This is a genomic window from Lactovum miscens (genome assembly GCF_014202895.1).
Taxonomy (GTDB): domain Bacteria; phylum Bacillota; class Bacilli; order Lactobacillales; family Streptococcaceae; genus Lactovum; species Lactovum miscens.
On the sequence record NZ_JACHHV010000010.1, the window covers coordinates 1 to 46,483 of the forward strand.

Here is a 46,483-nt window from a genome sequence, read left to right on the forward strand (position 1 = left end):
GAATCCTTTTCTACTTTATTTTTCCAAATTCAAGTATAAAGGTTTCAGGTGTTTTTTTCTTGCTTCAGGTGGCTAACTTAATTTTACAATTTGCCAAAATTAAAAAATGTAAAGTACCACTTAACAAACTAACAAAAGTTAAAAGCGTACTCAACTATATATTATATTCGATATTTGAATTAGCAAACTCAAACAATTCTGACGCAAGATAATTAAACACTTGATAATGTCTTGCTGGCGATATATATAAATAATTATTTATAAGTTTTAAACCACATGTTAAATATAGTAAATTTTTAATAATAAATTTCCAAAATTCAGTATTTAGAAATCGGACCAGTCCTCATCTTTAGATTTATCTTCTTTGTAATTTGATTTTCCTTTTGGAATAGGTCCAAACCCGAAATTTCCAAAATCTCCAAGTGCACCATAATCTCCAAAATCTTCAGGGTCCTTCAAATTATTTTGAGTAGCATTCATTACATCACGAAAATTATGATGCCACTCACGTTTCATCTCATGACCTGCATGATGAATTTCTTTAGCTGCTTGACGCATCTCACCTTTAAATTCAAGACCGAAATTTCCTCGAAAAGGATTTCCTGCAAAAGGGTTCCCTGCGAATTCATCCCAGTTCCATTCTTCCTCACGATGTGCATCAACCAGCTTTTGTATCAATTTTTTAAGCTCTAATTGTTCTTCCTCCGTCAAAGCATCAAAAAGATCCTCGGAGAAGGCATCATATTGTCTCAAACGATCTACCTGAGCCTTTTTTCCTTTTTCAGTCAGAAACACACGACTAACACGCCCATCCTTTTCATCTGCACGACGCTCAACGAGGCCATGCACTTCAAGCTGTTTGACCTGAGCAGTCACGCTTGAGGGCTTAATATCAAGAAGTTCTGCAATTTCTGCATTAGTAAGACCATCATTTTCCCAAAGTTTGATCAAAAGCCCTTGAGCTCCTGTTCTACTTCCCTGACGGTGCATTTTATTACGAAAGATTTCAACATGCATTGCTTTGATAAAGCGATGACTCCGCATGAGTTTTAGGAATAAATTTAAAAGATGATTTGTTTGATCAGACATTTTTCAACACTTTCTGTTATTTTTACATACAACCAACTAATTAATTAAAAAAATTATATCAGTATATTTAGTTTTGTCAACAGATAAACTAAATATACTGATATTTCTTAAATTTTTTATGATCTAAATTCCTTTGTCCAAGGCATATAATCGGGCAAACTCAGGGTTAGTTATTAAAAGCTCATTTGGTGACCCATCGATCTTGATTCCTCTGTCTTCGATAAATATTACCCGATCAAGTTGGTTAATGCCCAACAAGTGATGAGTGATGAAAATAATTGTCTTGTCTTTTAACAAATCAAAGGCTGTCTTAAGTAATTTATTCTCGGTAATGGTATCAAGTCCAAGGGTTACCTCATCTAAAATAACAATGTCGACATTTTCCAAAAGAATACGAGATAAAGCCAAGCGATGTCTTTCACCACCCGAAAATTGTTCACCAGCTTCATCAACCATGGTATCAAGTCCATTGGGAAGTTGTTTAACCAAATTCTTCAATCCAACTGCATCAAGTGCATGGTAAATTTCCTCATCAGTTGCATCAAGCTTAGCTATTGTCAAGTTGTTTCTCAATGTTGTATTGAAAATATAAGGATTTTGTTGAATCACGCCAATTCTTTGTTCAACATTCACTGCCTTTCTTGGATTTACCCCAGATATTAAAATTTCTCCTGATACCACCTCAAGATCTCCTCGAATCAAACTGGCCAATGTAGATTTACCAGAACCTGAGCGGCCGAGAATTGCAATGTGCTCTCCGTGCTTAATATGAAGACTAAACTTCTCATAAATGATTTCATCTTTAGCATCCGCATAAGAAAAACTCATATTAGAAATAGAAATATCTGCCCCATCAATTTTCTGATCACGTACTCCTTCAGTTTGGTTTGGCAAATTATCTAATCTTCTCGCAGAATCTCTATAACGATTAGTTTCAACCCATGCATCTGACAATGGTGAAAAAGCATCAAAAAGTGGGAAAATCCCTAACACCACTGCCGCAATGTAGTTCGGATTATCTCCAGTCTTAAGATTTGATGAAGCCCAAGCCATCAAAAAAATAACCAAAAGACCATAAACCACCTGAATAACTAAATTACGTTTACGCGCAAACTGGAAAAGTTGCATTTGCTCTTCATGTACTGATTTTTCTTCCACTTTATAAATTTCAAGGAAGTCGCTCTTGCGTCCAGATAAAACCCAGTCAGAGAGCCCTAAGATATTATCTGTAAGCTTAGAATAAAGATTATTCCTGTAAAGCTTAAGTTTTTCATCTTTATTAACTGTTAACTTAACCGAAAGGTATGGAAAAACAAAATAGAGAGTCCCTAAGAAGATAGCTAAACCAATAATGAGCCATATTGAGAAAACACCTGCTAAAATTAATAAAGATATAATCAAAGTTCCGCCTACGAAGACTGGGAAAAGAGTTCGTAAATATAAATCTTGTAAGTTTCCGATATCTTCATTAAGCAAACCTAATAGTTCACCTAAACGATGACGATTTGCAAGCTCAATTGCTTGAGACTCGAGTCTAAAATAGAGTTTTTTACGCAAAAGAGAAGTGACTCGAAAAATCCAATTATGGCTGGTCAAGCGTTCAACATAACGAAGTAAGGGACGACCAATACCAAAAATTCTTACCATCAGTGTTGGCACATAGATGATCAAGATGTTCTCTGGCAAAGTAGCTGATCGAGAAATGACATAACCTGACGAGAACATCAGAAGACCTGCAAAAATCATTGTCAACAAGCCAAGTAATATAGCAAGAAACTGTCCAAAACGATATTTTTTGAAAAAAGGTTGTATCCAGTCAGATTTTAAAAATTTCATGACATCTCCTCCAACAGTTTTTGATAATAAAAGTTATTAACTTTCAATTCGTCATGTGATCCAATCCCTCGAATTTGACCTTCTTCAAGTAAGATAATCTGATCCATTTGTGGAAGCCAGTGCAAGCGGTGTGTTGCCAAAAAAACAAGCTTATTCTCAAAAAGAGGAAGTATATTATCTTTTATTTCCAGCTCAGTTTCAATATCGAGATGGGCAGTTGGTTCATCCAAGAAAAGAATATTTCGTTCTTTAGAAAGAAAAGCACGACTTAAGGCAATTCTTTGCATTTGTCCACCTGATAGTGTACGCCCACCAGCACCAATAAAATCATCTAAGTTTAAACCAAGATCAGACAAACCAGCAAGCTTTAAGGCGTTCATTAACTCTTCATCTGTCGCTTTAGGTTCATAAAATTTAATATTCTCGCGTAAAGTTGCGGAAAAAATATACGTATGCTGTGGAATAAAAGAGAGAGATCTTCGCCAATTTTCATCAGTGAGGCTCAAGTGCTCCTTCCCATTTATCTTGACAATTCCTTGGCTAGGTGTTAAGAACCCTGACAGGGTTGAAAGCAATGTTGATTTACCAGAGCCTGAGGCTCCAACAATCGCAATTTTTTGAAAACCATTGAGCTTGAAATTAATATCTTTTACACCACGGTTTGTATCATAAGTTTTAGAAAGATCGGTTAATATTAGTTCTGAATTTTGAGACCATTTTATTGTTTCATTAAATTCATGTGTAAGAAAATTTTTATTTGACATAACTTTATTTATGGCAACTAATGCGTTTTTCCCATTTAAGGTTGCATGATAATCATTTGAAAATTCACGTAAAGGAAGAAAATATTCAGGAGCTAGAATCAGAGTAGCTAAAGCTGGAAAGAGCAATATGTTTGATCCCATTAAGCGTAATCCTAAAAACAAGGCAATAATAGCAATCGACAAGGTTGAGAAGAAATCGAGTGCAAAGTTATTAAGCATTGCTAAACGCAGAGTCTCCATAGTGGCTTTTCGAAATTCCTCTGAAGTTTTATAAATTGAGTTTGCATAAGATTTTGACTTGCCAAAATATTTTAAAGTTGCAATGCCACGAAGCGAATCAAGGAAGTGATTACTCAAAAGTTGATAACTCTCATATTGGCGATTGGCTCGAGCTTGAGCGGTATAACCTAACAAAATCATAAAAATAATCGCGAGTGGAAAAGTTATAAGCAATATGATTGAGCTTTGCCAGTCCAAAACCAGCACCGCAACCCAGATTATTATCGGAATCAACATCATGTTTAAAACCTTCGAGAGAACTAACTTGATGTACGTTTCTACCAAGTCAATATCAGAAACAACGGTTGCAGCTGTCGTTCCCGTTCCAAGCTCTTGCACGACTGAAGGACCAAGATCAAAGATTTTCTTGAGTAAGTCCTCACGAATTTTTTGAGCTGATTGGTAAGCAAACTTATCCAGAATCTTCTGGCGAATCATACTTACCACTTCTCTCAAGATAAAACAAACAAGGAAGCAGAACAGTAGGTAAAACAACTGTGTCAACGTTTTTCTCTCCCAAAGTCCTGTTAAAGTTGCAGATAGAAAGAGACCTTGCCCAATAATTACAACAGCTTGAAAAACAGCCAAAACTCCTAATATGGGAAAGAGTCTTCTAACGCCAGGCAAAACTAATAAAGATTTATCAATCATAATTATTATTATATAAAAAATGGAGCAACTTCGCCCCATTTATGAATTATCAATTTTAATTATACTTAAAAACACAAAACTCTTTAGCACTTATTATTAGTTCCACCCAAAAGGAATATAGAAGTCACTACACAAGATATCAGGTAATGGCTTAAATTTCATTTTTGAATTCGTTTTCTAAACACATAGTAAGTCCAACCAATGTAGATTAAAACAAAAGGCAAGATAAACAATGCAACAAATGACATTGTAGTCAGTGTATAAACAGTGGACGAGGCATTTTTAATCAATATACTGTTTGCAGGATTATCAGCAACCATGACACGTGGAAAAATTCCTTGGAAAATAAGAGCTACTAAAGCAATAAAAGTCAATCCTGAACTTATGAATGCTGTCATTTCTTTATTATTAATGCTTGATAGATGCCCGATAACGGATAAAGCAACAATTACAACAATTAAGATAGAGGACCAAAGCACGTGCTTTTGAAAGAAGTCTGTGAAAATTACAAGAAGAACTGCAAAAACTACTTCACCCACATAGAGTATAAAATACAACTTGTTTGCAAAACGGTGAGAACGCTCACGCAGTGGGCCTTCTACCTTAAGCGACAAATAATTCAAACCGTGTAACCAACTTAGCAAAGCTACAGCAACACCACCTACAATTGAAAGCAAGTTTACGTAATCAAAGAAACCACCTGTAACATTACCATGTGCGTCCATTGGCATTCCTTGAATGAAGGCTGTGAAAACCATGCCAAATAAAAATGGAATAAAAAGTGAAGAGATCCCAAGAACTTTTTGCCAGAAATCATGCCCCTTTTTTGATAATGCACGATGACGAAACTCAAAACTAACTCCCCGGCAGATCAAACCTACCAAAATTAATAGGAACAAATTATAGAACCCTGAGAAGAGAGAGGCATACCAGAAGGGAAAACTAGCAAACATTGCCCCTCCTGCAGTCAACAGCCAAACCTCATTACCATCCCAAACAGGACCAATGGCGGAAATCGCTTGATCAACTTCATGCTCATCTTTGGCAACAAAGAGCGTAGAGATACCTACACCAAAGTCGAAACCTTCAAAGAAGAAAAATCCACTGAATAAGATAGCAATAAGAATAAACCAAAGTAATTGTAAAGTAGACATTATTCCTTTCCTCCGTCTTCAGTAATTTCTTGCGTATCTTCTGGTTTATAAGTTATATCAGGAGCGCTAGATTTAAAAGCATCAGCTGAGAAAGGATCAAGTTTTGCATATGCGACTTCAACTGCTTCAATATCGTTCTTTCGCATAATGTTGACTGAATAGATCACCATAACAGCTCCAAGTCCACAAAAAAGCAAGAAATAAACAATATTAGAAAACAAAAGGGAACCTACGGAAACGTTTGGTGAAACAGAGTCTTGAATTGTAAAGAGTCCATAAACTGTCCAAGGATAACGCCCAAGTTCCGTCACTAACCAGCCACAAGTAATAGCAATAAATGGCGCATACATGAACCATCCAGTTACTGTAAGCCCAATCTTACTTTTATACAACCAAGGACTCTTCTTACGAGTAAGAAAGAGACCAACAGCTGATAGTAGGATCATTAAGGCAGAGATTCCAGCCATAATACGGAAAGTCCAAAACAATGTATTCATAGGAGGAATAAAATTGTTGCCAACCTCTTTTGCAGCTTTAGGATATTTCGCAGCAAGTTCTTTATTCAACTCAGTCACGCCTTCAATGTCTGGATCTTTTGTAGAAATTGAGTGATAAGTTAAGAGTGAAAGCATGTAAGGAACTTTGATACCAAATATTTCTTGATCATCAGCCGTGTTATAGAAACCAATCAAAGCCCACTCGGCAGGATTCTTGAGGCTTGTCACTACACCTTCTGCAGCCGCAAACTTCATTGGTTGTGAATTTTTAACCTCAATCATTTGTTGATCACCAAAGGAAAAGTTCGCCAAGGCGCCAATAAGGGCGATAAGCAAACCAAGACGAAGAACTGGTCTAAAGAAATCTGGGTTACGTTTCTTCAACATTTGAAAGGCTGAAATTCCAGCAACTGCGAAACCACCGGTTAGCATAAAGCCAAAGCCAACGTGACCAAACTCAAGTCTAGTTTGCGGATTTGTTAAAAGTGCGCTAAAACTTGTCAAGGTCGCACGACCATTCACAACCTTATAACCCACTGGATTTTGCATCCAGCTGTTAGCTGCCAAAATCCAGATTGAAGACAAAATAGAACCAAGAAAAGTAAGGAAAATCGTTGCTAAGTGAAGCTTCTTTCCTAATTTTTCCCAACCAAAGAGCCAGATACCTATGAAAGTTGACTCCATAAAGAAAGCAAGCAAAGCTTCAATCGCCAACGGAGCACCAAAAATATCTCCCACAAAACGACTATAATCTGACCAATTCATACCGAACTGGAATTCTTGAATAATACCAGTTACGACACCAACAGCTACACTCAACAACATAATAGAACCAAAAAACTTCGTTCTTTGCTTCCACTTTTCATCGCCTGTAATAACATAAATCAACTCAAGTAAGAATGTCATAAAGATCATTCCAACACTGAAAGGCACGAAGAAGAAATGAAAAATCGTTGTCATAGCAAACTGGAATCTAGCCAAGTTTACAATTGTCAAAATTTTACCTCCTAAATTTACTTGGAACAGCAAAAGGAACTAGAAAAATAAATTAAATCCGAACTAGACAAAGGCTAGTAAACAGAATCTTTTTACTTCTTCGTTCCCAAAACAAAGCTTCCTAATTTTTTTAAATTTTCCAATAGTTAAAAAATAATTACATAAACATTTTACAGTATTTGTGATGTAATGTCTATTTAAAGGCCTTAAATAGAGGTTGGAAATTAAGTATAACTAAAAAAAAATTAACATTCCATTTCAATTTTTAAAACTTACTAGCGCAGTAACAAGGTCTAAAATTTTCAATAATAAATGATAGTTAGACCTTTATTTTTATATTATTTTTTTTCAAAATAACATAAGATTTATAATAATGGATTACATTAAAATTAATAAAGCAAATAATTTTTATAAAATCGAGAATGTCTGTTAGGGGATAACCCCCTTTACAAAGTGTGAAGCAAAGTTTCTGTAGACACAATTTAGCAAGAACTTGACAAAAATATTTAATAAAAAAGAAAATAGAATCAAGATTTATGATTTGTAACAATACCCTACAATTAAATAAACTTTAGCTAGTAGATGAGAATTACAAGTTACTCTCCATAGAAAATAGTTAAATGAAATTCAAAATTGTATAATTTAAACTAAATCACAGAATCACGATACTTAAAAAAATTATTAAATGGCAAATTATTAAATTATTTAAAAAAAATAAATTTAGCGAATAAAATAATGAGCACTATAATCAAGACTACCAAACGCCAAGGTTGCTCTCGGAGAAGGTGAACACGCCGCATCATGAACCCTTCATCTCCAGAAATATTATTGTTAACTACTTCTTTTACTGTTTTTTTCCTCCTTGCATTTCCTGAATTACCACGAAGATTTTGGAAAAATTGACTCATAATTTTATCTGAACTATATGATAAAACATTTCTAGCATAAATTTTTTCACCAGCCTTAGCAACCAATATTGTTGCAATTACTTGCAAGCAAAAGGCAATCCAAGCTTCTAGTTGACTCGAATATTGAATTGCTAATCGAGAGGTCATTAAGGTTGGACTTATAAATGGGATATAACTTAGGACACGCAAAATAACATTTCCTGGAGCTGCAGCCCCAGCTATCCCAGCAATGTAGCCAATAAGGGAGAAAAAGGCTAAGGGCTGAGTAGCCTGCTGGACTTGGGACTGTTCATTTACCAAGCTAGCAATAATAGAAGCTAAGAAGATATAACCTAGGATACCTGAAATAATCATTAAGAAAGCATAAACACCAAAGGAGAGATCAACGCCTGAGAACAGAGAAATGACCGTTTTGACGGTTGAATTATCTTTTAAAAAGAAAGCCGTTACTCCAAATCCAATCGCATAGATTACAATTTGGGTAAGAGCCAGACCAATCACACCTATAATCTTCCCATAATATTGGGTATTCGAAGAAGTAGTCGCGAGCAAAGTTTCCATAATGCGAGATGACTTTTCATTAGCAACTTCTTGAGCAATTATTGTCACATAGAACATCAACAAAATCATAACTATAATTGAGGTCGCAGTTGCTAAGCCAATATTTGCACCTGTTCTTGTATCTCCGCCTTGCAAATTCTGTTGATTTGATTGAACAGTCATTTTGAGATTTGCAGCTCTGAGGAGACTTGTCAGATCAGTTGGACTTAAACCAAGCTTGCTGGCACTAGCCACCATTTTGATCTGAGTCAGCGCTTGTTGGTAGGTGGCCTCATTAAATTTTGTTGTCGTTTTATTTGTCGTAACAATAGTAAAACTACCATCAGTTGCTTTTGACAGGTAACCATCAATTTTCCCGTCTTCTAACTTAATTGCTGCATCAGATTGTGAAGAAATCTCAGTGACATTCGCGTCAAGGATTTTATTTTGTTTCAGTTCTTGAGCAATTTTAGGTTCATTAACAACAGCTAAATTAGTTTTTCCAGTAGTCCCTGAAGTTACTACCAGACCAATCACTATAGAAACCAATGGGATCAACAAGGGAGTTAAAATCATAGCCCAATATCCAGCTCCCTTGACACGTGTCCGATAGACATTTTTCGCGACCAATATGGTTTGCTTATTCATGGATTATTCCCCCATTTTCTTCAATCCTAACCTCATCATTGGCCACTTCTTTACGAAAGATTTCGTCTAAAGTTGGTGGTGTTTGCATAAATCCTTGAACATAACCGTTAGTCGTTACTTTATGGAAAATCTCATGACCAACTTCTTCATTAGACACAAAAATCGTTCGACCAAGGTTGTTATGCTCTATTAAAAGCACACCATTAATGGACTGGAGTTCATTATCAGAAATTTCTGAGACTAGATTAATTCGGGTACGTCCATAACTTTCACGAATATCCTTAGTCTTACCTTGTAAAACTGTCTTACCATTTTTGAGCATGGTCAAATCATCTGATAACATTTCCACATCTGACATGTTATGGTTAGAAAAGATGACAACTGCTCCTTTATCACGAAAATTTTTGATTTCATTCCTTAATAGACTGGTATTTACAGGGTCAAGTCCTGTAAAAGGTTCATCAAGAATTAGGAAATCCGGGTTATGAATCAAAGTTGCAATGAATTGGACTTTTTGTGCATTACCTTTAGATAAGGATTGAATCTTATCCGAAATTTTTCCAACTACTTCCAACCGTTTAAACCATTCTTGAAGCTGGATACGAGCATCGGATCGTTTCATCCCATGAAGTTCAGCAAAATACAAGATCTGGTTTTCAACAGTCATCTTTTGATAGAGCCCCCGCTCTTCTGGTAGAAATCCTATTCTTTGCTTCTCAGCAAGACCAATAGGATGGCCATTCCAAGTAATTGAACCAGTATCTAAGTCAACAAATTTTAAGATTAAGCGAAAAGTGGTGGTCTTACCAGCCCCATTTTGGCCAATTAATCCCATAACCTGTCCAGGCCCAATTGTCATATTTAAATTGTCAACGGCAGATCTGTTTCCAAAAAATTTGGAAACATTTTCAATTTTTAAGGTCATTAATCTACTTCCTTTTCTAGAATTATAGCATTTCTGGATCTACTTAAGTACGGGTTATTACATTAATATGATATTGGCCATTGATAAAAGCCGAAGCCTCCCATTCGCCGTGTTGTGGCAGAGGGGAAACGCCTCTGGCTTCGGACCAAGTTTACCCGAAACGACAATAGTTTAGGGCTGGTACAAACAAAAGGCGCTTAAATTGTTTGAATGGCATTATTCTTGTCTATATACTTTATTGCTTTTCTTTTTCACCTTTGTCCATATATCGGTAAATAAAATATGAATATATTGTAGGTATTAATGCCAGCAATATCGCATCTACCAACACTCCATAAAAGAATAAATGACCACCTATAAGAGTAAAAATCAAAATGACTATGCCCCCTATTAGCCACAACGGCCCCGCCATCCGATGGGTCTTTCTCCAAACTTTTTCGTTGGATAATGTCCAAGGGCTTCTAATTCCCAAGAAGTAATTAAACCTAAGCTTTCCCATGATATTCCCGAATACAATCACTATGATAGAAATCACAATTCCGACGATTTTGCTTATGTTAAAGCTGTATCCTTGAGCACTAGCTAGCAATAAGATTTGAATTGTTAAAAATAATGTGTTAAGCAAAAGCCTCGTGATTTTATAATTGCTTATAAATTTTAAGTAGTTTTGTCTTTGTGGATCAATACGAGGGAATAGATAAAACACCCAATAAATGACTAAATGAATTGCAGGCACAAAGAACGCGCCATAAATTTTAGACAAGTATCCATCTGCTCTACCGCTTGCGTCCCAGTGGACAGCAATCTTGCCTGGTAGATTATGATAAAAAGCCAAGGAAAGAACAACCTCGATTACAATAAATAAAATGAATTGCCTTTCATTTTTGATAAAACTAACTATCTTTTTCATTCATTATCGCTCCCATGTAAATTTCCTAAATCAAAAATCCAACTTACTATTTCTTGAAAAACAGATGTGTTAAGCGTGTAAATTATTTTTTGGCCATTTCTCTCATCCAATACAAGAGACGCTTGTTTAAGCATTTTAAGATGATGAGAAATGCTTGGCTTAGTCATATTAAACTTGGCAGCAATATCACCAGCAGTCATATCTTCTTTTCTAAGCATAGAGATGATTTTGCGCCTTGTAGGATCTGAAAGTGCTTTAAACATTAAATCTAAGGACACAAATATCCACCTTTCTCGTTAATTAAATAGATATTTAAACAACTTTCTAAATAACTTTCAATATATTTTATCATTATTTCATAGCGTGTCAATCCTAATATTAAAAAACGATCAGATAAATTGTTGAATTTAATCCAAAAATGCTGATATAGTGCTATTTATGAGATCAAAATATTAAAAATTTGGTTTTATTACTATATTTATTTTTTGACAAAAGCTATATATATATTAGACAATAATCTAAATAAGGAGCAACTATCACTGGATTCAAATTAAAAATTGAAACCGGGTAAATCGCTTTGTTTGTTTGGTATATTGATTATTGTCATAGCAATATCGTGATGGTGGCTATTTCGTCCGTTATCGCAACGCAGGCGCTTAATAATAGCATTACTGGTAATTACCACAGTTGGTTTTGAACCTTGATGAGGCAGGCAGATACATGTGCAATGACTTACTACTATAATTCCGCAAATGGAAGCAAAACTAAGATCATTAATTTTTCCGATTACGCCAGACTAAATTTCACTTTGACGGAGAAATTAGACAACAGTAGCATAACAATCACCAAAGTCGTCAGGAATGCAGTGGAGTTTAAAATAGTCAATTCGGGAATATACACACACTGCTGCTTATAAAACGGTATGGTCCATCAGCCGTGATGATAATTGTTACAGCAGGGCAATCCACTACTGGTGTTACAGCATATGTAGTATTTCTCGTGTTTCTAATTGCAGGCTAATTACAATAATTATGACAACAGTTAACCGGAAAAAGAACAAAGCACAACTTAAAAATCAATAAATAAATTTTAAGAAACCAACGCTGCAAGTCTGGCGCCGGCCTCTCTAACAGATTTCTAAATGCGGGGCGCAAGCCACTAGTTTACGATTTTAAACTATGATCGCGAGTTGCTGCAAAGTGGTCAAAACTCGTGACGGTTTTGGCCTTTTAGCTTGCATCGGGTCAACTTGGCCCGAAGTCTGTCCTTCAGAGTTTATAAGTCGCCGTCTCAAACTCCCTTGCCCTTCCACAGCAACAACGGCATTTTTGCGGCAACGCTAACAGAACGTATAACACACTACACTTTGCTTAGCAAAGTCGTGTGTCCAGGCCTCCCCTGGAATTCCCGACAATAGACAGGGTCAGTGTGAGTTATGATATTGATATCTTTAACTATGTGAAACTCCATTCTCCCAAATAGATAGAGATTGTCTTGAAATAAATAGATCGTCCGCAACTTTTTGTTGAGTTAATTTTTTACTTTTCCTTTTTACGAAGCTCATTTTTTAGTCTAACTCACTTTATTTAATAAAGTGAGGGCTTGGAGGATTACATAACTTATCATGTTTATGCCAACATTAATTTAATTTTCATTGTGCACAAATAAGCTGTTTGCCTTTTTGTGATAATACCTCACATTTGAATTTATTTCAACTTTTCTTCATACGAGTTCGAGAATAAGTAATTCAGGTACTTTTTTTATTCTCAATATACAAAAGAATTTACAATTTTCCAATATTTGCAAAAGTACTCTAAATGTAAAAAACAATTGACAAAAAATGTGAAAAGTTCTACAATCTCCTCTGTAATGATAAACTAATGTTTCTAAAGGAGAGACAATCATGAAATTAATTGGGCTAATCGGCACCAACTCAAATAAATCTACTAATCGGCAGTTGTTGGAATATATGAAAAATCATTTTGAAGATTTCGCGGAGATAGAACTTATCGAAATCAAAGATCTTCCTGTTTTCAACAAACCAAGTAATCTTAAAATTCCTGATTCTGTTGTAGAAATATCAAAAAAAATAGAGGATGCTGATGGAGTAATTATCGGAACTCCAGAGTATGATCATTCTATACCTGCTGTCTTGATGAACGCTCTTGCTTGGCTTTCATACGGAATTTTTCCACTCCTTAATAAACCTGTTATGATCACAGGTGCTTCTTATGGTACATTAGGCTCTTCACGTGCCCAAGCTCAACTCAGGATAATTTTAGATTCTCCTGAAATTAGGGCAACTGTTATGCCAGGATCGGAATTCTTATTAGGCCATTCTCTTCAAACCTTTGATAAAGAGGGTAATCTAATAGACCTTGAGACTGTTCAAAAGCTCGAGGCTCTATTTAATGACTTTCGTTTATTTGTCAAGATGATCGCTAAACTTTCAACTGCTCAAGCCTTATTACATAAGGAAGCCGAAAACTTTGACTGGGAAAATATATAAAGAAAGGTACCAACAATGAAATTAGTAGCGATCGTCGGTTCAAATTCTGAACAATCTTATAACCGAATGCTTTTACAATTTATTCAAACAAATTTCAAACACAAATTTGATCTAGAACTATTAGAAATTAAAGACATCCCAATGTTTAACCAAGATATAGATAGGTCTAACGACTTTTCCATCCGCTTTCTTTATAATAAGCTCTCACACGCCGATGGTATTATTATAGGTACCCCAGAGCACAATCACACTATTCCTGCTGCCTTGAAGAGTACACTCGAATGGATGTCTTTCAAACTACACCCTTTGGCAAATAAACCTGTGATGATTGTAGGCGCTTCTTACTACGATCAGGGATCTTCCCGTGCTCAACTTCAGCTTCGCCAAATTCTTGATTCACCTGGTATCAATGCTTATGTTCTACCTGGTAATGAATTCTTACTAGGAAAGGCCAAAGAAGCATTTAATGATCAAGGCAATATCAAAAACGAAAGTACCATAAAGTTTTTAGAACTTTGTTTGGATAATTTTATTAAATATGTAGGAGTGATTTCAACATTGAAGACACCAAAGGCAATTGAAAAAGAAGATTTAGAGGCTCAGCATCCAATTGCCACAACCATTCAAGGTATTGACCCTGATGATCCTGATTGGGTTGATAAAGCTGCAGAATTGACTGGTGCAGTTTCTGGAAACACATATGTCAAACTGGATCATGGTGTTTTAACAGTTGATCAAATCAATATGTTCCTCAAATCTATGCCTTTTGAATTAACATATGCCGATGATAATAATCAGTTCTTGTATTACAACAATTCTCACCAGGACACCGATAGTATGTTGGCGAAGCGTATAGTTGGTGACCGTCTAGCGACAATTCATGCCACTCTACCAGCGGCTCAAATGAAGAATGTTGAATGGGTTATCGGTAGTTTGAGAAACGGTAACGAAGAAGTCATACGTACACTTGTTCCTGGAGACCATTCTAGAATTATGAATACCCATAATTACCAAGCAATGTACTATCCAAATGGCGATTATGCAGGTATCAATGAGATTGTTCTTGATTTTAAGCCATGGTTGGATTGGTACTTAAAGTTAACGGGTCAAAAACTTGCTGGTGGAACGAGTAATCCGCTCCCAGCTGCTACCAAGGTAACAACTGATAGCACTACTGGGGCTTCTGACTCCAACGGAACAGATGAATCTTCACCTGTTGAAACTGACTCTGATACTGGGGCATCAAAACACTAACATACAAAAAAAGTACATGTTGGAAAGCACGTACTTTTTTTCTCTTAATTACCAAGATTTAATCGCTAATCTTCAACAAAGATTTGATTGTCTTTCTTTCATCCATATCCGCATAGGCTGATTGGATTTCATCAAGAGTGTAGCTCTTGGTGAATACCTTACCTGGATTGATTGCACCTGACAAAACCGCAGGAAGTAAGACTCTGTTATGAAAAGTTGGTGAAGCAATTCCTCCTCCTAGATGAATATTTTTCCAGAACAGAACTTTATCAACCCATTCATTATAGTCAACATCATGAGGAATACCTACACGACCAATGTGGCCTCCAGGCCGGACTGATTGGAAGGCAGATTCAATAGATTCTTTCATACCTACACATTCAAGTGCCGCATCAGCACCCAATCCGTTTGTCAATTCGATAATCTTAGCAACTGCTTCTGTGCCACGTTCAGCTATAATATCTGTTGCTCCAAACTCAAGTGCAAGTTTTTGGCGGTCTTGATGCCGACTCATGGCAATAATTCTAGTAGCCCCAAGAAGCTTACATGCAATCACGGCACAAAGTCCAACAGCACCATCCCCGTATACCACAACAGTATCACCATTTTTTACATTTGCATTTACAGCCGCATGATAACCAGTTGGCATAACATCAGCAAGTGTTGTAAAGTTAGCTAGCATGTCTTCTGAATAGTCAGAAGGTTTTCCTGGAATTTTCACCAACGTATTATCAGCAAAGATAGCACGGTAATATTCACCTTGATAAAACCCATTGACCGCATCTTTACTATTAGGACAGTTACCTTCATAACCTTCCAAACAGACCTTACACTTACCACACCCATGTGTAAATGGAACTATGACAAAGTCACCAATTTTTAAATCTATGACTTCTGAACCAATACTATCAACAACACCAATGGCTTCATGACCAACACCACCTGGTTCACGATGACCAATTCCACGATACCACCACAGATCTGAGCCACAAACGCAGGCACGAACTACTCTAACAATGGCATCCGTTGAATTTTCTATTTCAGGTTTTGGAAATTCACGAACTTCCATTTTCCTTGGTTCTACAAAATATGCTGACTTCATTCAATTCTCCTTTTTTGTTAATTTAATGGATATAAAATACATTTTAATTTTACCATTTTTGATTAAACCAAATCAATTTATTTAGCTTTACAAAAATTTAACGAACAAAAGCACACCTTTCTTTGAAAGGTGAACTTTTTATATTCTACATTTTGATTCAATTTTATCAACGTTAATTTTTATAGCGGTATTAATAACAATACAGAAAATTACAAAGCATCAAATTAATTCCATATTACTATCGTTTTTGTGCTACGATATATTTCCTTTATCAACCTCAAGTATTATGATTGATAGTGAAACTGGAAAAATATCAATTAATGATTACTTAAGTTTGCATAACACGAGATCTTAAATCTTTCAAAGATGTCCCAAACTTGGTAGTTTTTAAAAAGTATGGAGTTAACAGTTTTGGGAAAACAATTTTAGTTACTCAACTTGAAATACAACTACTGCACCAAATATTACAGATTTTAAATCTAGTTCGGCTAACTCCTAATACAGAAGAATTGGCAATAGAATGTCAGTATCGATTATAAGAAGTAGAAATTTCATTCTTAATAAAAAGAGAGTTCCTTGCAATTTTAAAAGTTTTAAAAATATTTGATGCTCAACATATTTGAAATTTTTCTGTTGATAAGGTATTGATCTTTTTAAATTAATCGCCACCAGCAGAAATTGAGCACTTAGTTTACTGAACCAAATTCTACTGCTGATTTTTCATCCCCATAAAATACATTTCTATCCGCAACTCCGTTTTCATTCTTAAGTGCTAAGATTTCTACTGCATCAACTTTTAAAATAACTGCAATGTGCCCGGAATTGGTAACAAAACTTCTAGGAAATCAATTCTGACATACTGGTTTTGATCTCTTCTAAATCTGAGATTTTGGACTAACCATGAGTAATATTGCCCCAATTATGAAGAGAATAATAATACTCAAGATACCGAATGAAGCTTGTCCTGTAATTCCCGTAATAATGGCAATTAAGAAGGGGCCGATAATTGAGGCAAAGCGGTTAAAAATATTGAAGAAACCGAAATACTCGTTAGACTTTTCTTGAGGAATAATCCTACCGAAATGAGAACGAGATAAAGCCTGAATACCACCTTGAACAGTGCCTACAAGAACAGCCATCGTCCAAAATAGAATTGTCGCATGTGAAATCGCCAATCCATGTTCCATCCCAGTTCCAGAAGACTCAACACTATAACCCATGTAGAACCCAATAATACAAATTACTATATATACACCAATCGCAAATAAGATCATATTAATTGCTGAGCGTTTAGTAGCCAATCGGCCAAACAAGATTGAGAAGGGAACTGCAACCAATTGAGTACACAGCAATGCAAGAATCATCGAGGTTGTCCCCAAACCAAGGGTTGTACCATAAGAAGTAGCCATATTAATGACCGTACCAACACCGTCAATATAGAAAAAATAAGCAACCACATAAGTAAAGAGTGCTTTATCAGCGTATATGTTTTTCATGGTGCCTAGAAGCTGCGAGCCTAGACTTGATAATACTTCAGACATTGGCTTCGTATTATAGTGAACTTGGTGTGCATTTAATAACATGGGAAGACTAAAGCCTAGCCACCAAAGTCCACAAAGAATAAATGAGGCTTTAACTGGTATAGTTGGATCGCCTTTCATCACTGCCATTAAGATGACAGTGATAATCAAAAGTATTGTCCCACCTCCAAAATAGCCTACTGCAAATCCCCAAGTTGAAACACGATGCATTCGGTCTTTTGTCGCTATGTCAGTAATAAATGAATCATAGAAAAGGGTGGCTGAATTATAAGCAATATTTGACAAGATATAACCTGCTAGCAAGAATTCCCAGGTATTAGTAAAGGCCAAACTCATCGTTAAGAGTGCACCTGCAATGACAAAGCTTACCCAAAGTTTCTTTTTCATCCCTTTACTATCACCGATAACACCGAGGATGGGGCAGCTAATGGCTGAGATCAGCATTACAAATGCCGAACCATAACCTTTCAACTGTAAACCAAGCGTATTATGCCCCATCACTGAACTCAGATAAATAGGAAATATGGCAGCTAAAATAATTGTCGCGTATCCATTGGTAGTTAAATCATAGAGCATCCAGCTAAATTCTGCTTTGGTAAAACCTTTTGTTTCCTTTTTCAACTAACACCTCCAGTCTCCATTATATTCATTTCCTGTTCAATTTATTGTAAATAATTGGTAACTTTTTAAACGCAGGGTCTAAAGAATGATGATGACTCCACAAAGCTGTGTTAAAATTAAACTATTATAAAAATAAGGAGTAATATATGGCAATTATAAAGGTTGAGTACTTTTCAGAAGTTTTAGGTATGAACCGCAAAGTCAATGTCATTTACCCAGAACCATCAAAGGTTGAGGATTATCAGGTGACCGAGATTCCTGTACTTTATCTGCTTCACGGGATGACAGAAGATGAAAACACTTGGCTATCACGTTCTGGTATTGATCGTTTAGTTCGTCATACTAATGTAGCTGTTGTGATGCCAGCGGCCGACCTGAGCTTTTATGTTAACACAAACTATGGAATGGCATATTTTGATGCGATTTCGAATGAGTTGCCTAAAGTCATTCATAACTTTTTCCCAAATTTTTCCACAAAACGAGAAAAAAACTTCATTGCAGGTCTTTCAATGGGAGGCTATGGAGCTTATCGTATCGGCCTCGGAACGGATCACTTTAGCCATGTAGCTAGTTTATCAGGTGCCTTGAGCTTTGACGGCCTCGAAGCTGGATTTGAGCAGAATATTGCCTACTGGGGGGGGATTTTCACTGACTTAAAATCCTTCAAGGGCTCTGATAATGAAATCGTAACTTTGGCACAGAGAAAAACCGAAAATCGTCCAAAGTTATACAGCTGGTGTGGCGAGCAGGACTACCTTTTCCAAGCAAACGAAGGTGTGGCAGCTACTCTTAAGAAATTGGGCTATGACCTGACTTTTGAAACTTCTAAAGGTACTCATGACTGGTATTACTGGTCAATCATGATTGACCGTGTATTGGAATGGTTGCCTATTAACTATATCCGTGAAGAACGAAAAATTAATTTTGAATTAAATTAATAAAATTTACCCAAGGAGAATAAAATTGGAAATTCAATCACACCGTGGTAACGCGGTTGGGTTCGTTGAAAATACTTTGGAGGCTTTTCAAAATATTATTTCAAAAGGTGTCGCTAGCATTGAAAGTGATGTTCGTTTTACAAAAGATAAAGTTCTTGTCTTACATCACGATGGCGAATTGGGTCGGGTCTTTGAGGGAGTTGAGCAAGTTAAGAATTTAACATACCTTGAATTGCAAGGCCGAAAAAATTTAATTCTACCAGATAAAAAGGCACATATTCCTAGCTTGTCAGATGTTCTTGACCTTTGTAAACTATCTGGTTGTAAAATTAATATTGAATTTAAACTTGAAGAATACCAGAATTACCAAAGCCTTGTTAAAGCAGTGCTTGCTATGGTTAATGAAAAAGATATGACTAACTTGGTCTACTACTCTTCCTTTCACTTTCCAGCATTGACATATCTTAGAACTTTAGAAAAAAGAGATTGTTTCTGGTTGCTTGAACAGATGATTCCTGGTCTTGCAGATTATCTCCCAGCAATTGATTTTCAAGGATTTCACATGGATATTAAGGTATGGCGCCATTTACCTGAAAACATTAAAAATGACTTGAAAAATGCAGGTATCGTACGCTTATGGACAGTCAACGATAAAACAGACATCGAACTTGCAAGAAAAGATGGTATTGATACTATTATCACGGATCAAGCACTTGAGCTCATATAATACACATGATCTTCTTCCAGTTAGCTTCTAGAGAATTTATAAAGGAGTGCCATGTCAATACTTATTGTTAATCAAAAATTACTCAGTTGGGGTAGAAAATTTCTGGTAACTGATGAAGAAGGAATTAAGAAATACGATATTGTCAGCAGTTTATTCAAAATTCCTAAGGAGTTCATGATTTACGATAACTTCGATCAGCTCGTTGGAAAAGTCACTCACAAAGCCTTTTCCTTTCTACCAAAGTCATTCCTAGAACTTAATGGCCAGATTGTTGCGACAATTAGCAAAAAATTCACTTTCTTCAAGCCAAAATACAATATTGATGCAGGAAACATTACAATTGAAGGAAGCATTTTGGATTTAAATTATGAAATTCAGCGTGATGGTATCACAATTGGATCAATTGACAAAAATTGGTTCTCCTATCGAGATAAATATAGCATTGAGGTCCAGAGCGAAAAAGATGAGTTACTTATCCTTGGCTTAGTTTTAGCTATTGACAATGCTAAGTCTCAAGAACCTCCGGCTTCTACGCCAGCTTCTAGTAGCTTTTAATAAATACCAAGTAGATTTAAGCACATCAATTCTGATGTGCTTTTTGATATTCTTTAAATAAGGTAATAATGATTATATAATTAAGTAAATTTCTATAATGTGAGTTACAAAAATGACTTCTGTCCAGGAAAATATCAAGTGTTAATGACGATCATTTGGTAAACCAACAAGTTGCTTCTGAAATTTCAGATAACGATGACCTCTGCTCTGTATGCATTGTTTTGAACAGGGAAAACATCCATTAATTTTTAAAAATTTCTCATATAAATTCAAATGTATGTTTTATCATAAAAACTCCCTAAATCTGACTAAACATCTATATTATAGGAAGTACTATTAAAATCCTAACATTAGGAGGATACATCCTTTTTAAGGTATTATCTATTTATTAAAAGTTTCCATAAAATCTACCGCTGCCCCGATTAGGTTTGCTTCATTCTTAAATTTACAGGTCACAATATCAGGCATAAATGGCGCAATATCAATATGAGTCATAATTTTTTTGAACTCTTTTTGAAGTTCAGGAATTAACCAATCAGCTTGCGAAACACCACCGCCGATAACAATTTTTTCCGGGTCAAAGCTGTAGGCCAAATTGAAAATACCTTTGGCAACATTAAAAAGGAAAATTTGCTTTTCTTCTTCAGCAATGACATGCCCTTTGGCAGCCAATTCAAAGATCCCAAAAGCATCAAGGTTTTTACCAGTTCGTTTATTGTAACGTTCTGCCATTCCTACAGTAGTGCCCAATGTAGAGAAAGAATCCGTCTCATTCATCAACATATAACCAAATTCTCCTCCAAATAGGTGTTTTCCGTGATGAACATGGCCATCCATAACAATTGATCCACCTACACCTGTACCAAGAACAACAAATAGTACGTCTGAAAGGCCTTTGGCTGCTCCAAAGTTGACTTCTGCTAAAGCAGCACAGTTAGCATCATTTTCAATAGATACCGGAAGTCTAAAGATTTCTTCCTCAAATACCTTATGAATATCAAAATTATGAATGAAGGGAAGAGCACTTGCTCCCTCAATTACACCATTTTTCTTATTGACCGCACCCGGTGAGCTGACTGCAACACCGTTGATTTCGAATTTTGCTTTAAAATCATCAGCTACTCTCTTTAATGCTAAATAAAAATTATCTAAATTTTTTGGTGTTGGAAAGGCACCTTTCTCTGATAAATTACTATTGTCAATTTTTGCATATTTAATTGAAGTTCCACCAATATCAAAAGTTAAAAGTGACATATTTTTCTCCTGCTTCTCAAACAAGTATTCATTAATAAAAATATTTTATCATAAATGTAAGCACTTTCTTTATTTAGAACATGTTAAAGCGTTCTAATAAACAACTAGAAGTAATAAAAAAGCTATCCAGAGGTAGCTTTTTTATTACTTCTATCTATAGTTAGGAGCAGACTTAATACCAAGTATTTCATGCGGATGGCTTTCAATTAAACCAGCCCCTGACATCTCTATAAATTGAGCATTCTCATGAAGAACAGATATTGACTCAGCACCTGTGTATCCCATACCAGCTCGAAGTCCCCCAAGCATTTGATAGATAATATCTTGAGTTAGGCCTTTATAAGGAACAACCCCTTCAATTCCTTCTGGTACAAGCTTGTTAGCCTCGTTTACACCGCCTTGAAAATAACGATCTTTGGATCCATTTTCCATTGCGCCGAGTGAGCCCATACCTCGGTAAGTCTTGAACTTCTGTCCATCAACTTCAAAAACTTCACCAGGTGCCTCTTCCGTCCCAGCAAACATCGATCCGAGCATGACAGCATTTCCACCAGCTGCCAAAGCTTTCACAATATCTCCTGAGTACTTAATACCACCATCCGCAATAATTGTTTTACCGAGTTCACGAGCCACTTCAGCAGCATCATAGATTGCTGTGATTTGTGGGACACCAACACCCGCAACAACACGAGTTGTACATATAGAACCTGGCCCAATTCCAACCTTAACAACATCAACTCCGGCTTCAAAAAGGGCTCGTGCCCCACCGGCAGTCGCTATATTACCCGCGATCAATGTATTTTCTGGAAAATGCTCACGAATTTCAGCAATTTTACGGAGTACACCAGCTGAATGACCGTGTGCTGTATCAATTACGATCGTATCAGCACCAGCAGCAAATAAAGCTTCTGCACGATCAAAGGTGTCAGACGATACACCAACTGCTCCTGCAACAAGTAGATGACCTTTAGCATCAATTGCAGCATGATCACCAGTCACTGATTCTGCCTTAACTTTAGCTACTTCAGCAGCTTGTTGTTCAATTGACAAATTTTTGTGAATGACGCCCATACCACCCATTTGAGCCATGGCAATTGCCATTTTACTTTCAGTTACAGTATCCATGGCCGCAGAGATAATTGGTACACGAAGATTTAGATTTGGTGCTAGTTTTGTCTCAACATTAGCTTCGTTTGGAAGTACATGACTTTCAGCTGGAATCAGCAAGACGTCATCAAAGGTAAAGGCCTTTTTCAAAAATTTATTTTCCCAATTAGACATAATTTCCTCTTTATTTTTAATGATTTATTCTACCACAATTTATGCGTTATGAAATTTTCTGAAATCAGTATTTCAAAGTTTTACAAATTATGCGGAAAATTACAAGTTTTCTAAAACTTGGCGATGACTTCAAACTCTTCACATACAATATCCATATCATGGGCAAAGAGCCCAAATTCTTTAAAGAAGTTTTCATGAACTTCACGCCAATACAATAGACTTCTATCACCTTCTCCTTCTTTAAAAGCATGCTCAGATGAAACTTGATCAAATTTTACCAAATAAACTTTGGTTGTAGTTATTGCACAAACTGGTTTGCCGTGCCCATCCAGAAGAATGTCAAACTTACCGTCTACTTCTGGAATATGTTCTCCTTCATCATAACCTGATAAAGCACTAGCAGTAGCTGTTTTTGTACCGTCTAATACAAGCTTAGCTAGTTGATCTGCCTCCTCGAACATTGTAGGATTAATTTGAATACGAGCATCTGAAGAATTTTCCCAAGGATTTCCAACCATAAATGCCCAAGCAGTACGGTACTTATTAAGATCCAATTGATGCTCTTTTATCAATTTATCGTACATGTTTTCACCTCATTTCTACTATATTGCTAAGTCAAATTTTAATTGTGGTTTTACTGGCTCATAATCTAATAGCTGAAAGTCTTCGGCCTTGACATCAAAGAAATTTGTTCTATCAGGCACATTAAGAATCAATTTTGGGTTCTTTTTTGATTCTGTGCGTTTGAGCAACTCATTGGCTTGTTCAAATTGATTATCATAAATATGGAGATTATTAATAAAATAAAAAAATTTACCAACCTTCCATCCAAAATGCTTTGCAATCATTAGTTGGAGAGCTACATATTGCATGGCATTTATGTGATGAGCAACCAGCATATCATTACTGCGTTGTGTCAAAGTTGCATCTAGAAATATTAAGCCATCACTTGGATCACGGCGAACATCAAACATAGATTGGAATGCACAAGGAAGCAAACCACTGGTCTCATCAAAATCTTCATACTGCCAAAGATTGATGATATTTCGACGATTCCATGGATTTTTATCAAGCCCATCCAGTAAACGGTTAATAATTTGATGCTTTTTGACTGTAGCGCCATAGCGTTGACCAATGCTCCCAGAGCCATCTACTTCCCATTCATCCCAGTATTTCACTCCATACTTTTCACGCAAAACTGAAAGATCACTAGTCTGGTCTTGATAAATCCAGAGGAGCTCTTTAATCGCAGATTTGATTGGAATTGGACGAAGTGTCGTAATTGGAAATTCACCATTTGATAAATCATACTCAGCAAAAGAACCAGTAATATACTTTGAATTTGCCTGCTTTCCATCTTTATAATGGGGACGAGAATTTTCGCTCATTACGCCTTCTGACATAATTTTTTTTATGTTATCTTTAAAAACACTATCTGCATATGTCATATTTACTTCTTCCTATATCCAAGTTTATTAATAAACCTTATCACTACTGTATCAAATTCTTCTGGACTTTCCAAATGAGGTATATGTCCGCACCCCTCAAACATGTAAGCCTCAGACTTCTTATTTTTATTTAAAGCAAGTGCGGCTGCAGCATGTTCAGGTGGAAATACAGGAGATTCTGAACCAGCCAAAAATAAATGAGGAACAGTTTCGTATTTCAAAACAGAGCGCCAATCTTGAGTAATTACATTTCTTAAAAGAGGACGACCGGCATTAAAATCAAAAGGTAACATTCCCTTTCCTAAAACTCTTTTAAGTTTAGGATCCAATGGTTTTTTAGTTAGGTGTGTCTTTGGGAAATCGTCCATAAATTGTGACAGTTCAGCTAGAACCTTGCCTGAGCCACCCAACCATCCCTCAGTCTTTAAGAAAGTAGGAGATTGATCTTCACTGATAACTGCTAATAAATCACCATCAGTAAACATTTGTTCGAAGGCTAAAATTGTAGTAGAACCCATCGAATGACCAATAAAGATTGGTTTTTCAATATCAAGATAATCCAACAGTTCCTTCAAATCCAGCGCCAAACGCTGGATGCTTAAACCAAAATCAACTTTTTCTGATTTGCCATGCAGGCGATGATCATAGGTTACAACATAGAATCCCTCTTTGATGAAAGACTGAATCTGTAATATCCAGGTGACTTCACTTGAAGAATAGCCCTCAATAAGAATTACTGCTTGATTGTTTGAATCACCATAAACGTGATAATTCAAGGAAACACCGTCATTTGTTTTAAAAAAACTCATAAATAGATTTTATCAAAAAAACTCCGAGTTAATAGAGTTTTAAATTTTAAAAAGTTAATAATGAATTATTTTTCTTTCCTTTTCGTATAACAACCAGCTGACCTTCAATCATATCTGATTCAGAAAGAACGTAATTAAGATCTTTGACACGTTCACCATTAACGTAAATGGCACCATTTGTTACATCTTCACGCGCTTGACGTTTTGAACTTTCAATACCTGAACTAACCAAAAGTTCAATTAAATTAAGATCATCATCTGCCTTTACAGGGTAATGTGGCACTGACTTTAAACCAGACATAATAGACTTAGCATCAAGTTCTTTAAGATTTCCACCACCGAAAAGTACTTCCGTAACATGAACGGCATTTTCATAGGATTCTTTACCATGGACCATTGTAACGACTTCGCGAGCTAAGATCTTTTGAGCCAAACGTTCATGACGGGCTGCGTCAAACTTTTTTTCAATTTGATCAATCTCATCTAATGGCAAGAATGTAAAAATCTTGAGAAGTTTGATTGCGTCATCATCATTAACATTTAACCAGAACTGATACATTTCAAATGGTGTTGTTTTACTTGCATCAAGCCAAATTGCATTTCCTTCAGACTTACCGAACTTCTTCCCAGTTGAATCGGTAATAATCGGTGTTGTGATTATATGTGCAACCACATTTGCTTTGCGTCGCAAAAGCTCCACCCCTGCTGTCAAATTTCCCCATTGGTCTGAGCCTCCCATTTGAAGGGTTACTCCATTAAGTTGGTTCAACTTGTAGAAATCATACCCCTGCATGATTTGGTATGCAAACTCAGTATAGCTTAGGCCGGTTTCAAGGCGTGTTTTTACTGAATCCTTACTCATCATATAGTTTATTGTGAAATATTTACCTACATCACGTAAGAAATCAATAAAAGTCAAATTTTCAAACCAGTTATAATTATTAGTCATCTCTGCACGGTTTTCGGCTTCAGTCTCAAAGTCAAGGAAACGCTCTAGTTGCAAGTGAATTTTCTCTGCCCAGTTCTTTACAGTCTCTTTTGTCTGTAGTGAACGTTCAGCATTCTTAAAACTTGGATCGCCAATCAAACCTGTTGCACCACCTACGAGTGCATAAGGCTTGTGTCCTGCCTTCTGTAAGTGCATCATCATAATAATTTGAACTAGATTTCCAAGATGGAGGCTATCCGCAGTTGGATCAAAGCCGATATAATAGCTAACCATTCCCTCATTCAGTGCTTTACGCAATTCGGTCTCATCTGTTGTTTGATTAACGAGTCCACGAGCTTTGAGTTCTTCAAAAACTTCCATTATATCCTCCTCCTTCAGTATAATGCCTAATTATAACAAGAATCGTTATAAATTGAAAGAAATGAAGGTACTTGATCCACTATTTAGTGCTCAATTAGCATTTAGGGTTACTTGTATCATATAGTTGTATGGGTTATTAAAATATGGTGAAAATAACAAATCTAAGAGAGTAATTTTAGCTACTATTTTTCTTTCTTGAATTTCTAGGCTAAACATATTAATGTTTCCATCATATAATTTTCACACCTTTAGCATCAAAAACTTTTGGATTGCTATAAAAAAGTTTTGAAGGGCTCTCAAATTGACGACCTATCCAAATGGCAGTACCACAGCTAAAATAACTCTTATGAAGATATTCATTTTTGTTTTGTTTTATCAAATAGTCTTATTTTTTAACTAAAAAATCATCAATTTTTTGATGATTTTCAACAATTTATTAAAAATAATTAAATATGAATAGGCATGCCATCAGCCAATTCAGCAGTATCCATAATAGCTTCACCAAGTGTTGGGTGAGGTTGGATGGTTAGTGAGATATCATGAGCAGTCAAGCCATTTTCAATAGCCAACGATAAGCCTGAAATCAAATCTGAGGCACCTGGACCAGCAATTTGGGCGCCGATGATTGCCCCTTCTTTGTTCTCAGTAATCAACCGAATAAATCCCTCTGCTTCATCCATTGATAAAGCACGTCCATTAGCTGCAAATGGAAATTTAGAAATCTTGACATCTCCCTTACGATCGGCCACATCAGCAGGTGTCACGCCCACCGTTGCAAGCTCTGTAGAAGTATAAGCTACAGCTGGCAATGAGATATGCATATCGACTGCTTCTGGATCACCAGAGATAGCTGCTGCTGCAATCTTACCTTGGAAGCTAGCTTTGTGAGCAAGCATTGGTCCAGGCACAACATCACCAATAGCATAGATGTGTTCAACTGAAGTTTTGTATGAATCATCTACTTCTATCAACCCACGATCAAGCATTTTAATGTCCGTATTATTCAAGCCGATAAGATCTGTGTTGGCACGACGTCCTACAGCCACAAGTAGATAATCACCCGTTACAGTTTGTTCTTTACCATCAACTTCAAAAGTTAAAGTAACATCTTTGTCTGTTTGAACAGCTGAGATAGCTTTGGCAGAAGTGAAAATATCAGAACCACTAGCTTTAACACGCTTAGAAATGATATCCGACATTTCTGTATCGAATCCGTTCAAAATGTGATCAAGTCCCTCGACGATAGTAATTTTAGCACCAAGCAAGCGATAAGCGCCGCCTAATTCTGAACCAATAACACCACCACCGACGATGATCAAGTGCTTAGGAATTTCTTTAAGGCTCAAGGCAGAAGTTGAATCAAGGATACGACCACCAAATGGGAATGGAGGAATTTCAATAGGACGTGAACCAGTTGCAATGATACAGTTATTAAAGTGTAAGAGTTTGAAACCATCTTCTTGCTCTACATTAAGTGTTTCATTGTCAAGAAATTCAGCATTACCTTTGATGATCTCAACCTTATGTTTCTTAAGCAACATTCCAACACCGCCAGTTAATTGCTTAACAACTTGTTCGTCTTTCCATTTTTGAGCAGATGCCCAATCAAGCTTAACTCCTGTTGTAGTTAAACCAAATGGGGATTCTTTAGCTTCTTCTCGCTTTGCATCTGCATAATGATGACCAATGTTGATCAAAGCTTTTGATGGAATACAGCCAATATTTAAACAAACACCACCTACATTATCCTTTTCAATAATAGTTACTTTTTGTCCCAATTCTGCAGCACGAATAGCAGCAACATATCCGCCAGGGCCTGAACCAATAACAACTGTGTCAATTTCAGTAGCTTGTGCACCTACAACCATTTTATTCTCTTACCTTTCTTCAAAAAAACAGAGTGAAGTTTCAAAACCAAAGTACTTGTCCTTCACCCAGTTAGACTTTCTATTAAATTTCCATCAACATAAATGTTGGATCAGCGATAAGTGTCTTGAAGTAATTCAATGCTGATTGTCCCATCATACCGTCAATCAAACGGTGATCATAAGTCAATGAGAGCTTCATATTTTGTCCAACAACAATTTCACCAGCTTGGTTAACAATTGGTTCTTTCACAATCGAACCGAGACCCAGAATAGCAACATCAGATCCGTTAATAATTGGTGTAAACCAAGTTCCACGAGCTGAACCAAGGTTTGAGATTGTAATCGTAGAGCCTTGCATTTGAGCAGGTTTCAATGTACCTTCACGAGCCGCAATTGCAAGATCAGAAATTTCAGTGGCGATTTCAAAGATTGACTTATTTTCAGCTTCATGGATAACTGGTACGTAAAGTCCTGTAGGGGCATTTACGGCAATCCCTAGTCCAACATGTTCATGATAAACAATTTCTTGTTTTTCATAATCAACAGAAGCATTCATATCTGGGAACTTATGAGCTGTTGCAGCTAATGCTTTAGCAACATAAGCAAGATAAGTTAATTTGATATTTTGCTTTGCAGCAATCTCTTTATATTTGTTACGGTGATCCACCAAAGCTGAAACTTCTACTTGATCAAAGTTAGTTACTGGTGGGATGACTGTGTGTTGTTTAGTCATAATCTTAGATACAACCCTACGAGTTGGGTTCATCTTCTCACGATGATCGCCAACCTGAGGCGCAACTGGTGCAGGTGCAGCTTTAGCAGGTGTTGATTCAGTCCTAACCGCAGTGGCAACTACAGGAACAGCTGCAGGCGTTTCAACAACACTATTAACTGGTGCAGATGTTCCTTTTATAAAGTTATTCACATCAGCAATTGTTGTATGTCCGTGACGACCAGAAGCAGTTACTTGTGTAAGGTCAACATGATTAACGCGTGCATAGTGACGAACAGATGGCATCGCAAGAACACGACCAACGATTGTTGTCTTTGTGAGTGGTGATTTTGCTTCAACAGGCGCTGCAGGAGCAGCTTGTACATTGTTTGGAGCCAGACTAGTTGCAGGTGCTGGTTTTGCGCCATTACCATTATACTCAATCAAAGGCTCCCCCACAGCAACTGTGGTGCCAGCTTCAACAAAGAGTTTGGTTACTGTTCCTGAGTAAGGAGATAAAATTTCCTGCATAAGCTTATCATTTTGAACCTCGGCAACTGGGTCGTCTTCTTTGACAACATCGCCAACTTTTACAAGCCAATTTGCTATATCGCCTTCAGCCATCCCTTCGCCAATATCAGGCATTTTGAAGATTAAAGCATCAGCAGCCACAGCTGTTTGATCTACCGACACAGGTACTGCTAACTTACTTGCGCTTGCAACAACTTCATCACTTCCATCATATTCAATCAAAGGCTCCCCTACAGCAACTGTGGTGCCAGCTTCAACAAAGAGTTTGGTTACTGTTCCTGAATAAGGAGATAAAATTTCCTGCATAAGCTTGTCATTTTGAACCTCGGCAACTGGATCGTCTTCTTTGACAACATCGCCAACTTTTACAAGCCAATTTGCTATATCGCCTTCAGCCATCCCTTCGCCAATATCAGGCATTTTGAAAATATTACTCATAAGATACTACCTCTTTCACTTTATTTACGATATCTTCAACTTTAATATTCCAATCATTTTCTGCGGATGAAAATGGAAATACTGAATCCGGAGCAGCTACACGACCAATAGGTGCATCAAGGCTTAGAACAAAACGCTCAGCAATTTCTGCCATGACATTAGCAGCAATTCCAGCAGTACGTTGAGCTTCTTGAACAACAACAACTCGACCTGTTTTTTCAACTGTTTTACCGATAGATTTGATATCAAGTGGAGCAACTGTACGGAGGTCAATTACCTCAGCATTAATGCCTTCAGTTGCTAATTCATCAGCTGCCTTAAGAGATAATTGAACGGTACCCCCATAAGCAATAATTGATACATCAGTTCCTTCTTTAGCAACAGAGGCCTCATCCAATGGTGTAGTATAATAACCCTCTGGAACTTCCCCTTTCAATGAACGGTAAAGGTGAAGATTTTCAAGAAACATCACTGGGTCATTACTTTCAATTGATGAAAGGAGCAATCCTTTTGCATCTTCTGGATTTGAAGGCATCACAACACGTAGCCCAGGGATTTGTGAAAGTAGCCCCTCAATTGAATCAGCATGCATCTCTGGCGTTTTTGTACCTATGCCATACGGTGTGCGAAGCACAATACCATTTGAACGTTTATTGCTAAAACGATAACGTGTACGGCTCATCTGACCTGCAATACTGTCAAATACTTCAAAAATGAAAGTTCCAAACTGGATTTCCATTATAGGTTTGTACCCTTGCGTTGCAAGACCGATAGCTAAACCACCAATACCTGATTCGGCAAGTGGTGTATTAAATACACGGTCTTCACCATACTTAGCTTGTAAACCGTCTGTGGCACGAAATACACCGCCGTTTTGGCCGACATCTTCACCAAAAACCAAAGTATCTTTATTTTTCTCTAGAGCCAAATCAAGAGCTTCTGTAATTGCTGAAATATATGTTTTAATAGCCATTCTTATTTGCCCTCACTTTCAAACTTAGCAATTTGTTCTGCCATTGCTTGGCCGGGAACTTCAAGTGTGTTCTTAATGAAACTTGAAATCTTTTGCTTTTCTACAGCATTAGCTTTCTTAATATTTTCATCAATCAGTGCATCAAGTTCTGCCACATAAGCTTCTTCTTGCTTTTCATCCCAGATTTTCTTGTCAATTAAGAATTTGCGCATACGAACAAGTGGTTCTTTCTTCCACCAACCATCAAGTTCGTCTTGAGTACGATAACGGAGTGGGTCATCCCCAGCTGTTGAATGTGGTTCCAAACGGTTTGTTATCGTTTCAATCACAACCGGACCATTGCCAGCAACCGCCCATTCACGAGCTTTCTTAGATGCAAGGTACATAGCAATTGCATCCATGCCGTCAACAACAATAGATGGTGCACCGGCAGCCCAACCTTTAGCAGCTAAGTGCTTCGCTGCTGTTTGAAACTTACGGGGTGTTGAAATAGCATAACCGTTATTTTGAATGAACGCAACTAAAGGTGCTTTATAAGCTGATGCAAAGTTGATTCCTTCATAAGTATCGCCCTCTGATGAACCACCGTCACCTGTATAAGCAAAAGCGACAGCATCTTTTTTTCTTTTCTTAAGACCAAGTGCAACACCTGCAGCTTCAACATATTGAGCACCTATGATGATTTGTGGGAACCAAGAATTTACTGGTTTGCCATCTTCAGTTTCGTATTCATTTCCAAGTTGATGACCCCGTGACCAAAGAAGACCCTTCCAGATTGGCCAGCCTTTTGAGTAGATTTGTGGAAGATCACGGTATCCTGGAAATAGCCAGTCTTCATCCGTGAAAGCAAATGAAGAGGCCATTTGTGAAGCTTCTTGTCCAGCGTGAGGGCCAAAAAATCCCATACGTCCTTGCTTAGCCAATTTCATGCAGCGGATATCCACCTGACGTGCGAAAAGCATTTTTTTGAAGAGCTCAACGAGCTTCTCATCTGAAAGAGCTGCGGCTTTAAGACCTTCTTGATCGACAATTTTTCCCTCTTCATTAAGGATTTGCATCATCGGAAAAGAATTGTCTTGAAGTTCAATTTGCTTATTAAAGTCCAAAATTTCTTTTGAATTTGACATTTATAACCTCCAAATATTATAAAAATTAGATTAACTTATCTGCCTTGAAGAGCTCTGAAAGTTCTTCATTTTCGATTGTCCCAAAGTATTGACCTTCTTTATTTTTTTCAAGAACTTTGAAAACTTCAGCTGGGTCAAATGTGACACCAATGAATTCATCCTTGATATCACGCCAATCACGTATACCTAAGAAATCACCGACAAAATCAATATCAGTAATTTTACCGGCTGTAACATTGATATTAACATCAATAGATCCACCAGTAAACTTAGCATGGTTGGTAAAAGTAAATTTAGGTGATTCACCATAATTCCAATTCCAAGTTGAAAACTGATTGTCCCGCCATTCATGAATTCCATTACGCTGCTCATCAGTCAAGATGAGCTCTCCATCTTTACCCTCATCTGTCAAATAGTACTGAAGAGAGTCCAAAAACTTTTGCAAATCTAGATCAGGTGCATAATCCTTGATCATACCAACACGAGTACGCACTGATTTAGCTGCTTTTGAAACAAATTTTTCATCTGATACGTTCAGTGAGCGGATCATCGCTTCTACATCTGAATTCCAAAGTAAAGTACCATGGTGCATAAGGTAACCACCTGCGTAGCGTTGGGCATTTCCAGAAATTTTCTTTCCATCAATCTCTAGATCATTACGGCCAGTAATCTTTGCATTAAGCCCTACAGCATGAAGTGCATCGTACATTGGTTTAACAAATTGCTCAAAATTTACACCTGCTGAGCTTGAAACAGGAACAAAGAAAGTAAAACAAATGTTTCCCATATCATGATAAACCGCACCACCTCCTGAGACACGTCGAACAACTTGAACATCATTAGCGTTGATGTAGTCTTGGTTCACTTCGGCGAAAGTATTCTGATTTCTACCGACGATGACAGCACGTTTATTTTGCCAGAGTGAGAAAACAGGTTTCTCTGGTTTTAAGTTATAGAGTAACCATGAATCCATGGCAATATTTTGATAGGCATCATTGCCTTCATACGTTATAAATTGCAAGAATTTATCCTTTCTATTACCTAAACCGGTTTCCAAACATTGTGGGAAAGGGGTTAATTTGTGACTTCAACTGAACATCATAAAAAGATTGAATTAATCAACCTCCATCACAAAATCTTCTACAAAATAATTTTAACAAAGTTCACAAGAGCTTGCAAATTTTTGGATCCGCTTTCCATAGTGTTTTGAAAAAAGAAGGCATTTTGCCCTCTTCAATATTATTTGTGTACCTTGAATTCATCTACCAAGAGAGTTAAACGCGCTCAGATAAATATTCCCAACGTTCATATTTATTGCTTAGCTCTAAATTTTTATCATCTAAGATCTTTTGAAGTTCATTTAATTTTCCAAAGTCTGATCCCGATTGGTTCATCTCCGTCTCAACCGCAGAAATTTCTATCTCCAGCTGAGAAATTTCATCTTCTACGGTCTCCCATTCATGTTTTTCGTGATAAGTCATGTGAACTTTTTCAATTTTTCTTGGTGCTTCTTCTTTTTTTCCTTGCGTCTTCAATTTTTTTTCAGCTGTTGAATCACTTTTAGTTGATAAATAATCCGTATAACTACCAATATAATGCTGAATCTGACCATTTTCGAAAGCTAATAATTCATTTGAAACTTTATCTTGAAAATAGCGATCATGAGAAACAGTTAATACTGCACCAGGGAAAGATTGCAAAAATTTTTCCAGAACAGTAAGAGTAGTGACATCCAGATCATTAGTTGGCTCATCAAGTAAGAGAACATTTGGTCTTAATAAAAGAATTTTCAAAAGATACAGGCGCTTCTTCTCACCTCCTGATAACTTTCGAATTAGCTCACCATGTCGGCTTCGTGGAAAGAGAAACTGTTCAAGTAAATCTACAACTGAGATGCTTTGCCCATCATTAGTATGACTAGCCGAAGCCACTTCTTCCAAAAAATTGATAATACGTTTATCCTCATCCTGAGGCGAGATACCTCGAATTTCTTGTGAAAAATAACCGATACGAACAGTTTCGCCTATATCAATCTTACCTGAATCCAGTACCAATTCATTATTGATTATATTTAAAAGTGTCGACTTACCCACACCATTGTCACCAACAATTCCAATTCGAGAATTGGCTTGAACAATCAGATTGAAATTTTGGAAAAGATGTCGATTTGGAAATGAAAAGCCAGCATTTTCAAACTCAATTACTTTCTTCCCTAAACGTTGGCTACTAATATTGATTTGCATCTCTCCTAATGCCTTATCAGTTTTTAGAGAGTCAGCTAAATAATCAAACCTATCAATTCTAGCTTGTTGCTTTGTCGAACGAGCTTGTGGTGACTTACGGATCCAAGTTAACTCTGATTTATAAAGTAGTTCCGCCTTATGCAGACTAGCTGAATTTTGTTCTTCACGAATAGCTTTTTGTTCCAGATAATCCTGATAATTTCCCTTATACTCTTGAAGACCCGAGTTTTCTAATTCGAAGATCCGAGTAGCCACTTGGTCTAAGAAATAACGGTCATGAGTTACAAAAAGTAGTGTTTTTTTACTTGATGTTAGATAATTTTGTAGCCAATTGATAATTTCTACATCTAAATGGTTCGTCGGTTCATCTAAAAGTAATAAGTCACTCGGATTAACCAAAGCTTGTGCCAATTGTACTCGTCGTTTCTGTCCACCAGAAAGTGATCCAATTTTTCTACTAAAATTGGGAACCCCTAACTGAGTCAAGATAGACTTAACTTCTGCTTCAATGTTCCAGGCATCAAGTTGTGTGATTTCTATTTCAGCCTGTGATAATTTTGTTTGGAGTGCTTCATTTCCAGGTTCTTCAATCAAATCAGATAATGCTTTTTCATAAGCTTTAACCGATTTAGCTTGAGGCAAACTATCATCTAAAACACTATCTAAGATGGTCTCATTAGGATCAAAACTTGGCTCTTGTGACAAATAGTTGATTTTAAAATTTGACGGTGCATCAAAGGGAGACATATCTCCATCAAAACCTACTCTCCCCTCAATAATATCTAAGAGAGTTGTTTTTCCAGCTCCATTAAGTCCCAAGAGACCAATTCGATCCAAGGGATGAATAATAAATCTTAAATCAGAGAAAAGGAGCTTATCCCCCACTGATTTTTTTAAATGTTGTGTAATAAAGTCAGGCATAGTACTATTATACATAAAAAATCCTTCCTAAACAGAAAGGATTCAAAGCTGCCAGTTCTGAAACAAAAAATATTAATTGATTTTACTAATTATTTCTTAGAAAAATAATCTATCAAAGCATATGCACTGTGAACATAATATTGCACCGCCACTGATAAAGATGCATCCTGGACAATTAACTCATCGGAGTGAAGACCTGGACTTCCTGCTTCATTGGAGCCAATAAATGCGAAGACTGAAGGGGCTTGAATACGATAGTTTGAAAAGTCTTCTCCTGCGCTTGAAGGGTCTGGTAAAACTACCTCTCTCGTCCATTTTTTTGTGGCTACTGTCACAACTTGAGTTAATTCTGGATCATTATAGGTAAGATTTGTACCCATAAGCCAGTTAATTTTTACTCTTACACCGTAAGCTTCTGCGGTTCCTTCAACGATTTCAATAAAACGTGATTTAGTTAATTCACGAACTTCATCATCAAAAGTTCGTAGAGTACCTTCAAAAATTGCACTTGAAGGTAAAACATTCCAGGTATTTCCCGATTGAACGTGTGTAACCGATAGAACAGCTGCCTTCAAAGGTGACACATTCCGAGAAACCACTTGTTGTAAACTATGAATGATAGCACTCATTGCCAAAATTGGATCTACTCCCTCATGAGGATATGCTGCATGACTTCCTAAGCCTTCGATAGTTACATAAAATTGTTCTACAGCTGCCATTACACCTGCATCACGTAAACCTATCACCCCCGTTCCCAAGCTTGGAATATTATGGAAACCAATAAAAGCTTGGACATCATTCACTAAGCCTGCTTGTAAAACCATATTAGCACCTGTTCCATGTTCTTCCGAAGGTTGGAAAATTAGTTTTACTGTACCATGAAGCTTAGCTTCATGATCTTTTAAAACTTTGGCTGCCCCCAAAAGGCTAGCCATGTGCAAGTCATGACCACAAGCATGCATCACTCCTGTATTTTTTGAAGCAAATGAAAGATTGGTTCGTTCAGATACAGGTAGACCGTCAATATCTGCTCGGAGAGCAATTACTGGATTTCCTGATCCAATTACACCAACCAGACCGGTTTTTAAGTCACTTCTTAAGATTTCAATTCCCCATGATGTCAATTTTTCACTGAGATATTTAGTTGTCTCATATTCTTTCTCAGATAGTTCAGGACAGCTATGTAGATAATGCCGTATTGTAACCAAATCATCATATAATTTTTTTTCAATCATAATAATATTTTCATTTTCCATAGTTAGCTTTTTCAAATCAAAATCATAATTTTGTAATCCTTTGTTTTGCTTTGAATTAATTAATCTCGTATTGAGAGGGTTTGCAGATCGCTTGTTGCATATTTCTAAAAAGTTATTTACTTAACTAATTCTATAAACCCAATTCTCTGGGGCTTCAACATCACCAAACTGAATTCCTAGCAACTCATCATAAATTTTTTGAGTCAATGGGGAAACAACTTTTTCGGAACCAAAATAATAAGCTTTTTCTCCATCATCAATTCGACTAATTGGAGTAATAATTGCAGCTGTACCACACGCACCTGCTTCAGCAAATTTATCTAATTCATTGACAAAAATATCTCCTTCAGTTGCTTTAAGACCAAGGCGATGTTCAGCTAAATATAATAGAGAATACTTCGTGATTGAAGGAAGAATTGAAGGACTCTTTGGGGTAATAAATTCTCCATCATATGTAATACCGAAGAAATTTGCCGCACCAACTTCTTCAATCTTTGTATGAGTTGAAGGATCAAGGTAAATAGCATCAGCGTAAGAGGCTTCTTTTGCCTTGACCTCTGCTTCAAGTGAAGAAGCATAATTTCCTCCCACTTTGGCGCCACCTGTTCCAAGTGGAGCAGCACGATCGTAGTCCCTTGTAATAACAAAAGGAGCTGGGTACAAGCCATCTTTAAAATAAGATCCTACTGGCATTGCAAAAACCGTAAATAGATACTCACGAGCAGGTGCAACACCAATAATATCTCCAACGCCAATCAAGAGTGGCCTTAGATAAAGTGTCGCCCCACTACCATAAGGTGGTACAAAATTCTCATTGGCCATAACAACCTGAGTCACAGCATCAATAAATTTATCTACTGGAACTTGAGGCATTCGAAGCTTCATCGCAGTCCTTTGAAGACGTTTAGCATTTTCATTGGGACGAAAAAGTTGGATACCACCATCTTTACGACGGTATGCCTTAAGGCCCTCAAAACCTTGTTGACCATAATGCAATGCCGGTGAGGCTTCAGAAATAATCAGCTGATTATTTCTTGTCAACTCCCCATTGTCCCATACACCATCTTTAAAATGAGAGATATACCGAAAAGGTAAGTTCATATAGTTAAAACCTAAATTATTCCAATCAATTTCTATGGTCATTTTTTCTTCCTTCTTTTAATAACAAGTTTAATTATCTTTTCTGAATTTTACCATAATTTTACTTTTTGTAAAAAAGATGATGAATTCGCTTATATCCAGATAAAATATGTTTAAAGACCTTTGTTAATATAATTTTTAAAAATTTGATTTATAATTTCTTTTTAATATTACTTGGTAAATAATCAAATTTGAAAATTAGATGGACAAACAAATTAATGAAAAAATATTATCGAGCATGGTTTGATCTAGTGATTTAATAAAAAACGACTGTAAACAGTTTGGCCAAGGGAATGTAATCTAAGAATTCAATAATAAAAAATTGTAGAGACTAGTTGTTATTAATGAAAAGTAAATTTGAAATGGAAGTTAATCTACTACTCCCAATGAAAATATAAAGTTTCATTGGAAAAATTTAACAGATAAGTTGCATCTTCCACTCAAATTTCTATCTAAATTTCTAGTGCTTGTATAAGCAATACATTAAAACCCTAAAGCAAAATTGCTTCAGGGTTTCATCAAACGTCTATAAAGTAATGAAAGTTAAACTTAACGAATTGTCTTCAATGCTGTAGACCAAGCAGCCAATTGTTGAAGAAGCTCTTTCAATTCACCTTCGTGAAAGTCAGCTGGGGCGAAAGTGCTCATATTTTCAAAATCAGTAATCAATGAGAAGTTGACATTACGTTGAGTTGTTGCTAATGCCAATTCACCAGACACCATGCGCATGCTTTCAATAGCACGTGCTGCACCTAATCCACCATAACCAATGAAGGCAACTGCTTTGTTTTTTACTTCAGGTTTCAAGAAGTCTAAAGCATTTTTGAAAGCACCAGCAATACCATGGTTGTATTCTGCTGTTATAAAGATATAGCCGTCAAATGAAGCAATCTTTTCAGACCAGCTACCAATTGCTATAGCTTGTTCGGCTGTTGGCGTCACACCAAGGAATGGCAAATTGTAATCGGCCAAATCTACCAATTCAAATGATACTTCGTCTGCGTTGCTGAATTCTTTCGATTTTTCTATTGTCCAGTTTGCAACTGATAAACCGTTTCTTCCCTCACGTACGCTACCTAAAACTACACCAATTTTTAACATTTTTCTTTTTCCTTTATAATTTAATTTATATTAAGCGGAATTCAGATTCCTATTTTATTATACGGAATTTGTATTCCGTTTGCAAACAATTAGTTTTAAAAATTTGTAAATTGAGTTATAATAATAGTTACAATGGAAGAATGTCAAGCAATAGAAAGAAAACAGCGACGTGACGCTGAATTAAATAAGCAGAAAATATTAGCAAGTGCCTGTAATCTATTTACAGAACGAGGAATTGATGTATCAGTAAATGAGATTGCCAAAGATGCCAATATTGGAGTTGGAACTATATATAGAAATTATCCAGCAAAATCAGATCTTTTTGAAGCTGCTAAGCAAACCTTTCAACTCCAATTTATAACAAATGCCCAGCAATATCTCAATGTAGAGGGTGATTGGGAGGCTTTCTCTGGCTTAATCCATTATATTTTAATCAATAATTTTTCAAATAAAGGTACATTTGATGCTTTTCAAAATGGTCTTTGCGAATTTTTTGATCCAGAAGGGGACTTATTGGATTTGCAAAATATTTTAGAAATCCTATTAAATCGAGTTCAGCTAAAACAATTAGTACGTTCTGATCTAGATATCCATATTTTAATGGCTATATTAAGTGGACTCATCATGATGAGTGCACAGTTAGATAAAAATAAATCCAAAGATTCTGAAATTTTAGAAATGGCCATAAAAGTTTTTGAAAGAGGTATCGCATTTAATTCGCTTGATTTTAAAAGATCAAGATAGATACAATAGAAAAATATATGCAAAATCATAAAATGCTGAGATTGTGTTTATAGCTTTATAATTATTACATTTGCGAAACGATTTCTACCCCTAATCCCTAATTTGTAAAACTTTTTGGCTAATCCCAAGTCAATTTAATAAATTTCAGTTCTCGATAGTTTCGTACATATATTTTTTGCAATAAATTTTGAGTTTAAAAGTAGTCTGATCTTATAAATTTTGAAAGTTTAACTTGTGTGAATCTGTTATCTAAAATAATATCGCACCATGCAAAATAAACATACTTCCTTTTTATTTCAAATCCCCACATTTATTCATAATAGGACATTTTACAGTTTTAGAAAACATACTAGATAAACATAAGAATATTGATATTTTCCTAATATAAAAAAACGCTATTCAATAAAGTCAGCGTTTTTTTATATTAGTCTTCTTTTTTTTCGACGGGTTTCACAACTTGTTTAACACCAGTGTGATTGTAGTGAGCGTGACCACCAGAACGTGCGTTACGTTTACCTGACTTCTTTGACTTATATGCCATGAATAGAACTCCCTTCCAAGAAATTTCGCTTAATTATATCGTAAATTTCATGTTTATTCAAGTGGAGGCCATATCCTGCCTTAATACGGGCCTTGACTAATTCACATATACATCCATTACACCCATCAATTCATGAAAAAGCTTATATTTTATTACTTTACACGTGCACTCCATTTATAATCACAGCATCTGCATGTTAAATTAATTCTTGGTTATCTTCATTAGTAATATTAGGAGGTAAACCCACTTTTGGTCGGAGTTTTAAGAACTTTATATCAGCAAATTTTGTGAATCTGGATGCTACGATTGATATAAGTTTATGCCAAATTGCTTACTCAAAACACCACATGATTCTTTTAAATATCATAACTTTACTTAATATAACAAATCATCATTTTATCTTATATAAATAATTATTAGGTAACAGTCAGAAAGGTTAAAGTTATATGACCTAAGCTTTACCTAGAGAATAAGACTGAACACTCAATCTGCAAATGAGAATTTCAAGGTCATGTGTTTTGTACCAGAAATGACCATATCACCCATGAGTTTAGTTTGCATCTCCATTGCGATGTCAGATAATTTCTGGTTAACACTATTAAGATTTCCTGACGCACCTAATTTGTCTGTCTCATTTTGAATTAAACGGAAGCGTGAGAAAGCTTTGAGTTCCGCATTACAATAATTATCAACCGCACGGTCATAATCATTATCACCAAGCAAGCCGCAACTTGCAGCTAACCAATAGTATTTCGTAGGATCATAAGAAGTTGTTGTATCGCGGTAAGCTTCCGGTGTGTCTGTAACTTGCGAATAGAAAGGTACAATAAAGTTGAAGGTATTTGCACCAAAACCTACCCAGTGAACTCCGGCCAATTGTTCATCAACATCATTACGTATCTCAAGTATGTGAACATTCATATTACGATTCAAACCAATTGGGCGAATTGCATGACGTTCCGCTTCTGTATTTAATTTACTGTAAGGATCAAATTCTGTATTTTCATAGTGGCTTGAGAGAATGAATTTTATATCCTCAATTGTAATCTTTCGATTTGCACGCATTATGAATTCAAAGTCTTGATCCATGTAGTCATGTTCAAATTCAACTTCAGGATTGAAAAATTTTTGGCCATACCAAGTACGAGGATTGTTGTAAACTGTATCTTTGATTGAGCTAGAACCAAAGATATGTCTCAAGTTGTAACCTTCAAAATCAGGATTCAAATTATTGTCATCAATCAATTTTTTCAAGTCAGAAGAACATAAAGTATTGTTTGAATCGAAGTTAAAGTGATCAATGTTGAAGCGGTTAGGAGCAACAACATATGCGTCATCAGGAATTCGAACCGCAGCCCAGTGATGTCCACCAATTGATTCAAACCACCAAACCTCATCTCTGTCAGAAAAGGCAATTCCATTTGGCTCATAAGTGCCATATTCAGCAATCAATTTTCCTAATCGCTCGACACCTTCACGAGCAGAATGAATATATGGAAGCGTGACAGTGACAAGATCTTCTTCTCCTAATCCACCATCATTATAAGGGTCAAGCCCTTGAATTCTTGAATTCGTCGTGATCGTTTCAGTCGCAGACATGGCCACGTTACTACTGTTAATTCCCGCAGCAGCCCAAATTCCAAACTCTGTATTTGCATCAGGCATTGAAGTATAAGCTTGAGGGTTGTCTGGTAGATCAAACTCACAACCTGAGATAATTGCCTTATAGTGACGCATCTGCTCTGTTGGTTTAATCAAAACAAAGCGTTGTGGGTTCAAAGTGTCAGAACCATCTTCATTACGACTAATAATCGTAGCTCCATTAATTGAAGCATTTTTTCCCACCAAAATGGTAGTACATGAGCTAGCACGATATGGTTTTAACATAAGCCAAAATCTCCTCTTTTTGATTTTTTAATTTATTGTTCACGATATTCAGTTCAATTTTATTCAAAAGTTGACCTAAACTAGGACCAGGTGGATGGCCCTCTTTTATTAAATCTGCACCTTTGACTAAAATCTCAGACTTGCTGTGAATTTGTAAAAGGTCATAGATATTCTGGGGAATTGAGAGATCTAATTCCAAACCCTGACCAAACTTTAAGTCATCCGCAAGTTGGGCAATTTCAAGGCCATAAGAGTAAATATTTTCAAGCGTCCAAGCTTTTTCATAATAAGCTTTAACAATTAATTTAGTTTTCTTATTGAAATCATTTGAAACCTTCCAGGCTTTAAGATCAAAAGTATGGAATTTTAAGTAAAGCAAGGCCCAGGCTTGTTCAGAAGACTTAAATTGGTAATCTTCTGAAAAATCATTCAAGTCAAGTTCTTCAAAACCGGGTAAATACTTAAAGGCCTCAGATTGATTTAAAGTCCTTAAGCCTTTACGCCAATTTGGAGATAACATAAGCTTTTCTAACTCAACAAAAATACGCTCAATAGAAATCTTTGGTAAAAGCTTTGCATGACTTTTCATCGCTTCAAAAGTCTCATCTTCAATGTCAAAGTCAAGATCCGCTGCAAAGCGCATTCCTCTCATAATCCGTAGAGCATCCTCGTTAAAGCGTTCTTCTGCTTTTCCAACAGCACGGAGGATTTTATTTTCCAGATCTGATAAGGCATCAAAGACATCAATAATTTCACCGTCAACAGTCATTGCAAAGGCATTCACAGTAAAATCACGTCGCTTCAAGTCTTCGGTCAAATCTGAAACAAATTTAACTTTGTCAGGACGACGATAGTCCGTATATTTACTTTCAGTCCTAAAAGTTGTCACTTCATACTGCTGTTTTCCGCTTAGTACAAGTACAGTTCCATGCTCAATCCCTAAGTCAAAAGTTTTCTTGAAAACATGCTTAACCTCTTCTGGATAAGCGCTAGTTGCAATATCTATATCGTGAATTGGTCGTCCTAAAAGTGCGTCACGAACAGATCCACCAACAAAATAAGCCTCAAACCCTTCGGACTGAAGCCTTTTTAAAACTACTTGTGCTTGAATGAATTCTTTCTGGAGTTGATCAAGTTTCATCTTTCTATTTTAGCAAAAATTGAGACTTCCTGCTCACAAGAGGAAGTAATGAAAAATGCCTGATTTTTCTTAAAATATTTTGGGAACCATCGCATAGGCCGTCGCACCAATCCCTAGATGAGTCGCGATAACCGCTCCAAATGAAAGAATTTCTACATCCTTATACCCTTGAGCTACCGCAAATTCATATAGCTCCTTAGCTTTTCTTTCAGCTCGGGAATGAATTATGTAGATTTTATAATCATCAGGTTTCGAATGCTCAAGCAATAATTTTTTCATGCGAGACATGGCTTTCTTAGTCGTGCGAACTTTTTCAAAAAGTTCAACTGATCCAGCATCAGAAAATGTCAAAACAGGTTTAATGCCAAATAATGTACCAAGAACAGCTGCACTATTTGACAGACGACCAGATTTAGATAACCATTTCAAGTCATCTACCAACATGAAGGCCGAATCATTGTCACGTAACCTTTCAAAATTTGCAATAACTGTGTCAAAATCAAGATTTTTCACTTCAGCTTCCAAGGCCGTCTCAACCATGTAACCAAGCGGACTTGAAGTGATGAAAGTCTCAGGAAAGACCACTTTCATGTTTTCATCAGAATATTCGTTTTGAAGATAATAAGCATTCTGATAAAAACCAGAAATTGCTGAAGGAAGAAACAGACCCAAAACATGAGTGTAACCTTGAACCTTCAAACGCTTTAAGAGCCCTTCTAATTCCATCACACTTGGTTGAGAAGATTTTGGTACATCTTTTGAAGTAGCCATTAAATCAAAAAAATCATCAAGAAAGATTTCTTTTGATGAATAAGTCACACCATCTATGGTGAGTGGAATATCAAGAATATGAAGATTATCAAACTTCTTGTATTTCTTACTAATTGCAGCTGATGAGTCTGTAATGAGGGCAAGTTTCATAGATTAAAACTCCAACTTCAAACCTGGCTTATCAAGCGCAACTTCAGTGACTTCATAAGTGAGGCGTTGCAATAAATCAAACAAAGGATAAGCCAACTCTTGCATTTCTTCCTGGCTGAAGTCTTCTTGACTTTCAATTACACGGCCCTCAATCTGACTTAATTGGCTCAAACCAGCAGACAATACATAATCATCAATTACTATAATAGCCGACAAATGTAATTGCAACTGACTGTTATTTAATTCAGCACTATTTGATATGATTTGTAGCTGAACATTAATTTGTGTTTCAGGCTTACCTTGTTCTTTTTCAAACTCTAAATTACGAGCATCGTAATGATAAAATTGAACAAATTCCTTTTCTCTTGATAATTCCATTTTTTCTAAGTTTCCTAATTTCATTTTTCAAATCATAAGCCTAATTATATCACAACAAAATTTTCTAGAATTCTAAGTTATTTTTGTTAAGCGGTTTGTCTCTGAAGCTTTCGAGCTCACTTTTTAATTCGTTTAAAATCAGTGCTTCTTCACTGTCTAAGACTTTTTTCTCTATAAGATCTGGCCGACGCTCCAAAGTTTTTTTGAGACTTTCCCTCAAACGCCACTTACGGATATTTTCATGATGGCCACTCATAAGAACTTCTGGTACTTTCATTCCTTGAAAGTCTTCTGGGCGGGTATATTGTGGATATTCTAGTAGCCCCGATGAAAAACTATCATCTTCATGGCTTACTGCTCGCCCAAGTACATCCGGAATGAGACGGACAGTCGCATCAATAATAATATTAGCTGCCATCTCACCACCTGTTAAAATGAAATCACCAATTGAAAGCTCATCTGTAACAAGTTCTTTAATCCGCTCATCATATCCTTCATAATGGCCACATATGAAAATCAATTGTTCTTCTTTTGAAAGCTCTTCGGCTTTGGATTGGCTAAATAGTTCACCAGCAGGGTCAAGTAATATTACCCTAGGGTTTTCACTAATTTTAGGAATAGCATCATAGCAAGAAAAAATCGGCTGGGGCATGATAAGCATGCCTTGGCCTCCACCGTAAGGCATATCGTCCACGTGACGTTGCTTGTTTTGGGCATAGTTACGAAAATCAAATGTGTTTAACTCAACCAGACCTTTTTCTTGAGCTTTTCCAATCATAGACTGATTAAGAGGTGACATCATATCTGGAAAAATGGTCATGACATCAATGCGCATTAGTCATCTAGCCCTTCCGGTATTACAACATCCACCCTGTTATGTTTCACAGATACATTTATGATAACTGAATCAATATAGGGTAACAAAAGATCTGTCTTATCTTGACGTTTCACTACCCATACATCATTTGCTCCTGGTTGAAGAATTTCTGATATTATTCCTATCTTTTCATCATTTGAGAAAACATCCAATCCAATAATATCATGATAGTAAAATTCCCCTTCGCCCAGTTCTGTCAGGTTTTCCTCTGCTATTTTCAAAGTGAAACCTTTAAAAGGTTCCACATCATTAATAGAGTTAAGCCCTGAGAACTTCAAAATCCATACATTCTTCTGCTTGCGAGAATGGCTTATTTCAAGCTCACTTACAAACTTATCTGCCTTGTTAAAAAGCGAAAGCATTGACTTTTTAGCAAAACGTTCCTCAGAAAAATCAGTCAAAGATTTTACTTTGACTTCACCCTGCAGGCCTTTTTCATTTACAATCACAGCAACATTATAAAAATTCATATTCTTCTTTCAAACTAATTCTATTTCAATTTTACCATTTATTATACTGAAAAACCCAACACTTCACAAGTTGGGAATTACAATCAATACTTTCAAAATAAATATTTTAGCAAAATAAACTTCGAATTCTTTGTTAAGTTAAACATTATCCTCAGTCCTCTAGACTAATATTCATAAAATTGTAATCTCCACTAAAATCAACTTTCTTCGAGGTTAGAATTGATTAATTTTCTCATACAGGTTGTGCCTAGACAAGTGATATCTTTTCAATTTTCAACTATATTTTATTCACGGTTAATTTAATAATAACTTATAAAATCTTTTTTCCATGTTTCAAAGTTAACCTAAATATTTTAATTAATCTTAAAAATGCTTCGTCCTCTTTCTTGCTTTATTTGTTAAAAATGTGTTCCATTTAAAAACATCATATTGATTTATTATCCAGATATTAATACTTTTATTAATTACAATATTTATATTAGGACGGCAAATTGCAAATTTAATTTAGCCACCCCGATACATCTGAAGTGGTGTCTGATACTTGAACATTTTTCTTGGATATTGATTCATCCAGGTCTCAATTTTAGCAACTGCTGAAGCTGTTGTTTGTTTTGTTCCTTTGGGTAAGAAACGTCTGATCATGCGGTTATGATTCTCATTGCTTCCACG

Annotated in this window: 39 protein-coding genes and 2 pseudogenes; 7 read left to right on the forward strand and 34 right to left on the reverse strand. The window is 36.2% G+C overall.

Going from position 1 to position 46,483, the window contains the following annotated elements; all coding sequences use genetic code 11:
• Positions 1-212, forward strand: a 212-nt coding sequence (locus HNQ37_RS08410) for a hypothetical protein (protein ID WP_221289039.1), incomplete at its 5' end; no start/stop codon positions are given.
• Positions 213-324: 112 nt separating this feature from the next.
• On the opposite strand, the gene HNQ37_RS03815 is transcribed toward HNQ37_RS08410, so the two are convergent.
• The 10 genes and pseudogenes from HNQ37_RS03815 to HNQ37_RS03860 all read right to left on the reverse strand — a co-directional run.
• Positions 325-1,089 carry a MarR family winged helix-turn-helix transcriptional regulator gene (locus HNQ37_RS03815; protein WP_183539466.1) on the reverse strand — a complete coding sequence of 255 codons (765 nt, stop codon included), beginning with the start codon at positions 1,087-1,089 and terminating at the stop codon, positions 325-327.
• 123 nt (positions 1,090-1,212) lie between these two features.
• Positions 1,213-2,925 carry a thiol reductant ABC exporter subunit CydC gene (gene cydC / locus HNQ37_RS03820; RefSeq protein WP_183539468.1) on the reverse strand — a complete coding sequence of 571 codons (1,713 nt, stop codon included), beginning with the start codon at positions 2,923-2,925 and terminating at the stop codon, positions 1,213-1,215.
• Positions 2,922-4,619 (reverse strand): thiol reductant ABC exporter subunit CydD, encoded by a 1,698-nt coding sequence (gene cydD, locus HNQ37_RS03825; protein WP_183539470.1) that lies wholly within the window; start codon positions 4,617-4,619, stop codon positions 2,922-2,924. The genes cydC and cydD overlap by 4 nt, the downstream gene beginning before the upstream one ends.
• Positions 4,620-4,777: 158 nt before the next feature.
• A complete protein-coding gene (gene cydB / locus HNQ37_RS03830; RefSeq protein ID WP_183539472.1) occupies positions 4,778-5,773 on the reverse strand; it encodes a cytochrome d ubiquinol oxidase subunit II in 996 nt (331 codons plus the stop codon).
• Entirely contained in the window at positions 5,773-7,269 is a 1,497-nt protein-coding gene (locus HNQ37_RS03835; protein WP_183539531.1) for a cytochrome ubiquinol oxidase subunit I, read from the reverse strand. The genes cydB and HNQ37_RS03835 overlap by 1 nt, the downstream gene beginning before the upstream one ends.
• A 698-nt stretch (positions 7,270-7,967) precedes the next feature.
• Entirely contained in the window at positions 7,968-9,362 is a 1,395-nt protein-coding gene (locus HNQ37_RS03840; RefSeq protein ID WP_183539474.1) for an ABC transporter permease, read from the reverse strand.
• A complete protein-coding gene (locus HNQ37_RS03845) occupies positions 9,355-10,287 on the reverse strand; it encodes an ABC transporter ATP-binding protein (protein WP_183539475.1) in 933 nt (310 codons plus the stop codon). The genes HNQ37_RS03840 and HNQ37_RS03845 overlap by 8 nt, the downstream gene beginning before the upstream one ends.
• A 235-nt stretch (positions 10,288-10,522) precedes the next feature.
• Positions 10,523-11,197: an SdpI family protein gene (locus HNQ37_RS03850; RefSeq protein WP_183539476.1), complete on the reverse strand. Its 675-nt coding sequence runs from the start codon at positions 11,195-11,197 to the stop codon at positions 10,523-10,525.
• A complete protein-coding gene (locus HNQ37_RS03855; protein WP_343066569.1) occupies positions 11,194-11,475 on the reverse strand; it encodes an autorepressor SdpR family transcription factor in 282 nt (93 codons plus the stop codon). Before HNQ37_RS03855 ends, HNQ37_RS03850 begins: the two co-directional genes overlap by 4 nt.
• Before the next feature lie 1,187 nt (positions 11,476-12,662).
• Positions 12,663-12,761, reverse strand: a pseudogene (locus HNQ37_RS03860) (helix-turn-helix domain-containing protein); the annotation flags it as partial.
• Positions 12,762-13,097: 336 nt separating this feature from the next.
• Between HNQ37_RS03860 and HNQ37_RS03865 the strand changes: the two are divergent.
• Positions 13,098-13,706, forward strand: coding sequence for an NADPH-dependent FMN reductase (locus HNQ37_RS03865; RefSeq protein WP_331035311.1), 609 nt, complete (start codon positions 13,098-13,100; stop codon positions 13,704-13,706).
• Between the two features lie 15 nt (positions 13,707-13,721).
• Positions 13,722-14,960, forward strand: coding sequence for an NAD(P)H-dependent oxidoreductase (locus HNQ37_RS03870; protein ID WP_183539479.1), 1,239 nt, complete (start codon positions 13,722-13,724; stop codon positions 14,958-14,960).
• Positions 14,961-15,018: 58 nt separating this feature from the next.
• Here the strand turns inward: HNQ37_RS03870 and HNQ37_RS03875 are convergent, their stop codons facing one another.
• Together HNQ37_RS03875 and HNQ37_RS03880 are read right to left on the reverse strand one after the other, a co-directional pair.
• Positions 15,019-16,062: a zinc-dependent alcohol dehydrogenase family protein gene (locus HNQ37_RS03875; protein WP_183539480.1), complete on the reverse strand. Its 1,044-nt coding sequence runs from the start codon at positions 16,060-16,062 to the stop codon at positions 15,019-15,021.
• 875 nt (positions 16,063-16,937) lie between these two features.
• Positions 16,938-18,224 carry an MFS transporter gene (locus tag HNQ37_RS03880; protein ID WP_183539482.1) on the reverse strand — a complete coding sequence of 429 codons (1,287 nt, stop codon included), beginning with the start codon at positions 18,222-18,224 and terminating at the stop codon, positions 16,938-16,940.
• A gap of 146 nt (positions 18,225-18,370) precedes the next feature.
• On the opposite strand from HNQ37_RS03880, the gene HNQ37_RS03885 reads away from it, so the two are divergent.
• From HNQ37_RS03885 to HNQ37_RS03895, 3 genes are read left to right on the forward strand one after another with little or no spacing between them, the layout of a single operon-like run.
• A complete protein-coding gene (locus HNQ37_RS03885; protein WP_183539484.1) occupies positions 18,371-19,162 on the forward strand; it encodes an alpha/beta hydrolase in 792 nt (263 codons plus the stop codon).
• A gap of 25 nt (positions 19,163-19,187) precedes the next feature.
• Positions 19,188-19,889: a glycerophosphodiester phosphodiesterase gene (locus HNQ37_RS03890; protein WP_183539486.1), complete on the forward strand. Its 702-nt coding sequence runs from the start codon at positions 19,188-19,190 to the stop codon at positions 19,887-19,889.
• A gap of 51 nt (positions 19,890-19,940) precedes the next feature.
• Complete coding sequence (locus tag HNQ37_RS03895) at positions 19,941-20,444, forward strand: LURP-one-related/scramblase family protein (protein ID WP_183539488.1); 504 nt, start codon at positions 19,941-19,943, stop codon at positions 20,442-20,444.
• A 381-nt stretch (positions 20,445-20,825) separates the two neighbouring features.
• Here the strand turns inward: HNQ37_RS03895 and HNQ37_RS03900 are convergent, their stop codons facing one another.
• The 15 genes from HNQ37_RS03900 to HNQ37_RS03970 form a co-directional block, all read right to left on the reverse strand.
• A complete protein-coding gene (locus HNQ37_RS03900; RefSeq protein ID WP_183539490.1) occupies positions 20,826-21,698 on the reverse strand; it encodes an ROK family protein in 873 nt (290 codons plus the stop codon).
• 150 nt (positions 21,699-21,848) lie between these two features.
• Entirely contained in the window at positions 21,849-22,979 is a 1,131-nt protein-coding gene (gene guaB, locus HNQ37_RS03905; RefSeq protein ID WP_183539492.1) for an IMP dehydrogenase, read from the reverse strand.
• Positions 22,980-23,089: 110 nt separating this feature from the next.
• Positions 23,090-23,563: an ASCH domain-containing protein gene (locus HNQ37_RS03910; RefSeq protein WP_183539494.1), complete on the reverse strand. Its 474-nt coding sequence runs from the start codon at positions 23,561-23,563 to the stop codon at positions 23,090-23,092.
• An 18-nt stretch (positions 23,564-23,581) separates the two neighbouring features.
• Entirely contained in the window at positions 23,582-24,427 is an 846-nt protein-coding gene (locus HNQ37_RS03915; RefSeq protein ID WP_183539496.1) for a thymidylate synthase, read from the reverse strand.
• 2 nt (positions 24,428-24,429) lie between these two features.
• Entirely contained in the window at positions 24,430-25,236 is an 807-nt protein-coding gene (locus HNQ37_RS03920; RefSeq protein ID WP_183539498.1) for an alpha/beta fold hydrolase, read from the reverse strand.
• A gap of 46 nt (positions 25,237-25,282) precedes the next feature.
• A complete protein-coding gene (gene tyrS / locus HNQ37_RS03925) occupies positions 25,283-26,545 on the reverse strand; it encodes a tyrosine--tRNA ligase (protein ID WP_183539500.1) in 1,263 nt (420 codons plus the stop codon).
• A gap of 446 nt (positions 26,546-26,991) precedes the next feature.
• Complete coding sequence (gene lpdA / locus HNQ37_RS03930) at positions 26,992-28,413, reverse strand: dihydrolipoyl dehydrogenase (RefSeq protein WP_183539502.1); 1,422 nt, start codon at positions 28,411-28,413, stop codon at positions 26,992-26,994.
• 82 nt (positions 28,414-28,495) lie between these two features.
• Positions 28,496-30,094: a 2-oxo acid dehydrogenase subunit E2 gene (locus tag HNQ37_RS03935; protein ID WP_183539504.1), complete on the reverse strand. Its 1,599-nt coding sequence runs from the start codon at positions 30,092-30,094 to the stop codon at positions 28,496-28,498.
• Positions 30,087-31,067: an alpha-ketoacid dehydrogenase subunit beta gene (locus HNQ37_RS03940; protein ID WP_183539506.1), complete on the reverse strand. Its 981-nt coding sequence runs from the start codon at positions 31,065-31,067 to the stop codon at positions 30,087-30,089. The genes HNQ37_RS03935 and HNQ37_RS03940 overlap by 8 nt, the downstream gene beginning before the upstream one ends.
• A gap of 2 nt (positions 31,068-31,069) precedes the next feature.
• On the reverse strand, positions 31,070-32,194 hold the full coding sequence (locus tag HNQ37_RS03945; RefSeq protein ID WP_183539508.1) for a thiamine pyrophosphate-dependent dehydrogenase E1 component subunit alpha: 1,125 nt from the start codon (positions 32,192-32,194) through the stop codon (positions 31,070-31,072).
• Between the two features lie 25 nt (positions 32,195-32,219).
• Entirely contained in the window at positions 32,220-33,215 is a 996-nt protein-coding gene (lplA, locus tag HNQ37_RS03950; RefSeq protein WP_183539510.1) for a lipoate--protein ligase, read from the reverse strand.
• A gap of 253 nt (positions 33,216-33,468) precedes the next feature.
• Positions 33,469-35,358: an ABC-F family ATP-binding cassette domain-containing protein gene (locus HNQ37_RS03955; RefSeq protein WP_183539535.1), complete on the reverse strand. Its 1,890-nt coding sequence runs from the start codon at positions 35,356-35,358 to the stop codon at positions 33,469-33,471.
• Between the two features lie 89 nt (positions 35,359-35,447).
• The gene (locus tag HNQ37_RS03960; RefSeq protein WP_183539537.1) at positions 35,448-36,593 is read right to left on the reverse strand and encodes an amidohydrolase; all 1,146 of its coding nucleotides are present in this window, start codon (positions 36,591-36,593) and stop codon (positions 35,448-35,450) included.
• Positions 36,594-36,734: 141 nt separating this feature from the next.
• Positions 36,735-37,757, reverse strand: coding sequence for a branched-chain amino acid aminotransferase (locus HNQ37_RS03965; protein WP_183539513.1), 1,023 nt, complete (start codon positions 37,755-37,757; stop codon positions 36,735-36,737).
• Between the two features lie 546 nt (positions 37,758-38,303).
• Positions 38,304-38,855, reverse strand: coding sequence for an NADPH-dependent FMN reductase (locus HNQ37_RS03970; protein WP_183539515.1), 552 nt, complete (start codon positions 38,853-38,855; stop codon positions 38,304-38,306).
• Positions 38,856-38,987: 132 nt separating this feature from the next.
• On the opposite strand from HNQ37_RS03970, the gene HNQ37_RS03975 reads away from it, so the two are divergent.
• Positions 38,988-39,599, forward strand: a complete 612-nt coding sequence (locus tag HNQ37_RS03975; RefSeq protein ID WP_183539517.1) for a TetR/AcrR family transcriptional regulator — start codon at positions 38,988-38,990, stop codon at positions 39,597-39,599.
• A 1,024-nt stretch (positions 39,600-40,623) separates the two neighbouring features.
• Here HNQ37_RS03975 and HNQ37_RS03980 read toward each other — a convergent pair.
• From HNQ37_RS03980 to HNQ37_RS08490, 7 genes and pseudogenes are all read right to left on the reverse strand, one after another.
• A complete protein-coding gene (locus HNQ37_RS03980) occupies positions 40,624-42,027 on the reverse strand; it encodes a C69 family dipeptidase (protein ID WP_183539519.1) in 1,404 nt (467 codons plus the stop codon).
• Positions 42,005-43,168 carry a CCA tRNA nucleotidyltransferase gene (locus tag HNQ37_RS03985; protein ID WP_183539521.1) on the reverse strand — a complete coding sequence of 388 codons (1,164 nt, stop codon included), beginning with the start codon at positions 43,166-43,168 and terminating at the stop codon, positions 42,005-42,007. Before HNQ37_RS03985 ends, HNQ37_RS03980 begins: the two co-directional genes overlap by 23 nt.
• Positions 43,169-43,237: 69 nt before the next feature.
• Positions 43,238-44,089 carry a DegV family protein gene (locus HNQ37_RS03990; RefSeq protein ID WP_183539523.1) on the reverse strand — a complete coding sequence of 284 codons (852 nt, stop codon included), beginning with the start codon at positions 44,087-44,089 and terminating at the stop codon, positions 43,238-43,240.
• Positions 44,090-44,092: 3 nt separating this feature from the next.
• Complete coding sequence (locus HNQ37_RS03995; RefSeq protein WP_183539539.1) at positions 44,093-44,467, reverse strand: DUF1149 family protein; 375 nt, start codon at positions 44,465-44,467, stop codon at positions 44,093-44,095.
• A gap of 64 nt (positions 44,468-44,531) precedes the next feature.
• Positions 44,532-45,302 carry a tRNA (guanosine(37)-N1)-methyltransferase TrmD gene (gene trmD, locus HNQ37_RS04000; RefSeq protein WP_183539525.1) on the reverse strand — a complete coding sequence of 257 codons (771 nt, stop codon included), beginning with the start codon at positions 45,300-45,302 and terminating at the stop codon, positions 44,532-44,534.
• Positions 45,302-45,814, reverse strand: a complete 513-nt coding sequence (rimM, locus tag HNQ37_RS04005) for a ribosome maturation factor RimM (protein ID WP_183539527.1) — start codon at positions 45,812-45,814, stop codon at positions 45,302-45,304. Before rimM ends, trmD begins: the two co-directional genes overlap by 1 nt.
• A 504-nt stretch (positions 45,815-46,318) precedes the next feature.
• Positions 46,319-46,483, reverse strand: a pseudogene (locus HNQ37_RS08490) (IS30 family transposase); the annotation flags it as partial.

Coding starts and splice junctions, on each gene's coding strand:
- HNQ37_RS03985 (WP_183539521.1), bottom strand. CDS start 43,168: ATGAAACTTGATCAACTCCAGAAAGAATTCATTCAAGCACAAGTAGTT.
- tyrS (WP_183539500.1), bottom strand. CDS start 26,545: ATGGAAGTTTTTGAAGAACTCAAAGCTCGTGGACTCGTTAATCAAACA.
- HNQ37_RS03910 (WP_183539494.1), bottom strand. CDS start 23,563: ATGTACGATAAATTGATAAAAGAGCATCAATTGGATCTTAATAAGTAC.
- HNQ37_RS03955 (WP_183539535.1), bottom strand. CDS start 35,358: ATGCCTGACTTTATTACACAACATTTAAAAAAATCAGTGGGGGATAAG.
- cydD (WP_183539470.1), bottom strand. CDS start 4,619: ATGATTGATAAATCTTTATTAGTTTTGCCTGGCGTTAGAAGACTCTTT.
- lpdA (WP_183539502.1), bottom strand. CDS start 28,413: ATGGTTGTAGGTGCACAAGCTACTGAAATTGACACAGTTGTTATTGGT.
- HNQ37_RS03940 (WP_183539506.1), bottom strand. CDS start 31,067: ATGGCTATTAAAACATATATTTCAGCAATTACAGAAGCTCTTGATTTG.
- HNQ37_RS03845 (WP_183539475.1), bottom strand. CDS start 10,287: ATGACCTTAAAAATTGAAAATGTTTCCAAATTTTTTGGAAACAGATCT.
- HNQ37_RS03900 (WP_183539490.1), bottom strand. CDS start 21,698: ATGTCACTTTTAACTTTTGATATTGGTGGAACTTCAATTAAATATGCA.
- guaB (WP_183539492.1), bottom strand. CDS start 22,979: ATGTCTAATTGGGAAAATAAATTTTTGAAAAAGGCCTTTACCTTTGAT.
- cydB (WP_183539472.1), bottom strand. CDS start 5,773: ATGTCTACTTTACAATTACTTTGGTTTATTCTTATTGCTATCTTATTC.
- HNQ37_RS03935 (WP_183539504.1), bottom strand. CDS start 30,094: ATGAGTAATATTTTCAAAATGCCTGATATTGGCGAAGGGATGGCTGAA.
- cydC (WP_183539468.1), bottom strand. CDS start 2,925: ATGAAATTTTTAAAATCTGACTGGATACAACCTTTTTTCAAAAAATAT.
- HNQ37_RS03990 (WP_183539523.1), bottom strand. CDS start 44,089: ATGAAACTTGCCCTCATTACAGACTCATCAGCTGCAATTAGTAAGAAA.
- HNQ37_RS03915 (WP_183539496.1), bottom strand. CDS start 24,427: ATGACATATGCAGATAGTGTTTTTAAAGATAACATAAAAAAAATTATG.
- HNQ37_RS03815 (WP_183539466.1), bottom strand. CDS start 1,089: ATGTCTGATCAAACAAATCATCTTTTAAATTTATTCCTAAAACTCATG.
- HNQ37_RS03920 (WP_183539498.1), bottom strand. CDS start 25,236: ATGAGTTTTTTTAAAACAAATGACGGTGTTTCCTTGAATTATCACGTT.
- HNQ37_RS03840 (WP_183539474.1), bottom strand. CDS start 9,362: ATGAATAAGCAAACCATATTGGTCGCGAAAAATGTCTATCGGACACGT.
- HNQ37_RS03965 (WP_183539513.1), bottom strand. CDS start 37,757: ATGACCATAGAAATTGATTGGAATAATTTAGGTTTTAACTATATGAAC.
- trmD (WP_183539525.1), bottom strand. CDS start 45,302: ATGCGCATTGATGTCATGACCATTTTTCCAGATATGATGTCACCTCTT.
- rimM (WP_183539527.1), bottom strand. CDS start 45,814: ATGAATTTTTATAATGTTGCTGTGATTGTAAATGAAAAAGGCCTGCAG.
- HNQ37_RS03850 (WP_183539476.1), bottom strand. CDS start 11,197: ATGAAAAAGATAGTTAGTTTTATCAAAAATGAAAGGCAATTCATTTTA.
- HNQ37_RS03945 (WP_183539508.1), bottom strand. CDS start 32,194: ATGTCAAATTCAAAAGAAATTTTGGACTTTAATAAGCAAATTGAACTT.
- HNQ37_RS03885 (WP_183539484.1), top strand. CDS start 18,371: ATGGCAATTATAAAGGTTGAGTACTTTTCAGAAGTTTTAGGTATGAAC.
- HNQ37_RS03970 (WP_183539515.1), bottom strand. CDS start 38,855: ATGTTAAAAATTGGTGTAGTTTTAGGTAGCGTACGTGAGGGAAGAAAC.
- HNQ37_RS03895 (WP_183539488.1), top strand. CDS start 19,941: ATGTCAATACTTATTGTTAATCAAAAATTACTCAGTTGGGGTAGAAAA.
- HNQ37_RS03980 (WP_183539519.1), bottom strand. CDS start 42,027: ATGTTAAAACCATATCGTGCTAGCTCATGTACTACCATTTTGGTGGGA.
- HNQ37_RS03875 (WP_183539480.1), bottom strand. CDS start 16,062: ATGAAGTCAGCATATTTTGTAGAACCAAGGAAAATGGAAGTTCGTGAA.
- HNQ37_RS03995 (WP_183539539.1), bottom strand. CDS start 44,467: ATGGAATTATCAAGAGAAAAGGAATTTGTTCAATTTTATCATTACGAT.
- HNQ37_RS03960 (WP_183539537.1), bottom strand. CDS start 36,593: ATGATTGAAAAAAAATTATATGATGATTTGGTTACAATACGGCATTAT.
- HNQ37_RS03870 (WP_183539479.1), top strand. CDS start 13,722: ATGAAATTAGTAGCGATCGTCGGTTCAAATTCTGAACAATCTTATAAC.
- HNQ37_RS03975 (WP_183539517.1), top strand. CDS start 38,988: ATGGAAGAATGTCAAGCAATAGAAAGAAAACAGCGACGTGACGCTGAA.